Source organism: Vibrio sp. Vb0937, from assembly GCF_033338855.1.
The window spans coordinates 1-48,898 of sequence record NZ_JAWOTK010000026.1 but is presented as its reverse complement, the minus strand read 5'-3'; the positions used below and the strand labels follow the sequence as shown (position 1 = coordinate 48,898).

Genomic DNA, 48,898 nt, shown 5'->3' with positions numbered 1-48,898 from the left:
TGTTTTACCGTGGTCAACGTGGCCGATAGTACCAACGTTAACGTGCGGTTTCGTACGTTCAAATTTTTCTTTAGACACGATCGTGTTCCTTCCTAGTTATGATTCGTCGTGATCATTATTGATCGACGACGCGCCAGAAATTGTTATTTTATGCGCCAACGCCCGTTAGCGCAATATTTGGACGCCCTGATCTCGCAAAAAGTCGTAAACTTTTTGCAGTTCAATCGTCAATTAGTAACCACGCTCTGCAATAATTTTATCTGCGAAGTTTTTCGGCACTTCAGCGTACTCGTGAAACTCCATAGAGTAAGACGCACGGCCTTGAGTTGCAGAACGTAGATCAGTTGCGTAACCGAACATTTCGGATAGTGGTACTTGAGCACGGATGATCTTAAGACCAGCCACACCTTCGTCCATGCCTTCAATGATACCGCGACGACGGTTTAGGTCACCAACAACGTCACCCATCCAGTCTTCCGGAGTGGTTACTTCGACATTCATCATAGGTTCTAGAATCACAGGTTGTGCTTCTAGTGCACCTTTCTTGAATGCCATCGAGCCAGCGATCTTAAACGCCATCTCGCTTGAGTCTACATCGTGGTAAGAACCATCAAATAGTGTAGCTTTAATATCTAGTACAGGGTAACCCGCTAGAACACCACTATTCATTTGCTCTTCGATACCTTTCGATACCGAACTGATGTATTCCTTAGGAATCACACCGCCCACGATTTCGTCTACGAATACGAAACCTTCACCAGGCTCAGAAGGCTCAAGTTTGACCCAAACATGACCGTATTGACCACGACCACCTGATTGACGAACAAACTTACCTTCAACTTCCGCTTTACCACGAATGGTTTCACGATAAGCAACCTGAGGTTTACCAACGTTACAATCAACGCTGAATTCACGCTTCATACGATCAACGATAATGTCTAGGTGAAGTTCACCCATACCTGAGATCAGAGTCTGACCTGATTCGTCGTCCGTTTCCACGCGGAATGATGGATCTTCCGCTGCTAGTTTACCTAGCGCGATAGCCATTTTCTCTTGGTCTGCCTTAGAACGAGGCTCTACAGCAATCTGAATAACTGGTTCAGGGAACTCCATGCGTTCTAGAATCACTTTGTGGTTCTGATCACACAGTGTGTCACCTGTTGTTACGTCTTTCAGACCGATAGCAGCTGCAATATCACCAGCGCGAACTTCTTTCACTTCTTCACGCTTATTCGCATGCATCTGAACGATACGACCGAAACGCTCTTTCTTCTCTTTTACTGAGTTGTAAACAGCGTCACCCGAGTTTACAACACCGGAGTAAACACGCATGAAAGTTAACGTGCCCACGAATGGGTCAGTCGCAATCTTAAACGCTAGCGCAGAGAAAGGTTCGTTGTCGTCAGCATGACGCTCAACTTCATTTTCTCTTTCGTCGACACCTTTAATTGCAGGTACGTCAACTGGCGATGGCAAGAACTCAACTACTGCATCCAGTACCGCTTGAACACCTTTGTTCTTAAACGCACTACCACAAGTAGCCAGTACGATTTCGTTATTTAGTGTGCGAGTACGTAAAGCTTGTTTGAGCTCAGCTTCAGTCAATTCACCTTCTTCAAGGTACTTGTCCATCAGCTCTTCGCTAGCTTCAGCAGCGGATTCAACCATGTGGTTGCGCCACTCTTCAGCAAGTTCAATCATGTCAGCTGGGATGTCTTCGTAAGTAAACGAAGTGCCTTGATCGGCATCATTCCAGTTGATCATTTTCATCTTGATAAGGTCGATGACACCTCTGAACTCATCTTCCGCACCAACGTTCAGCTGGATTGGAACAGGAGTCGCACCAAGACGATTCTTAATTTGGTTCACAACGCGTAGGAAGTCTGCGCCCGCACGGTCCATCTTGTTTACAAATACCAAACGTGGAACGTGGTATTTGTCTGCTTGACGCCATACAGTTTCAGACTGAGGTTCAACACCAGATGAGCCACAGAACACAACCACAGCACCATCAAGTACACGAAGAGAACGCTCTACTTCGATAGTAAAGTCAACGTGTCCAGGGGTATCAATGATGTTTACGCGATGCTCAGGGAACTGTGCTTCCATACCACGCCAGAATGTAGTAGTCGCAGCGGATGTGATAGTGATACCACGCTCCTGCTCCTGCTCCATCCAGTCCATGGTTGCTGCACCATCGTGAACTTCGCCGATTTTGTGAGAAAGGCCAGTGTAGAACAGAATACGCTCAGTTGTGGTTGTTTTTCCTGCATCTACGTGAGCACAGATACCGATATTACGGTATAGCTCAATAGGAGTTTTACGAGCCACGATTGTATCCTCTTACTAAGGTGTACCTTAGAGTATAGAAAAGTGCTGCGAGAGAACCTCGCAGCACAGAAGGTATTACCAACGGTAATGAGCGAACGCTTTGTTTGCGTCAGCCATGCGGTGAACGTCTTCACGTTTCTTAACCGCAGTACCTTTGTTCTCAGACGCGTCTAGCATTTCAGCAGCTAGGCGTTGAGCCATAGATTTTTCACCACGCTTGCGCGCAGCTTCAACCAACCAACGCATAGCAAGTGCGTTACGGCGAACCGGACGTACTTCTACAGGTACTTGGTAAGTTGAACCACCAACACGGCGAGATTTAACCTCTACCGCTGGGCGAACGTTTTCAAGAGCTTCTTCAAAAATAGCTAAGTGGTCTTTACCAGACTTTTCAGCCATAGCATCTAGTGCAGTGTAAACGATTTTCTCTGCAGTAGATTTTTTACCGTCAACCATTAGGATGTTAACGAATTTTGCCAGCAATTCAGATTTGAATTTTGGATCTGGAAGGATCTTACGCTGACCAATGACGCGACGACGTGGCATGGATTTATCTCCGTTGTCTTCTTCAGGTTTTATCCAAAACTTTTCAGTTTTTTCAAAAAATTAAAAATAATTTAGTGTTTGGCCTTACTTAACGGAATCCATTAAGACTTAGGACGCTTCACACCGTACTTAGAACGACCTTGTTTACGGTCATTTACGCCAGCACAGTCTAGTGCGCCGCGAACAGTGTGGTAACGCACACCTGGAAGGTCTTTAACACGACCACCACGGATTAGAACAACTGAGTGCTCTTGAAGGTTGTGACCTTCACCGCCGATGTACGATGTAACTTCGAAGCCGTTTGTCAGACGTACACGACAAACTTTACGAAGTGCTGAGTTAGGTTTTTTAGGTGTAGTAGTGTAAACACGAGTACATACACCACGTTTTTGTGGGCACGCTTCTAGTGCAGGCACGTTGCTTTTAACAACTTGCTTTGCACGTGGCTTACGTACCAACTGGTTAATAGTTGCCATTAACTAGCTCCTGATTTACTTGAAAGTAAGCTTTGTGAAAAATCTATCCCCAACTGCCAATGCAGTTAGGGACGCAAAATTCTATGCAGCAGTGAGAGGTGTGTCAAGAAATATACGGATCTTTTTTGTTCAATTAGAACAATTCATCCGTAAAGCTTTGTCGACAGCAAATCTTGTTCAATCCCAAGTTAGGGATTTATCCTGTTTTGCTGTTAGTTCAACGAAGCCTGAGTAATTCACAATCGTCAGCGATGGACTGATACGATTTGCAATACCGCGAGCTTGCGCATCGCTCTCTAACACAAATACGCTGCGGTTTTTTAGATGGGAAAATGCTTTATGTTGCGAGTTAGCAGCGTACACTGCATCTTCTATAAGTAAGATGTCATCCTGTTCACTGCATAAGGGCATGGCGTCTTCTAGAGCAGAGACTGTTTTTATGATGTGTAACATACCTTCCTCAAAAAGACAGTAGCTTGCCAGCGTGTTGTAACTTATCTTTGAGCTGTTCTGAGCTTAACGCTTGGGCTTCAATGACTAAATCCGCTTGCGCCAAACCTCGCTGGGTTAACGACTCTGAACACACAAAGACTTGTTCGATGTCGTATAAATCGAAAAGCTTTAACATCGGCGCGTAATCTTTACTCAAAATATTGTTGGGGTTTTGTCCGAGTAGAAGCTGGTATACCCCGTCACCCACGAAAATGACGCTGATATCTTCACAGTAAGCCGACGCGGCTAACAGTGCATCCACACCTTCACGACCAGCTGCACTGCCATGTGGCGCACTACGAAATAGATAAGTTAACTGACTCAAAACTGTACCACTCTGTCTTGGGTTAACATCGCTTCAGCTAGGCTACCTAAGCCTGCTTGTTCAAAACCATCGGCTAGATTGTTCTGAACCAAGCCATGTTGATTCGCTTCTTCTTCACTTACAATCCCGCGACGCAAAGCGGCCGCGACACAAGTTTCTAGGCGAACACCATGCTCTTTAGCCAAAGACTGCCACGCCTTATTGAGATCAAATTCATCGTTAGCTGGCACACTCAAAGCAGTACCATTAGTCACACCATCTTGATAAAAGAAGACGCTCACTAGCTGATGGCCTTGCTCTATCACCGCTTTGGCGAACTGATAAGCACTGCGCGCTGACTGGCTGCCATAAACGGGACCATTCACCACTAACGTGTAAGTCAGTTTGCTCACCTTTCATCATCCTCGGTTTTACGTTGACGAATGTACAAGTAAACGGTGTGTTTTGAAATATTAAGGCGATCCGCGACACGGTTGATGGCATCTTTAATATCGAAGATACCTTTGTCGTACAACTCCATCACGATCTGGCGATTTTTGGTGTTGTTAGACACGGATTTATCCGCATTGATCTCTTCGATGGTGCGTTCAACAGTTTGGTCCACCAGCTCTTCTACGTCACTAGCAAAGTTGACCGAGGAAGCCGCTTCTTTCGCTTCTTGCGTCGGCATGAAAGACTGAAGGACTTGCGAGAAAGGCGCATCCAAGTTGACGTTGATACACAACAAACCAATCACGCGATTTTCGCCATTACGAATAGCGACAGTAATCGACTTCATCAACACGCCACCTTTTGCACGGGTAAAGTACGAACGTGAGAAGTTGCGCTCCGAGCCTTCGATGTCTTTTAGCATCTTAAGCGCTAAATCAGTGATTGGTGAGCCGACTTGGCGCCCCGTGTTTTCACCGTTAGCGATTTTAATTGCAGAGGTATTTAAGTCTTCTAGAGAGTGAAGAACGATTTCACAAAATGGACCTATCAGGCTGGCGATACCATCCACGACCGCCTCATAAGATCTTAAAATGATTTTGTCGTGCTCGGTAAACGGCATCACGTTAACGGATTCCATTTCGAGCAACATCTCCGCGTTTATTGTTTCTGTAGTTGTCATAAGCCTTCGAGCGAAAAATCAACAAATTGGTGTAAGTTTATCAGAAAATTTGAAAAGCAACCTAGCAAACTCACCAACTAGTGACCTAGAACAAAAAAGGCCCGTTAAACGGACCTTTTTCAATAACTTATCGCAGCTTATTGTTATTGCTCTGCGTTGTCGTTCTCAACTTTTAGCAGCTCAACTTCAAATACTAGCGTTGAGTTAGCAGGAATGCTTGGTGTGTCTTGGTCACCGTATGCTAGCTCTGGCGGGATAACGAATTTGAATTTAGAACCCACAGGCATTAGCTGAACACCCTCTGTCCAACCTGGGATTACACGGTTAAGTGGGAACGTTGCAGGTTCACCACGATCGTATGAGCTGTCGAACTGAGTACCGTCGATCAGAGTACCTTTGTAGTGTACTTGAACCGTATCAGTGTCTTTTGGCTTCTCACCTTCAGCTGGTGTCATTACTTGGTATAGAAGACCTGTATCTGTCTTCACTACGCCTTCTTGCTTCTCAAACTCAGCACGGAAATCATCGCCAGCTTTTTTCGCTTCAGCTGCTTTCTCAGCCGCTTGTGCTTGCATCTTTTCTGCAACACGCTTGTCTAGAGATTCTAGTGCTGCACGTGTTTCTTCTTCATTCAATTCAGCATTGCCTTTGAAGACGTCTTCGATACCTTTTAGTACCAAATCTTTGTTAAGATTAATGCCGATTTCGCTTGGCTTGTCGATGCTTGTGCTTAGGTAGTTAGCAAATGAAACACCGATTGCGTATGCCGCTTTGTCGTCGTCGGTTTTAAAGTGAACCGCTTTACCGGTTTCTGCTTGAACTTGTTCTGCTTGAGGTGCGGTTTCTGTTTTAGTTTCTTCTTTCTGACAACCTACCGCTAGCATAACTGTTGCAGCAAGTAGCGACACTTTTAAAACTGATTTCATTAAATTCTCCCAATAATGGCTCTGCCATTGGTTGTTGTGCACAAATCTTCTATGAGACTAGTGAAGACAATCGTTATACCAATATACTAGCTATATGTCTTAAGACACAAACCGGATTATTAGATGTGATGCAAAGAATTTTTCATTTATTCCTATATTTAATTGTCATCACCACGTTAAATGGTTGCTTTTTCGCCGAGCGTGAAGTGCAGCGTTGGCCGATAGAACCTCAAGGTGCGACGAGCTTCGCACTTAGCAGAGATGGACGGTTTGCTCTGCTCTATTCTCAACAACGTCATTTGATGTTGTGGGACCTAGAGCAAAATGAACAACTAGCCAATCTGGGTGAACTCGATGCCGATGCCAATGTGGTTTCCCATATCCGCATATCTGACAATGGTCGCTACGCAATTACAGCAAGCCAAATGAACTTCGCAGTTTGGGACCTAGGCTGGACGCAATCCGAAGGCCTTTGGTCTATCGATGACGCGCTGATTCGCGACGTTGATATCACCAGTAATGGTGAACAAGTTCTGCTTGGGTTATCCAACGGTAAAGCAATTTATGTCAACTTAGTCACCGGGCGTCGCATGGAGTTCCTTGCGCATCGTGAAAAAGTCAATTCCGTGGCCATTTCTCCTAATGGGCGCTTCGCCCTAACCGGAGGTAATGACTATAAAGCGTATCTGTGGGATACCGAAACCGGACAAGTACTACGAACCTTCGAACATGAACAACGAATTGTTCGCGTGGCCCTGCAAAGAGATGGAAAATTAGCAATGACATCTGATGGCGGAAACCAAGCGATTGTTTGGAATTTAAAAACTGGACAAGAAGTCACACAGTTGAGCAGTTGGTCACGCCAATTAATTTTCTCTACCGCACGATTTTCTGACGACGGGACTCAACTAGTCACAGGAAGCCCTTCTGGCCGTGTGTCGATATGGGATACTCAAACCGGAAAACGAATGAGTGGATTTGAAGTGGAGCCCAAAAAAGACACTCGCCCTCCCCGTGCGGTCGTGTATGATGCAGCCTTTGATTCAAAACAACGCGTAATTACTGCTACTTCAGCAGGTATTGCCCAAGCTTGGCAGTTAGAGAACGGATCATGACAGAAAAAATCATTCAGCAATTGGAAGCACGCATTAATGACTTAGAATGTCAGCTTGCGTTCCAAGAGCAGACTATTGAAGATCTGAACGGCGCTTTATCGCAGCAACAACTGCAAATTACCAAGATGCTCGATCAGATGAAATATGTGGTAGGTAAAGTAAAAAATATGGACTCGTCGAATTTAGCCGATCCGTCAGAAGAAACCCCACCACCGCATTATTAAAATGCAGGCTCAAATAGCATAAAGCCCAGAACATGTTCTGGGCTTTGTTGTATTAATTACTTAAGAAGGTACTCAAGAGGAAGCTATTCGTCGGCGTAGATTTTAACGCTCAGCTCGCCTTGCGTATTAATGCCTGCTCGGTACATGCCAGAACTGTTCATCGCAAAGTGCATCTCACCTTTAGCATCAATGGCAATCAAACCGCCCTCTCCGCCCATCTGTTTGAGATCACCTTGGATAATGTGTTCACAAGCCGTATGAATATCTTCTTGTAAGTAACGCATACGTGCTGCAACGTCTTCCGCAACACGTTTACGAATAAAGAACTCGCCGACACCCGTAGTGGAAACTGCCACGACGCCATTTTCGGCCACCGTACCACAACCAATAAGAGCCGAATCTCCGACTCGGTTGTATTTCTTATTCGTCACGCCACCCGTACTGGTGGCAGCGGCTAAGTTGCCTTGTTGGTCCAATGCCACCGCACCAACGGTACCGTGCTTACGGTCATCTGGGTAACGAGATTCCGACAAAGCAAACAGTCCTTTCTCACGCATAGACAGCAACTGCTCATAACGGCGATCAGTAAAGAAGTAATCTTGCTCGGTATACTCATGGCCTTGCTCAAAAGCAAACTTCTCTGCGCCCTCACCCACCAACAGCACATGATTGCTGTTTCGCATCACGTCACGAGCGAGCTCAATTGGGTTTCTGATATGACGAACCCCAGCGACCGCGCCTGCTGCAAGGTTTCGCCCATCCATCACAGAAGCGTCCATTTCAACCATTTCGTTGTTGGTCAGCACTGAGCCTTTACCCGCATTAAAGTTAGGAGAGTCTTCCAATACTTTCACTGCCGCTACGACGGCATCTAAGGCTTCACCGCCCGTTTCTAGAATTTGATGTCCCGCTTTTACCGCAGCTTCTAAATCCGCCAAGATGGATTGTTGCAGCTCATCGCTCATCTGTTCACGCAAGATGGTGCCCGCACCACCATGAATGGCAATCGAGAAAGGTTTCGTCATCACTTTGTCCAACTGTTATTCCTTGTATGGTTGGCACTACACCTTAGATAAACAAAAAGCGCAAGTTGAAAACTCAACTTGCGCTTTTCAAAGCTTTGCTAGATAAGATTATCTAGTGAAGGCGCTTATGATTAGTGAGAACCACAGCTACCGCCGCCACAGCAGCCGCCTTCTTCTTCGTGATCGTGGTCATGATCGTGACCACCACAACAGCCACCACCTTGGTGGATGTGACCGTGTTCGATCTCTTCTGCTGTTGCTTCACGTGTAGACATAACTTCTACTTCGAAAGTTAGTGTTTGACCAGCTAACATATGGTTACCGTCAACAACCACTTCGTTGCCGTCAACTTCTGTTACTTCAACAGGGATTGGACCTTGGTCAGTGTCAGCTAGAAAGCGCATGCCAACTTCGATTTGCTCAACGCCTTGGAATACGTCCGCAGGAACGCGCTGTACTAGCGCATCGTTGTGCTCACCGTAAGCTTCTTCAGGAGCTACCGTTACTGAGAACTTGTCGCCAGCCACTTTACCTTCAAGTTCTTTTTCAAGACCTGTGATTAGGTTGTTGTGACCGTGAAGGTAATCTAGAGGTGCTTCTGCTGTTGATTGATCAACAACGACACCGTCTTCCATCATTACTTTGTATGCAAGGCTTGCAACAACGTTCTTTTCAATTTTCATACTAACTCCAGGGAGATTAATTGACTTAACCAGAATGGGGTTAAGTACTGAGATATCTGGGTGTATTATGGGGATCAATTATCGAAGTTCAATTACTCCGGCTTAAAAATTCCGATCATTTCCTGATCTGAGTGTTTATTTTTCTCTACAGATTGTGGTTTGCGCTGCTCTGTAAACTCACACTCGACACACTCAACTAACTCGATGTTATTTTCAATCCACCAGCGCAGGGTATCTTGCTGGCTGCAATTTGGGCAGCTAGCGCCGGCAATAAAACGTTTCTTGATTTTCACGCTATTTCCTTAGCTTGAGTCTTGGCTCAAGTACTACTTCCAATGATTAGGTGACTGATGGTCGCTCTCCATTTCACGACCAAATATTTCTTCTAGCTCTTTGCGGGCCTCTTTCGCTCTTTGAGCTAATTTCTTATCTTCATTGTGTTGAGGCAATAAGTCCTTAAGCATAGCATTATCTAACTTGCGAAAATGTGCTTCTGCCCGCTTTGCTTGATAAGGATGCATACCCAGTTCTACGAGCGCTTGGCGACCGAGATCTAGCGCCCCTAAAAATGTTTCACGAGAGTAATTCTCTACACCATGACTCATTAACTGGTAAGCCTCGACACGGCTTCTTGCTCGGGCTAACAACTTAAGTTTCGGGAAGTGCACGCGACAAATGTCCACGATGGCCATCACCTCATCAGGTGAATCAGTACAAATAATCAATGCTTCCGCTTTATCAGCGCCAGCAGCCCTCAATAGGTCAATTTGTGTAGCATCGCCATAAAACACTTTGTAACCATACTTACGTAATAGGTGGATTTGGCTGGCATCACTTTCTAATACTGTCACTTTGATTTTATTGGCATACATTAAACGTCCGACGATCTGACCGAAACGTCCAAAGCCTGCAATGATAACGCGTGGTCGGCGATCCACGACTTTCGTGGTCATGCCCTCTTCTTCTTGATTCAGGGTATGAGCAAACCACTTCTTTTGTCCCATCAGCAAAAGAGGAGTCGTCACCATGGATAGACTGACCACCACCAACAGAAACGCCACTTGCTCTTTGGACAAAATGCCCTCTTGGCTCGCCGCGGTAAATATGACAAAGGCAAACTCACCGCCTTGGCTCAAAATTGCAGCCATACGGCTTCTCGCTTTGGCTCCGACACGGGCAGCTCTCGCCAATGCATACAAAACCAAACCCTTAACCACGACCAAAGCCACCACCGCACCGAGAATCTCTAAAGGGTGTAATGCCAATAACCCCAAGTTTACCGCCATGCCCACCGCAATAAAGAATAACCCCAACAACAGACCTTTAAATGGCTCGATAGCGATTTCCAGCTCATGGCGATACTCACTCTCTGCCAGCAAAACGCCTGCTAAAAAAGTCCCCAATGCCATCGAAAGGCCAAGCTTTTGCATCACGACCGAAATGCCAAGCACGACTAAAAGTGCAGCAACGGTAAAGAGCTCACGAACGCCGCTCATCACGACAAAACGAAATAGCGGACGTAGTAAAAAGTGACCTCCAATCAACAGTGCTACCACACTGCCTAAAATAGTGAAGACATCCAACCAACTTCCACCACTATGCCCGCCTGCTAGCAAGGGCAACATCGCCAGCATCGGGATCACTGCAATATCTTGAAAGAGCAGCACCGCAAAACCAGATTGCCCCGTTTCGGTACCATTAAGCCCTTGCTCTTCAATGACTTTAAGCGCAATCGCCGTCGAGGACAGCGCCAACCCCATCCCGATCACTAAACTCACTTGCATGCTTACGCCAAACATACTGACGACACTACCAATCACGGCGGTCGTGACCACAACCTGCGCACCGCCTAAACCTAAAATCGGCCCTCGCATCTGCCACAATTTTTTAGGGTTTAATTCCAGCCCTATCAAAAACAGTAACAACACAACCCCAAGCTCGGCAAAATGCAAAATGGCATCAACGTCGCTAATTAAGCCAAGCCCCCATGGGCCAATCAACACACCAGCGAGTAAATAACCTAAAACCGAGCCAAGCCCAAGGCGCTGAGCAATCGGCACCGCAATAACCGCAGCCGAAAGAAAGACCACACTGCTTTGAAGAAACTCACTGGTGATCGCCATACTGACCTCCTCGATCTGCCGCTTGCCAGTTTTCAAGTGGGTTACTCAGCCATCCACGGTATAACTCAGCATGTTCGTAGCGTTCAATATCCGAAACATTTCTTGACCAATACAACACCAGAGGTTCAATCCAGTGCATTTGGCATAGGGCTGCCGTCAGTTCAAACGGTTGCAAGATTTGCTCAAGTGGGTATTTGTTGTACCCCTTCGCGCTGAAGGCTTCTTCTTTACCACCTGTTGTAATGACACTGCGCCAGTATTTTCCTTCTAGCGCCGCACCTCCGCCAAACGCAAAGCCTTTACCTAACACTCGGTCTAGCCACTCTTTTAATAGGGCTGGACATGAATACATATAAAGTGGGTGGTGAAATACAATCACATCGTGAGCGAGCAACAACTCATGTTCGTAATTCACATCAATAAAGAAATCAGGGTAAACACCGTAAAGATCGTGCACAGTGACGTGATCAAGCGACTGAGCTTTTTTTATCATCACTTGATTGGCAATCGAGTTATGTGGCTCTGGATGAGCATAAATGACCAGAACTTTTGGGAGAATAGACGGTGCAACAGCCAAATGGTCGTCCTTGTGGTTATTTTTATCCGTTATCAAATTGTTATACTTTTTTGTACAGCATAATGCAATTAAAGCGAATCAATCGACTTTTCCGGCCAATACCCCTACTATTCACCGCTAGATATATACCCAAGTGGCTTTAAAAACGATTGAAACCACTTCGCTATGTAACCAAGCAACGCGCACTGCGCAAAGTGAATGAAAACTTTATGATTACCTTCTCTGATATTCAGTTACTGCGTGGCGGTAAACCTCTTTTAGACCAAGCTTCTGCGACTATTCACCCTGGCGATAAAGTCGGTCTTGTGGGCAAAAACGGCTGCGGTAAATCAACGCTGTTTGCCCTACTGAAAGATGAACTGTCAATTGATGCTGGCTCATTTAGCCAACCTCAACACTGGGAGTTGGCCTGGGTCGCACAGGAAACGCCTGCGCTAGAGCGCACTGCACTGGAATACGTCATTGATGGTGATCGCGAGTACCGCGCTCTCGAAAAGCAGTTAGCTGAAGCAGAAACACAAGACAACGGAACCCTAGTTGCCGAGATACACGGTAAAATTGAAACCATTGGTGGTTACAGCATTCGCGCTCGCGCGGCAGAACTGCTCGATGGTTTAGGGTTCAGCCAAGAGCAAATGAGTTGGAGTTTGACCCAATTCTCGGGTGGTTGGCGTATGCGTCTTAACTTGGCTCAAGCGCTATTGTGTCGTTCTGATCTACTGCTACTCGACGAACCAACCAACCACTTGGATTTGGACGCGGTAATGTGGTTAGAGCGTTGGCTACAAAACTACCCTGGCACGCTGATTCTGATCTCGCACGACCGAGACTTCCTTGATCCAATTGTTGGTCGCATCATTCACATCGAGAATCAGCAGCTGAACGAATACACGGGTAACTACTCGTCATTCGAAAACCAACGCGCACAAAAGATGGTGTTGCAACAAGCGATGTTTGAAAAGCAACAGAAGCAGATGTCGCACATGCAAAGCTACATCGACCGCTTCCGTTACAAAGCATCAAAAGCACGCCAAGCCCAAAGCCGTATCAAAGCTTTGGAGCGCATGGAAAAAGTACTGCCAGCTCAATTCGATAACCCATTTAGCTTTCAATTCCGTGAGCCAGCTGCGCTGCCAAACCCAATCATGATGATGGATGAAGTATCTGCAGGTTACGGTGACAACCTCATCTTAGAGAAGATCCGCTTAAACTTGGTTCCTGGCAGTCGTATTGGTCTACTCGGCCGTAATGGTGCGGGTAAATCGACCTTAATCAAGCTGCTCTCTGGTGAACTTAACGCGCAAGGTGGTGACCTAACTTACTCACAAGGCGTGAAAATTGGTTACTTCGCTCAGCACCAGTTAGAAACGCTTCATCCTGAAGAAACGCCGCTGCAACACATGATGCAAATCGCACCCGATCAAACCGAACAGCAGCTACGTGATTACCTAGGTAGCTTTGGCTTCCAAGGTGACAAAGCACTAGAAAAAGTTGCGCCGTTTTCTGGTGGCGAAAAAGCCCGTTTGGTATTGGCTTTAATTGTGTGGCAAAAGCCAAACCTGTTGCTACTTGATGAACCGACCAACCACTTAGACTTGGACATGCGCCAAGCACTTACGATGGCACTGCAAACATTCGAAGGTGCGATGGTGATTGTTTCGCACGACCGCTATTTACTGCGCGCTACGACCGATGACTTGTATTTAGTGCATGATCGACAAGTTGCTCCGTTCGACGGTGATTTAAATGACTATTATAAATGGTTAACCGAACAACAAAGAGCGGAACGCAAAGAAGCGCAGGCTGCGCAGCCAAGCAAAGATACGGCCAACAGCGCAGCTGCGAAGAAAGAGCAAAAACGTCGCGATGCAGAGTTTCGAAAACAGACAGCGCCAATTCGCAAAACGCTGACACAACTAGAAAGTAAAATGGATAAGTTAGGTGCTGCACTGGCCGAAGCTGAAGAACAATTGGCGGACAACTCACTGTATGCGGCCGAAAATAAAGCTAAACTTAACCAAGTGCTGGCACTTCAAGCTTCCAGTAAAGCTGAGCTCGAAGAAATTGAAATGGAATGGATGTCTGCTCAGGAAGAACTGGAGCAGATGGAGCTAGAGTTTAATCAATGAGTAATCAACACGCTGAATACACACTCACCCTAGAACACCTTTGGCAGTTCAGTCTGCAGTTTTATGGTGTGCGAGAAGTGAAAGAAGCGTGTTTATCATTGCAGAACAATTATCACGGCAACGTGAACCTACTCCTGCTGCTCAGATGGCTCGATGAGCAGCAACTCATTTTCCAAGAAAAAGACTGGCCCTTGGTGCAAGACTGTCTAGGTAGGAGCGAAACTTTACTTCACTCCTTTCGCGACCTTCGTCGCCACCTTAAGTCTCAAGTCAATGACGCTTTGTATCGTGAGACCTTGCAGTTTGAGCTGCAACTAGAAAAGCAGCAACAAGCGGATTTGGTGGACTGCATTAACTCACTTGCACTACTCAAAAATGATGATGACCCACTGACGTTGAGATACTGTCGTCAACTCGGTGGGGAACATTTGCAGCAAGCCTTTGCTATTCCGGTGCCAAACATTCAACCACCAAAACGCCCATAAATCTGTAGAATACCTATAATCTTTATAAAGGATTATATTAATAAGTTCTTCAACGGACACCGAAGGACCGCATAAGAGCAGTTAGGTATGACACAATTTTTCGCAGCCGCCGGGATCAAAAACCCGCATCTCCAAACGCTTTTGCCGCGTTTTATTCGCAAAAAAGCGTTGTTTACGCCGATTTGGCAAACCCTCGATACATCCGATGGCGACTTTCTCGATCTCGCGTGGAGCGAGGACCCAACCCAAGAGCCTGCACAAAAAAAGCCGATTTTTGTTTTATTTCATGGATTAGAGGGGTGCTTCTATAGCCCTTATGCCAATGGGCTAATGAATGCATTTGCTCAATCTGGATGGCTGTCGGTGATGATGCATTTCCGCGGTTGTAGCGGTAAGCCAAACAAGAAAGCTCGCGCCTATCATTCTGGTGAAGTGACTGACGCCCGCCACTTCTTAGAGCACCTTGAGCAACGCTTTCCTGATAACCCCAAGGTTGCGGTTGGTATTTCTCTTGGCGGTAACATGTTGGCGAATTATTTAGCCCAATATAAAGACCACCCTATTTTGAATGCAGCGACTATTATCTCAGCGCCTTTAGACCTAGCGGCGTGTGCGAACCGTATAGAACAAGGCTTTTCAAAAGTGTATCGCCGTTATCTGCTTTCTTCACTGAAACGTAACGCGTTACAAAAGCATCATCTACTGCATGGCGAGCTGGCGCTGTCCTACAACTCAATCAAACGTGTCACACGGCTGTATGAATTCGATGATTTGATTACCGCACCATTGCATGGCTTTAAAGACGCACAAGATTATTACGACCAATGCTCTGGCTTAAGTAAACTACAGCAAATCACGCTACCCACACTGATCATCCATGCCAAAGACGATCCGTTCATGACCGATGATGTGATACCGAAGTTTGTTCTGCCAGATAATATTGATTACCGTCTCTTTGAGCACGGTGGCCATGTTGGCTTCCTGACAGGAACGGCGTTAAAACCTAAGTTTTGGTTGGAGGAAGCGCTGCCCGCGTATTACGAAAGTATCGCCGCAGATTACCTTTCTGCTGTATCCAAGCAACGAACGCAGTAAACTAGCCGCTCATCATAAAAGTTAGAGGTATTTATGATCATTCCATGGCAAGACATTGCGCCGGAAACATTGGAAAACTTAATTCGTGAATTCGTCTTACGCGAAGGAACGGATTACGGAACCGTCGAGGTTTCTTTGCATGACAAAATTGATCAAGTTAAAGCTCAATTGGAAAAAGGTGAAGCGGTTATCGTGTTCTCTGAGCTACACGAAACCGTCGATATTCAGCATAAAACAAAATTTTAGACCCTTCACATTTTACCGTATCCCACTCGATGACAAGGTATTGTTACGTGCTATAGTGGGATATCGACCGTGCAGTAGTAACTCTACTGCACATTACAGGTAAGTAATTTTCGACAAGGTTTGTCATGTCAGCTAAACACCCAATTATTGCGGTTACTGGTTCGTCCGGTGCCGGCACGACCACTACATCTGAAGCCTTCCGTAAAATGTTCAATATGATGAACGTTAAACCCGCATGGGTTGAAGGCGATAGCTTCCATCGCTTTACTCGCCCAGAAATGGACATCGAAATCCGCAAAGCCCGCGAGCAAGGTCGACACATTAGCTACTTTGGCCCACAAGCTAATGACTTCCCGGGATTAGAAGAGTTTTTCCGTAAGTTCGGGCATGACGGCACTGGCAGCGTGCGCCGTTATCTGCACACGTTTGACGAAGCGGTTCCCTACAATCAAATGCCAGGCACGTTTACACCGTGGCAAGACTTACCCGAAAACAGCGACGTTCTGTTTTATGAAGGGTTACATGGTGGCGTGGTCGATGGCGATGTTAATGTTGCTCAACATGTGGATTTCTTAATTGGCATGGTGCCGATTGTGAACTTAGAGTGGATCCAAAAATTCGTACGTGACACTCGCGATCGCGGCCATTCGCGTGAAGCGGTAATGGACTCAATCGTGCGATCCATGGACGATTACCTCAACTATATCACTCCGCAGTTTTCTCGTACTCACATCAACTTCCAGCGCGTACCGACCGTTGATACTTCCAACCCACTTAATGCAAAAGGCATCCCTAGTTTGGATGAGAGTTTTGTGGTGATTCGCCTACGCGGTATCAAGAATGTCGACTTCCCATATCTGCTGGCCATGATTGATGGCTCATTCATGTCACGCCACAACACGATTGTCGTACCCGGCGGTAAGATGAGCTTTGCAATGGAGCTCATAGTTCGGCCTATCCTACAACAGCTCATCGAAACAGGGAAAATTGGCTAAAAACCTGCCAGCGAAGATGTTTACTTTTCATACCGTGATCATGTGCACAGTTTTGCTTACAAAATCTCAATCATGGCACGATTAAAATCAAGAAATCGTTTTCGAAAAAGGATACTATTTCTTACCGAAACACAAGAGAGCTTGCAGCATATAAAAAGTGCTCTTATTCTAGTAGGCCTAATTCAGGCTTAGCTAAAATATGGATAGCGCAAGCGTACCCTGCAGAGGAAGTGAGATATTATGGTTCTAGGTAAACCTCAAACCGACCCAACATTAGAGTGGTTTCTTTCACACTGTCATATTCATAAGTACCCTTCAAAGAGCACGCTAATTCACGCGGGCGAAAAGGCAGAAACTTTGTACTACATCGTTAAAGGTTCTGTTGCGGTTCTTATCAAAGACGAAGAAGGTAAGGAGATGATCCTTTCTTACCTAAACCAAGGAGACTTTATTGGTGAACTTGGTCTATTCGAGGAAGACCAAGAGCGCACAGCTTGGGTTCGTGCTAAATCTCCTTGTGAAGTTGCTGAAATTTCTTTCAAGAAGTTCCGTCAGCTTATCCAAGTAAACCCAGACATCCTAATGCGTCTTTCTGCGCAGATGGCTCGTCGTCTTCAAGTAACTAGCCAAAAAGTGGGTGACCTGGCGTTCCTAGACGTAACTGGTCGTATCGCTCAGACGCTTCTGAACCTTGCAAAACAACCAGACGCAATGACTCACCCAGACGGCATGCAAATCAAGATCACTCGTCAAGAAATCGGTCAAATTGTTGGCTGTTCTCGTGAGACAGTAGGTCGTATCTTGAAGATGCTAGAAGAGCAGAACCTAATCTCTGCTCACGGTAAAACCATCGTGGTTTACGGTACTCGTTAATCTCGAACTAGAGTGACACGAACAAAATTATAAAAGCCACCAATGGCAACATTGGTGGCTTTTTATTTACTCATGACCAAATGAGATAGGGTGCAGCGAACACTAATGAGTAAGCTTAACAGGTTAACCCTAAAACTTAGCCATTCGTACTTTCAAAGATTTTGTCAGCTGAAGCGGCCACGAAACCTGGGTACAAATCACCATTTTCCATCGGATAGCGCTTAGCAAATTCATAAAAACCGCCAGGGATAATTTCAGTGCCTTCGCTAAAACGAACCGCTACTTTATCTGCCATGGTCGATGACTGCTCTAGCAACACCTCAGGAGTGCCCTTCACTTCACCACCATTTTCATTAATGGTAAACCCAGCGGTACGCAGATGATCGTTTACCTGCTTCACTTCTTCATATTCATTGAGCTGGTTAACGCTCACCGTGAAGTGGTTTGCTCCGTAACCATGCGCCGCAAGCCAAGATGCGTACTCACTTTCTTTAGCCAACGTTTGGTAATCAGCAAAGCTTAAATCCCACAAGCGTCCACCATGTAAGAATGCGCTATCGTTCAGCTTGTCAGCATCGACTTGTGCCACCAAATTTTTCACAATCTCTTGTAGCTCAGACGAGCACTCTTCAACTTTTAGCTCACTAATAAAGACTTTAGGTTGCTTCGGATCTGGGTGCTCATAGTGCTTAGCAACCAGCTTTTTGCTTTCGAAAACGTAATCACCACACGCCTTGTAACCAATAGCTACAAATGGCTTAGCTAGAGTTTCAATACCAAGAGGCGCGATATTGAAGGTACGTAAAGCTATATGATCATTAATCAGAGGCTCATCTTCTTGAAGCAGCTGATGCACTTTAGCAGCCGAAGGGCAAAGACGTTGAATGTAATCTTGCCATAGCGATTCAAATAACACATCGGGCGTCATAACGACTCCTTGTTACGAGATGTAGAGTTTAAAGGTAAGCGGAAGTTGGCTGCTCGTTCACAACAAAAGTTGTCCAGAATAATGAACGAGCAACCATCAACCTGTGACGGTAAATGCCAGTCAGTCAACACGCTTTTCCGAGTCTTTGCTCACTTTTCGTGTTCTGCCAACGATCACTACAACCCATACCTAAATGATGCGCCGGCAAGGTGAGCCGCAATGCATAGTTGCGACTCTATTATTAAAACTTATAGCGCTACACCTGGACTCAATGTTGCAGGCAAGACAGTCTCTTGACCTTCCATTGATGCCATTGGGTACGCACAGTAATCTGCTGCGTAGTAAGCGCTTGGGCGCAAGTTACCCGACGCTCCCGGACCACCAAATGGCGCATCACCACTTGCACCAGTGAGCTGGCGGTTACGGTTCACGATACCTGCACGAATGTGGTCAACGAAGTATTCCCATTCTTGGTCGTCGGTTGAGACCAAACCAGCAGATAAGCCAAAGCGCGTATCGTTTGCTAGCGCCACGGCTTTGTCTAACCCTTCGTAACGCACCACTTGCAGAAGTGGGCCGAAGTATTCTTCATCTGGTAACTCAGCAATGTTCGTTACATCAATGATGCCAGGAGAAACAAACGCCGCCTCTCCTGCTTTCGCTTCAATCAAGCTTTCACCGCCAAGAGACTGTAGATTAGCTTGTGCATCAAGAATAAACTTGGCTGCCGCGACCGAAATTTGCGGTCCCATAAATGGCGCAGGTTCTGCAAATGGTTGGTCTACGCGAATATTGCGTGTCGCTTCGACGAGCTTAGTGATAAGCGCATCGCCTTTTTCACCCAATGGCACATACAAACGACGAGCACACGTACAACGCTGCCCAGCACTGATAAACGCTGACTGGATGATGGTGTAAACCGTGGCATCCAAATCACCATATTTATCAGAGATCACCATCGGGTTATTACCACCCATTTCTAGTGCGAGCATCTTGCCCGGTTGACCAGCAAATTGACGGTGTAATACATGCCCCGTATTCGCGCTACCCGTAAACAGTACGCCATCAATGCCTTTAGCGTCAGCGAGGGCGATACCAGTTTCTTTCGCGCCTTGAACAAGGTTAATCACGCCTTTCGGCAGACCGGCTTCTTCCCATAGCTTCATTGCCAATTCACCCGTCCATGGCGTTTGCTCAGACGGTTTGAAGACTACCGTGTTACCAGCCAGTAGCGCTGGCACAATGTGACCATTTGGTAGGTGGCCTGGGAAGTTGTAAGGACCAAACACCGCCATCACGCCCAATGGGCGGTGGCGCAATACGATTTGGTTGCCTGCTGCTTCACGGCTCGCCTCACCAGTACGGTCATGATAAGCGCGAATCGAAATGGCAATTTTACCTGCCATGGCTGCTGCTTCAGTGCGCGTTTCCCAAATCGGCTTACCAGTTTCTTTGGCAATCACTTCGGCGATTTTTTCGCTGTTCTCTTTTACTTTCTCCGCAAAAGCCAACACGATTGCCTCACGCTCTGAAAATGGACGCTTTTTCCAGTCAATAAACGCTTCACGCGCTGCAGATACCGCCTGGTTCACCTGCTCTGCCGTTGCACCTTTGCCTTGCCAGATCACTTCTTGGTTGTACGGTGACAGAGACGTAAATGCTTCACCCTGACCTTGTACCCATTCACCTGCAATCCAATGTGTCATTGTTTCTATCCTTAAATTCTGTCGTCTGTTACTGCGGAAGAAGGCGAACGAAATCCCCTTCTTCAACCGAAAGTGCATCCGCAACGTCTGGTGCGATCATCACGCTTTGTGTTTCTGCGTCATACGCCGCTTTAGTGACTGTCGCACGGAAGTTCTCGAAAGATGAATTACACATCAAGAAGTCTTGTGTGCTGGAATGTTCAGAGATTTTGACTTGCGCACGGAATGAATGACGTACCGACTCAATATTACGCAGATCACACTCAACCGTTGGGCCACCATCGAAGATGTCGACGTAGCCTCGGTTGGTAAAACCTTCACGCTCAAGCAGCTTCAGCGCTGGACGCGTGTTGTCATGTACTTGACCAATCACGGCTTGCGCTTCTGGGCTGAGCAGGTTGATGTAAATAGGCAGTTTCGGCATCAAGTCGGCGATAAAGCCTTTCTTGCCGATACCTGTTAGGTAATCTGCAAGCGTGAAATCGATAGAGAAGAAATGCTCTTGGAGCCATTGCCAGAATGGTGAATTACCCTCGTCGTCTGAAACGCCACGCATCTCCGCAAAGATCGTTTCAGAGAAACGCTCTGGGTGCTCTGCCATCATTAGGAAACGACACTTCGACATTAGACGACCATTCAGACCTTGGCGGAATTTCTCACGCAAGAACAAGGTACAAATTTCGCTGTTACCCGTGTAGTTATTACCAAAAGTAAGCAGTTTAACGACGTTGTTAACGCCAAGCTTTGGCGACGAGTGCACAACTTTACTAATGTGATATGAGTAAAATGGGACATCCCAGCCGATAGATGCTTCGATTCCGGTGGTACCCGCAACCTCACCCGTTTCAGAGTCAAAGCCAACCATCAGGTAGCCTTCATCGCCTGGTTCTGCCACATCTGGCTTACCAAAGCTGTACTCTGAATGTTTGATTCGATTGGTTAACAGTTCTTCGTTAACCGGTAGAGATGTAAATCCGTGACCAGACTCCACCGCACAAGTGTGCAGTGCGTCGTAATCCGACATCGCGATAGGGCGAACTACTAGCATCAATACTCCCTCCAGATGCAAGAAGATCCTAACTATATTGTAGGAACAATTCCCCCATCAGAGATCCTTGACGGGGGTGTCTGCGTTGACGTTTAAACTGATATCGCGCTTAAACTAAAGTCGCGATCGCTTTATCCAGTTTCGCCAAGCCTTCTTCAATTTCTTGTTGTGTGATAACGAGTGATGGTGTGAAACGTACGACATTGGCACCCGCAACCAATACCATGAGACCTTGTTTACCTGCAGCAACTAGCACGTCACGCGCACGGCCTTGCCATTCTTCATTTAGTGCAGCGCCAAGTAATAGGCCTTGACCGCGCACTTCTGAGAAGATGTTGTACTTCGCATTGATCTTCTCTAGACCTTCACGGAACATTGCTTCGCGTTCTAGCACACCAGCCAACACCTCTGGCTTAGTAACTTCATTTACAACCGCTTCTGCAACCGCACACGCTAGTGGGTTACCGCCATATGTAGAACCGTGAGTGCCCACTTTCATGTGCTCTGCTAATTTTGCTGTCGTTAGCATTGCACCGATCGGGAAACCGCCACCAAGTGATTTCGCAGTACTTAGAATATCTGGCGTGATACCTAAACCTTGGTAAGCGTAGAAGTTACCTGTTCGGCCATTACCAGTTTGCACTTCATCGAAGATCAGTAAGGCGTTGTGTTTGTCACACAGCTCGCGAACCGCTTGAGCGAACTCAGGCGTTGGTGGCACGATGCCGCCTTCACCTTGTAGTGGCTCCATCATGACCGCACAAGTACGATCAGACATGTGCGCTTGTAAAGCTTCGATATCGTTGTAAGGAAGGTGTGTCACGTCGCCTGGCTTAGGACCGAAACCGTCAGAGTATGCCGCTTGGCCACCAACCGTTACGGTAAAGAATGTACGACCGTGGAAACCTTGTTTGAATGCAATGATTTCAGATTTCTCAGTGCCATGAACGTCTGCTGCATAACGACGTGCCAGCTTCAAAGCGGCTTCGTTTGCTTCTGCGCCAGAGTTAGCAAAGAACACTCGCTCAGCAAAACTCACTTCTGTTAGCTTTTTCGCCAGACGAAGGGCTGGTTCGTTCGTCATAACGTTACTTAAGTGCCAAAGCTTGTTAGCTTGCTCTGTTAGTGCGTTTACCATTACTGGATGACAATGGCCAAGACAGCTCACTGCAATACCACCAGCAAAGTCGATGTATTCATTACCTTCCTGATCCCAAACACGTGAACCTTCACCTTTAACAGGGATCATTTCCATCGGGTTATAGCAAGGTACCATTACCTCATCGAATAAACCGCGCTCTACTTTAATTTCCGTTGTCATTGCACATTCCTTCTTGATACCGCATGCGTAGCAGATAAGCGAATTTAACTGGCTCTCTTTGCCAGCAAATAATGTTTTGCATTTAAGCTATTGCGGCATTGTATTTACATTTAATTAACCATTTCAATAGTGATTTATTCTTTTCGTTCTCGAAAGTAACTTCCATTAATCACTGCTTATGACTATTTATGCATCAAGAAAGTAAAATAGAGAAGGGATTTTTTATAAATGTTATGTAATACAGGGGATAGAAGGTTTAAAAAGACATGAATAGACAAAGAGACTCGAGAGAATCGCATAGTTTTGCAATCCGCTCACCTCAGCAAAAAGATGAATGATTTGTTAAGAAAAGTGATCGCGATCAGATCGTTTTGCGTGCTAAAAAGTTCGCAAGCAACTCGTGACCTTGCTCAGTTTTGATTGATTCTGGGTGGAACTGCACCGCATCAATTGGCAAGGTTTTATGTTGGTAACCCATTATTTCATCCATGCTTCCGTCAGGCAGTTCTGTCCATGCAGTCAGTTCAAACACGTCGGGTAAAGTACCGTTTTTCACCACAAGAGAGTGATAACGGGTTACCGTGAGTGGGTTATTCAGATTTTTAAACACACTGCGACCGTTGTGACGAATTGGTGAGGTCTTGCCGTGCATCACTTGTCGAGCACGTACCACTTCCCCCCCAAACACTTGCGCTATCGCTTGATGGCCAAGGCAAACACCCAATATTGGAAGCTTACCAGCGAAGTGTTCTATCGCTTTCAGTGAAATACCTGCTTCGTTCGGCGTACATGGCCCTGGCGAGATCACCAAATGAGTTGGGTTGAGCGCCTCAATGCCTTGGATATCGATTTCATCGTTACGCACCACCTTTACGTCTGCACCAAGCTCGCAGAAGTATTGGTAAAGGTTGTAGGTAAAAGAGTCGTAGTTATCGATGATCAACAACATAAAGGGTCGGTTGCTCCAATCCGTTTTGGCAATGCTTACGTAGTGAATCGCCACGTTCGTGACAATCAAGGGCGGTATTTTGCTATACCAAGCAAGAAAGGCAAGTTTTTGCTGAATAAAAAGGCCAGCATAGGCTGGCCTTTGGTCTTTACAGCTATTTAGGAAAGGTTTATCAGGAAATAAATTCGCTTAGCGGCGACGGCGGAATAAGCCGAGACCTAGCAGCGCAAATAGCGCGCCAAAACCAAACGAACCACCATCTGAATCCTTCGACCCTTCTGTTCCAGTTTCAGTTTGCGTCATTGAAACATCACGAACAGAGCTAAACTTCACGATATTACCTGTCGAGTCAGTCACTTTCTCTTCTAACTGATAATTACCTTGCTCTGGCGTTTGTTCAAACTCAATATTCACGCTACGCGCATCAATATCAGCTTGAACTAAGGTTTGGCTAGCCGAGTAAGCTTTCGTATCGCTGCTTGCCGCAGCCGCTTGTGTGGATGGCGTTAAGTTCACCGTAACAATATCACCTACAACCGCCGTTGGTGGTAAACGGACATCGACGGCTAAGTTGTCACCTGCTTTCGGTAAATCGATGTCATCATCTGGTAAATCAATCGCGATGATCACTGGATCGTGGTCAGAGGCAGAGAACGCATCTTTGTACTTCGGCATATCACCTGTGTACTTGCTGCTGTATTCGAACAAGTTACTCTCTAGTGAGTTGATGTGCCAATCTTCAATTGCTACCACTTTTTGCGCTAGGCTGCTGCTTGCCAATGCGTGGTCCAAATTACCCAGCTCGCCCGAATAGGTGTAAGAAAACGTATCAGTGCCGTGCAGCAACGTGTTTAAGTTGTGCAGACCGTAACCTTTTTCAATTTTGGTCTTCTCTACTTGAAGTTCACCATCACCAATGGTTGTATAAGCAGCAGTATAAATGTCACGGCCGTATTTCTCTTTCGAGTAATCAGTCAGTGTCAGAAGTGGGTCTTCCATGCCATAAGCATTGAGGTCGCCCATGAGCAATACATCGCCTTTCACCTCTTTCAACGCTTCACCCACTGCGTGCGCAGCAGAAACGCGGAAGTTGTTACAGTTGCCTTGCAGATCCGCTGGCTCAGAATCTTCTACACCGGCAATCCACTCTTCAATACACTCAGAGCCTTTCGACTTAAAGTGGTTTACGACAATAGACAAATCTTCCCCCGTCTCTTTCACCGTAAAGGTCTGAAGTAGACTGTGGCGTTGGTACTTATCGTAAGCAGGGTTACTTTCTGTGCCCTCTTTACGAGTAATTGTGTTTTCTGCAATGTGCTGCTCTGGCGTGATGATCACTTTTGCAGCGTCTTTTGGCGTTACTGCGTTAGCACGATATAAAATCGCCACCATGATCGCATCACTGCCAAAGTATTCGTCTTGGTATTTGTCTTGCTCTTCGATTTCGACATACGTGTAATGATCTTCAGCGTCATCAATCTCAGCATTTAGGGCATCAACTAAGTTTTGGATAGCACTGCCATCACCAAAGCCGTTGTTTTCCACTTCCATCAAACCAATAACGTCTGCGTCCATCTTGTTCATCGCCGCAACGATTTTCGCTTGCTGGATCAGGAATTCGTCTAGATTAGTCGCACCACGGTTTTGTCCGGTTGGGTTTTCATGACCACTGTCAGCCACGGAGTTGAAGTAGTTCAGTACGTTGAAGCTTGCAATACGCAAATCTGAGTCCGCAATCGCTGGGGCATCTTTACGAGCCACATCGAAGCCTTCACCTGAAGTCACAAAGTTGGTGTTATCGACTTCATTGGTCGCAATCAGGCGGTATTCGTTGTAGCTGTAAGCCACCACACCCTGAAGACCTTCTACTCGAGAACCAAGGCGAATGTGCTGCTCTGAAGAGCCATCTTGATCTGCATCTTTAGCAAAATCTGGGTAGTATGGGATTTGGCCGTTTGGTGCTTTGCCATCAGATTCTAGGTATACACGATTCGCTGCGTTGTCTTTTGCTAGCTCAACGGCTGCATCGCTCTCTGCCGCGTGTAATTGAGTCGGCTTTAACAATGGCGCTTCATGAGAGAGCATCATATTGTTACGACGTGAATCGTAGTCGTAAGAGAAGTTTCGAGTTACAAACAAGTCACTTGCCGAGGTCAACTCAACTTGCATGCCTTCATGACGCTCTAGCGCATCACGTAGTGTCTCACCTTCTTTGATAACAAGATCGGTAACTCGAGGGGTTTCAGAGGTGCCTGTTTTCACATAGCTGTTAGCATCAGAAGCAAGCTGAGTATTGCTGTAATACTCTTGAACTTTACCTTTCACACAAACAACATCACCAGCTTTCAGCGCCGTGTCCGCCGCGTCGGTATGAATGAACAAGCCTTCTGAGGTCTTGTCGTTGTTGTCGCTTTCTAATGCTTGTAGGTAGAAACCTTTGGTTAGGCCAGTGGTAACAGCAGTCACGACACCCGTTACGAAATGATCTTCGTTAGTAATGTATGGGTAACCATCAATGAATGGAGACGTATCGCCTTCACCTTGAATCTCTTGAATGGTAGTGAAGTTAGGTTGCTGACCGTCTACCTCACAAGCGAATGGTGCTGGTGGCTCAGTCGCATTCAGCTCACCAAGGCCGTCAATGTTGTCTTTCTCAAATGCCGTCCACTGAGATGCATCATAAGTAGCAGAAGGAGTTAGTGCATCACTGTTACGAACCAATGTGGTGTCTTTACCAAAATCTACGTCACCCATCACACCGATGATGTCGTGCACTTCACCATCTTTAAGCAGTGCGATCGGGTCGTCACCGTTAAAGTTCGCAACGCTTTTATCTGTGATATCCGCGACAGCTTTGATGGCATCGCTCGCGTCACCATGCGCCAGTACATACACTTGGTTAGCTTGTAGCGTCACTTGGCTAAGGTCGGATGTGCTACCCCAAGTACCACCACCGTTTGATGATTTCGCCAACTCGTAGCCAGTGAGTGTCACCGCAGTATCACCCGTATTAGCGATCTCTACCGCTTTATTATAAGCGCCGCCTTCTACGTATTGGGAAATAATAATCTCTGCGTTCGCGTTTGCACTAAGTGCACTGGCGATGGTTAATGCGAGTATTGAGGGTTTGATTAACGTGTCCATTGTCATACCTGATATTTATGTAAATGCAAACTTAGCTCTGGTTAGAGCCTGCCATTTGCGTCTACTATCAGGTTTATTTATGAAATAAATAAGAATGAGTAATTAAAGCCGTGAAATGAATCACATGTGAATATAAGAAAATATGCCAGAGCATCCCATTCAAACATTTTTTGTAATAAATACAGAGCGCTATTGATAAACAAGTCAGAATTTAGATTGATTACTCAGTTTACTTTTTCACTTCATGTTAAGGAGTAGAAAATACATCACTTGTTGAGTTGCTTATTAACCCAACCGTTCCGTTACAAATAAAAAATATAATTAGTCACTAATTTAGAATGCTTTAATTTTCACTTGCATCACTGTTCAATCCCAAGAATCTATTACTCGCTTCGTTCTCTCTTATACAGGCCCCTCATACTTCAAAGTTTTCATGATTTATTCAATAACTTTTCATTACTCACTAGCCAAAAACATACACAAAAGATATAACACCTGCGCGAGACAATAAGATCTCATTAGCTGTAAACCCAGGAACGACAAATGAAAAAAATTCAACGCAGTGTGCTAGCTCTCTCCCTACTTAGCTTGATAGCGGGGTGTCAGTTGACCGCCAGTGAGCCACTTCAACCTACGGCGAATCAAGACATCATCGAATCAGCCAAAAATGAACTGGATGGTATTGAAGAGCTAGAAGTCAGTGACGAGGGTGTTATTACCTTTACTCAGCGTCTAAGAACGCCAGGAACCTACTGGGTTCCAGCGAGAATTAAAGAACTCAGCTACGATATATCATGCGTACAGCTTAGTTACTTCATTGATAGAGGCATGGTTGTGAAGTCTGCCTTTCTAGGGGCTCGAGGACGTGTTGAATATTACGACATGGAACGCTGTATGAAAGACACGCCATTTCAGTAATACAGGCATAAAAAAAGCTCCACCAAAGTGGAGCTTTTTCGTATTTGTTCTTAGCGACTATGGGCGAGCTACAAAACCTACTGCTTCGTATGCTTTCTTAAGCGTTTCAGCCGCTCGTGCCGAGGCTTTCTCAGCGCCTTGCTGCATTACCTCGTCCATGTAAGCACGATCAGCGCGAATACGGTGATATTCTGCTTGAATAGGCTCAAGCATTGCTACAACTGCCTCACCAACATCTTTCTTAAATGGGCCATACATTTCTACGCCTTGGTACTTCGCTTCAATCTCTTCGAAGCTCATGCCTGTCGCCGCAGAGTACAAACCCATTAGGTTAGCAATGCCCGCCTTGTTCTCGATATCATGACGGATACTTGGTGGCGTTTCGGTATCGGTTTGCGCTTTGTTGATCTTCTTAAGGATCGACTTAGGCTCTTCCAGCAGCGTGATAACGTTCTTACGGTTGTCATCAGATTTAGACATCTTCTTCGTTGCGTCTTGAAGGCTCATTACACGCGCATTTACTGTCGGAATGTAAGGCTCTGGAACTTGGAAGATTGGCTGCTCTGGCGAGTAAATATTGTTGAAACGCGTTGCGATATCGCGCGCTAATTCTAGATGTTGCTTCTGGTCACTGCCTACAGGTACTTGGTGTGCACCGTAAAGCAAAATGTCAGCCGCCATCAACACCGGGTAGTCAAATAGGCCGACGTTTACGTCATTCGCGTAACGTGCCGATTTGTCTTTAAACTGAGTCATACGGCTCAGCTCACCCATTTGAGTGTAGCAGTTAAGAAGCCAACCTAATTGAGCATGCTCTGGTACATGTGACTGAACAAATAGCGTGCTCTTCTTCGGGTCAACACCAACTGCCAGACAAATTGCCAGTGCGTCTAGAGTTGCTTCATGCAGCGCTTTAGGGTCCTGACGAACCGTAATCGCGTGAAGGTCTACCACACAATATTGGCAATCATAATCGTCTTGCATCTGCTGCCATTGACGTAGAGCACCCAAGTAGTTACCGATACTTAGTTCACCTGAAGGTTGAACACCACTCAATACAATGGGTTTGCTCATTAGAATGATTCCTTTGACTTCTTAATCTAATTAAATGAAAAAAACCGTGCAGTAATAGGTGCACGGTTTACTCAGTGTACTCATTAACGAGTATTTTGGAAGCTCTTTTGTAGCCGTTATGCAGAAACCGCTACAACGTCCAATAATTCTGCCAAACTGTCAGCGACGAAATCTGGATTTGATGCTGAAATAGGTTCACCGTGGTTGTAACCATATGTCAGACCAAATGAGGCACAGCCTGCATTCTTTGCTGCGAGAATATCGTTTTTCGAGTCGCCAACCATCAGCATTTCACTTGGTTGGATTTGGTGCTTTTCCATCAACCAGTTCAATGCTACTGGGTTTGGTTTTTTCTCTGGGAATGCATCACCGCCAAGGACATCAACGAAGTATTTTGCGATGTCGTGCTTTTCCAAAACGTCAGGCACAAACTTTGAAGGTTTGTTAGTCACCAACGCCATAACAAAGCCCGCTTTGTGCAGCTCTGCTAGTGTCTCTTTTACCGTTGGGTAAAGATGACTTAGCTTGTGACCGCTTTGCTCGTAGTAGTCATCAAACAATACACGCGCTTTAGCACGAAGCTCTTCACTCAGCTCTGGGTTGATGGTCAGGCTTTGGCTTAATGAGCGACCAATAAGCACGTCTGCACCGTTACCCACGTAATCACGAACTTGTTCTTCTGAAACCGATGGAAAGCCAAGCGCCTGTACTGCTTGGTCTGCCGCGACAGCTAGATCTGGCACGCTATCAAGCAAAGTACCATCTAGATCGAAGGCGATGAATTTAATGTCTTGTTGAGTCATAACTTCCCTGAGGATTTTTATTTATAAATCGGTGAAAACGACAAAGGATGGCACCCCATCCTTTGTTTTTATCATTATGTCTGATTCTACAGTAACTGTTTGTTTCGTCGTTACTTTGCAGCAATACGCTGACGAACAGCCTCAAACAAACAGATGCCGGATGCCACAGATACGTTCAAGCTTGAAACGCTACCAGCCATTGGGATCTTAATCAAATCGTCGCAGGTTTCACGAGTCAGACGACGCATACCGTCACCTTCTGCCCCCATTACGATAGCAAGGGGTCCAGTCAGTTTGGCTTGGTAGATGTCGTGCGTTGCTTCACCCGCAGTACCAACAAACCAGATGCCTTTCTCTTGCAATGTACGCATAGTACGAGCCAAGTTAGTCACTCGGATCAATGGTACGACTTCAGCTGCACCACAAGCGACTTTACTTACCGTCGCATTCATTGGCGCAGAACGATCTTTCGGTACGATGATCGCCGCAGCACCTGCCGCATCTGCGTTACGTAAACACGCACCAAGATTGTGTGGATCGGTCACGCCGTCTAACACTAATAGCAGTGGTGATTCGTGCTTTGCAAGGATGTCATCTATATCGTTCTCATTCAGCTGCTTCGCTGGTTTCACACGAGCGATGATGCCTTGGTGATTTGCACCGCGCGCTTTGTCATCCAAGGTTTTACGTGTCATCTGCTGAATAGAAACACCACAAACCTGAAGATCATTTAGGATTGGCATTAGGCGATCATCTTGACGACCTTTTAAAACGTACGCCTCGATAAAACGCTCTGGTTCGCGCTCCAATACCGCCTTCACTGCGTGAATGCCGTAGATAAATTCGTTACTCATTGTTTAACCTGTTGTTCTGGTCGTATTGCCTGCGCCAACCGAGTTTGAACTAAGTTGGCGCTTCAACCTACTGCGCTTCTTTTTTAGTGCGCTTGGTTTTCTTCGGCTTACTGTGCGGCTTCTTTTTACGTGCTTTTTTCACTTTAGGCTTCTCGTTGCCTTCGGCGTCACCACGTTTTGGGCCATTACGCTTACTCGTTGCGCCCGTTTCTTCTGGGCGTTTAGTTGGCTCTATCGCAGGAACTGCACGAGCCGCGCCACCTTCTTTCGATGAAGAGCGAGTCGCAGCGCGTTTTTTATCTTTCGCTTTGCGTTTTGCTTCCGCTGCGCGTTTCTTCGCAGTCTTACCTTCGCCGCGTAGCTTACGACTTGTTTCGACCAATTCAAAGTCAATTTGCTTATCATCGAGGTTAACAGCCAGTACTTTTACTTTTACTGCATCACCTAAGCGGTAGATGTTACCGAAACTTTCACCAATAAGTCGTTGACCAATCGGGTCAAATTGATAGTAGTCGTTCGCAAGGGTAGAAATATGTACCAAACCATCGATGTGCAAATCCGTTAAACGTACAAAGAAGCCAAAGCTAGTGACATTAGCAATAACACCGTCTAGTTCGTCACCGACGTGGTCTTGCATATATTCACACTTCAGCCAATCCGCAACATCACGTGTTGCATCATCAGCACGGCGCTCTGTCATCGAACATTGTTCGCCGTAAAAATCCATGTCGTCAAACGAGTAATGATAGCCACCTGTTGGTGTCCAGCGATCTTGATTACGACCTTCTTCTTTAGCAATCAGATACTTGATTGCACGGTGAAGTAACAAGTCAGGGTAACGACGAATTGGCGACGTAAAGTGCGCATAGCGTTTCAATGCCAACCCAAAGTGCCCCGCGTTATCTGCGTTGTATACCGCTTGCTTCATTGAGCGTAGCAGCATGGTCTGAATCAACTCTTGATCTTGACGCCCGGAGATTTGACGTGCGAGATCAGCATAGTCCGTTGGTGAAGGCTCTAAACCACCTTTTAGCTCAAGACCAAGTTCACTTAAGAAGTCACGGAAACCTTGCAGGCGTAATTCACCTGGAGATTCGTGGATACGATAAAGCGCGGGCTCTTTCGCTTTTTCTACCAGCGATGCCGAAGCAATGTTGGCTAAAATCATACATTCTTCGATGATCTTATGCGCGTCATTACGAATAACTGGCTCAATACTTTCGATTTTACGTTCCGCATTGAAAATAAATTTGGTTTCAACGGTTTCAAATTCGATTGCACCGCGTTGATCTCGTGCTTCTTTCAGCACTTTGTACATCTTGTGCAACTCTTCTAGATGAGAAACAAGCGGCTGGTAGCGCTCACGTAGTTCTTCATCCCCTTCTAGAATCGCGCTCACTTTGCTATATGTGAGACGAGCGTGCGAGTTCATCACCGCCTCGTAATGCTTGTAACCAGACAGCTTACCTGTATCGGAAATGGTCATTTCGCACACCATACACAAGCGATCTACTTGCGGGTTAAGCGAACATAGGCCGTTCGATAGTACTTCTGGCAACATCGGCACAACTTGCGACGGGAAATATACTGAGTTACCACGATTGATCGCTTCTTTGTCCAACGCAGAGTCAGGACGAACGTAGTAACTGACGTCAGCAATCGCTACCCATAAACGCCAACCACCTTCTTTGTTCTTTTCACAATAAACGGCATCATCAAAGTCTCGTGCGTCTTCGCCGTCAATGGTCACTAGTGGCAAATCACGTAGATCCACACGACCAACTTTGGCTTCTTCTGGTACTTCTTCGCCCAAGTTTTCGATTTGTTTATCGACGGCTTCTGGCCACTCGTGAGGAATTTGGTGTGTACGAATCGCAATTTGTGTTTCCATACCTGGTGCCATGTTTTCACCAAGGACTTCAACCACTTTACCCATCATGCCGCGTGAGCGTGAGCCACGATCAGTAATTTCAATTACGACTACGTTACCCATGCGTGCACCCGCTTTGTGCTCATTTGGGATCAGGATATCTTGGCTGATACGCGAGTCATCTGGGACAACATAGGAGTATCCATATTCAAGGAAGAAACGACCAACGATTTGATCATTGCGCTCCTCTAGCACACGCACCAAACGTCCTTCACGGCGGCCGCGCTTGCTGTTGTCTGTAGGTTGCACTAAGACAAAATCACCGTGGATGATGTTCTTCATCTGATGGTGCGGTAACAGAATATCATCATCCTTGCCGACGCTGCCTTCTGGACGTACCCAACCATGGCCATCACGATGACCAATCACGTAACCTTTCACCATTTCAAGTTTTTCAGGCAATGCATAGCACTGACGGCGGGTAAACACCAGTTGGCCATCTCGCTCCATCGCACGTAGCCGACGACGCAACCCTTCGTATTGCTCTTCGCCCTCAAGCTTTAGTGCCTCAAACAAGTCGTTACGATTCATTGGAACGCCCGCTTGCTCTAGAAACTCGATGATAAACTCTCGGCTTGGAATTGGATTTTCGTAATTTTTGGATTCACGATCTGCAAAAGGATCGTTTGGAATATTGTCTGACATAGGCACGCCTATCTAGCAAGGAAGGTATATGGCTAGTATATCTGAGTCTCTCGATAAGCTACAGAATTGCTTTGAAAAAAGAATGATCGAGATCGACTCTAGGCATGCAAATGAGTTAAGGACGAGCCAGCAAGATCAAAAGTTCAGAATTGTCACTGAGCAAGGATTCAATCGTGCAGTTATCCAACTCCGCCAGAAAGGCACTTTTTGCTTTCGCCAATTTATCTTTGAGGCGGCAAGCAGGGGTAATATGGCAAAAATCCACACCACAGTTGACTAAATCTAACGGCTCTAAATCGCGCACAACACCACCGACTGTGATTTCAGATGCTGGCTTCATCAGCCGGATACCACCGTTTTTTCCGCGCACGGTATGGACATAACCCAACTGTCCTAACCGATTGATAACTTTAACCATATGGTTGCGCGACACACCAAATAAATCCGTCACTTCGGTAATGCTGGTTAACTCATCTTCCGGCAACGAAGCCAAGAAAATTAAGGTTCTCAACGCATAATCAGTGAAACTAGTTAACTGCATATTCTCTCCCAAAGTGCGACTCAATAACCCGCTGGTGATGCTAAAACCCCAAACTTGAGCTATCGATAAAAGTGTAAATCTTTTCTTGATCGAAAGATACATTTGAGATACAACTTTAAACATGCATTATAAATACAACTTAAAATAGGAAGCCCTTATGCTCAGCAATCAAACTATCGAGATCGTCAAAGCGACTGCACCACTCATCGCCGAAACAGGACCAAAACTGACCGCGCACTTTTACGAGCGTATGTTTACTCATAACCCTGAGTTGAAAGATATTTTTAACATGAGTAACCAGCGTAACGGCGATCAGCGTGAAGCATTATTCAACGCTATCTGTGCCTATGCTGCCAATATTGAAAATTTGCCAGCTCTGCTTGGCGCAGTAGAGAAAATTGCGCATAAGCACACGAGCTTTTTGATCACAGAAGATCAGTACCAAATCGTTGGTAAGCATTTACTTGCGACAATCGATGAGCTTTTTAATCCAGGTCAAGAAGTGTTGGATGCTTGGGCTGAGGCTTACGGCGTACTTGCGAATGTATTTATTCAGCGCGAAGAACAAATTTACCAACAAAATGAAGCTTTGGAAGGCGGCTGGCGCGGTCTACGCGAATTTGAATTAGTCGATAAAAAGATTGAGAGCGAACACATTTGCAGCTTTGTGTTCAAGCCAACCGATGGCCAAAAAGTGGCGCCGTATAAACCGGGACAATACCTTGGCATCTACATCAACAGTGACCAGTTAGAAAACCAAGAAATTCGCCAATATAGCCTGTCTTCTGCGGTCCAAGAGAACACCTACCGTATCTCAGTAAAACGCGAAGAAGGCGGAAAAGTGTCGAACTACCTGCACGATAGCCTGAACATTGGCGAAAAAGTGCAGCTTGCGGCCCCTGCCGGTGATTTCTTTATGGATGCCGAACCACAAACACCCGTTGTTCTAATTTCTGCTGGTGTGGGACTTACTCCAACGCTGTCAATGCTAGAAAGTCTCTCAGCACATCAAGCACCTGTAACTTGGGTTCATGCAACCGAAAATGGCCAACAGCATGCTTTCAAGCAACACGTAAACCAACTCGTTGCAGAAAAAGAAAATATGAACGCGCTCGTTTGGTATAACCAACCAACGGCAGAAGACAAGCTAGGTGAAGACTTCCACTTCACGGGCTTTGTCAATCTGTATGAAATTGAAGCTGCATTAAAGCAAGATAACGTGCAGGTATACTTCTGTGGTCCTGTAGGATTTATGCAGCACGTAGCGAAACAGCTATTAGAACTTGGCGTACCAGAAGAGCAATTCCATTACGAATGCTTCGGTCCACACAAAGTGGTTTGAGCGCTACCAACTATCGGGAAAACAACAAAGCCCACGTGACGTGGGCTTTGTTGTATAAAGTTGTTTGCAATATTGAAGCGTTACCAAAAGGTGTCTCGCCGTTTAGCTCGAGCAATAACGTTTTGTGGCATGCGCTGTTCAAGGCCGTTTCTCAATACAGTTATGCGCTTATGCTGCCGCTTATCTGCTGTGACAGAGTTATATAACCAACGATACGCATCTTCGTAATCGAGTGGACTGCCATAATCACGTAAAAGCAACTCGGCCAGATGAATACGCGCGTTTAGGTTTCCCATTGACGCAGCTTCTCGCAAATATGGAATTGCACGTTCTTTATCTTGCTGTACTAAAGTGCCACGCGAATAGTATCGGCCAATCTGCTCTAGTGCAGCTGGTAACCCCTGATGCGCTGCATTTTCGATGTAGTAAAGACCCAGTTCGACATCTTGCCCGACACACACCCCCCAAGCCAACATATCTCCGTACAGAAATTCATAAGCGGGTAAGTTAATTCGAGTCGCACGAGCTACGATATCCTCCACCAGCTGGCAGTTATCAGCGCGCACACGTTGTAAGTGCTTATTTTGCTCAATAAGCTTTATCAGCTCTGCTTCGGTATAGATCGGAACTGGTGCCCCCACATCAGCAACATTAGCTTTCACTGTGGTAGCAACCAAGGTCAACAACAGTGAAGCAGCCACTGTTCGTAACTTCATAAACGTACCCTTAAGGTATCTAAGAAACCAAAGATCGGTGAAGGATCTCCTCTGCTTGATAACCTTATCGGCAAAAAACAGCTAAGCTTTAGACAATTTTTGCCTCTGATTTAGGCTCAGCGGCAAAAGCTTGCCATATGAGAGTCACGCTGTTTTTGTTCAGATACAAAAAAGCCGACCAGAAGGTCGGCTTTTGCAATCTTTAACGGCTATCAATTAAGCTTCGAATGGGTGAACTTTGATGATAGTTTCATTACGGTCAGGACCTGTAGAGATGATGTCTACTGGAACGCCAGTTAGCTCTTCAATACGCTTGATGTAGTCAAGAGCGGCTTGTGGTAGAGCATCTAGTGACTTAGCACCAAATGTGTTCTCAGACCAACCAGGCATTGTTTCGTAGATTGGCGTTGCTTTTTCGAATGCTTCAGCAGCCATCGGAGAAACTTCTAGCACAGAGCCATCTTCCATCTTGTAACCAGTACAGATTTTTAGCTCTTCTAGACCATCTAGTACGTCTAGTTTAGTTAGACAGAAACCAGATACAGAGTTGATTTGGATTGCACGACGCATAGCAACAGCATCGAACCAACCTGTACGACGTAGACGACCAGTTGTCGCACCGAACTCGTGGCCAACTTCACCTAAGTGCTTACCAATTGGATCTTGCTTATCTAAACCGTCGTATAGTTCAGTCGGGAATGGACCAGCACCAACGCGAGTACAGTACGCTTTTGCGATACCCAAGATGTAACCGATGTGACGAGGACCAAAACCAGAACCTGCAGCAACACCACCAGCAGTCGTGTTAGAAGACGTTACGTACGGGTAAGTACCGTGGTCGATATCAAGTAGTGTACCTTGTGCACCTTCGAACATGATCTTGTCGCCGCGCTTACGTGCTGCGTCTAGTTCGTCAGTTACGTCGATAACCATTGACGTTAGTAGTTCAGCGTAGCCTTTAGCTTGCTCAAGTACTTCTTCGTAGCTTACTGGTTCCGCTTTGTAGAAGTTAACTAGTTGGAAGTTATGGAACTCCATGACTTCTTTTAGCTTCTCTGCGAAAGTCGCCATATCGAATAGGTCGCCAACGCGTAGACCGCGACGAGCAACTTTATCTTCGTATGCTGGACCGATACCACGACCAGTAGTACCGATAGCTTTTTTACCGCGAGCGATTTCGCGAGCTTGGTCCATTGCAACGTGGTAAGGAAGAATTAGCGGACATGCTTCAGAAATGAAAAGACGCTCGCGTACTGGAATACCGCGCTCTTCAAGAGGCTTCATTTCTTTAAGTAGAGCTTCAGGTGATAGTACAACACCGTTACCGATAACACATTTTACGTTATCGCGAAGGATACCTGATGGAATTAAGTGAAGAACGGTTTTTTCACCGTCAATTACGAGAGTGTGACCTGCGTTGTGACCGCCTTGGTAGCGTACCACGTATTTTGCATCTTCAGTTAAAAGGTCTACGATTTTACCTTTACCTTCGTCACCCCATTGGGTGCCTAGAACGACTACGTTATTTCCCATCTTTCCAAGTCTGATTGCTAGTTAAAAATGGATTCTAGCACCGAATCACGCTTCTTGCAGTCATTTTTTGTTCACAGAGTTGCTACCAGAATGTCACCTTGCCGCTTTGTTCATTTTGAAATCAGCATATCACTGATAGTATTTAGCTTTCTCTATTCGACTGGAAAGCGCTATGTCTGAATCCATATGGTTGGCGATTGGGCTCGTCTTGATCGTGGAAGGCATTGGGCCACTGATTGCTCCTAACGGTTGGCGGAATATGGTGGCTCAATTAAGTGAACAACCCAACAATCAGCTACGACGCATCGGTGGCTGCCTAGTAGTTGCTGGAGCCGTAATCGCCATCATGATGAGCTAGCACTTAGCATCAGATACAAAAAAGGCTCCCTAAGGAGCCTTTTATTTCAATGAGACGCGGAGATTATTTCTCCATGCTGCCCTTCGACTGGTTCATGTATTGGAAGAACTCACTCTTCGGATCAAGCACCAGAATATCGCTCTTAGAGCTGAAGGACTTCTCATACGCACGTAGCGAGCGTAGGAAGCTAAAGAACTCAGGGTCTTTGTTGTACGCTTCAGCATAAATCTTCGCAGCCTCAGCATCCGCTTCACCTCGTGTCACACGCGCAGTTTTATCAGCTTCAGCTAGAATAGTTGCTACTTCTAGTTCTGCTTGAGCACGAATAACTTCCGCCTTTTCACGACCTTGAGAACGGTGCTTACGAGCAACGGACTCACGCTCCGCACGCATACGACGGTAGATAGACTCACTGATTTCATCAGGCAGGTTGATTTTCTTCATTCGGAAATCAACGACACGAACACCCAAGTCTTTCATTGCGCTTTCACGCGTGTCTTTCAATACTTCAGACATGATTAGGTCGCGTTCACCATCAATCTCAAGCGCCTCACGAGCCGCTTCAGTTGCGACAACATCGGCACTTGCGTCTTCTGGTAGCACATCATCGTTACGTGGACCAGATACGATCTGTTTGATTTCACGAGCACCGATTTCAGAACGAAGCACGTCCGTCACTTTACGCTCAAGTAGTGCCTCTGCCGTTAGCGAGTTACCACCGCCAGTCGCGAGGTAGTAGCGACCAAAATCTTCAATACGCCACTTCACGTAGGTATCAATGATAACGTCTTTTTTCTCAGACGTTACGAAACGGTCTGCACGGCCATCCATTGTTTGGATACGTGCATCAAGTTGTTTCACACGGTCAAACAAAGGCATCTTGAAATGCAGACCAGGCTCGTAAATTCGAGTGATGTCGTTGTTGTCTTTCAAGACACGACCAAATCGAACCACGATACCGCGCTCACCTTCAGGAATCACAAACAAAGACATCAACATTAATGCCAGTGCGATTACCAGTACAGGGATCATTAACTTACGCATTCTTAGTATCTCCCTTGACGTGAACCTGTTGAACGAGACTGCGTGTTCGAAGTGTCTTCTTGTGTACGATCAGACTCAAGTTGAATTTGATCATAGGTTGAAGATGACTTCGATTTACGTTTGGTATCTGCTTTGCCCTCTTGTCCCGCCAACTTATCGATTGGAAGGTAAAGAAGATTGCCGCTTGATTCCGAGTCAATCAACACTTTCGAAGTGCTTGAGTACACCTCTTCCATTGCGTCGATGTACAGACGATCACGCGTTACACCAGGCGCTGCTTGGTATTCTGGTAGTAGTTTTTCGAACTGTGCTACCTGACCAAGAGCCTCGTTAGTGACACGCTCATTGTAACCTTGTGCTTCTTTCTTCAAACGCTCTGCACGACCCGTTGCCTTAGGCAAGATTTCGTTCTTGTATGCTTCAGCTTCACGAATGAAACGCTCTTCATCCTCACGTGCTGCGATTGCATCATCAAACGCATCTTTCACTTGCTCTGGTGGACGAGCAGACTGGAAGTTCACATCAACAAGTACCAGACCCATATCATAGCTATCAATGATTTGGTTCAGTGTTTCTTGCGTAGTTTGACGAATTTGCTGACGACCACTGGTTAGAATGCTATCCATCAATGAGTCACCAATTACTGCACGTAGTGCAGAATCCGTTGCTTGACGCAAGCTGTCGTCTGCATTGGTTACACGGTACAAGTATTTGTATGGGTCAGTCACTCGGTACTGAACATCCATCGCAACTGTTACAACGTTTTCATCTTTGGTCAGCATTAGACCAGATGCACGTAGTGAACGAATCGCTTGTACGTTTACCGCTTCGTACTCATCAATAAAGCGAGGACGCCAGTTAAGACCTGGGTCTACGATACGATCGTATTTACCTAAACGCAGTACAACACCACGCTCTGCTTCACCGATGGTGTAAAAACCAGCGAAGAACCAAACTGCAACAGCAATCAGAGCAATCACGCCAAAGCCAATTGCACTACCACCACCGCCGCCGATTGGAGAACCACCGCCGCCTTTTTTACCAAACTTGCCGCCCAGCTTTTGACTCAGTTTGTTGAACACTTCATCTAAATCTGGCGGACCTTGATCTCGGCCACCAGGACGCTGGCCACCACGATTATTATTACCCCAAGGGTCATTATCGCGGCCATTGTTGCCGTTGTTATTTCCAGGCTCATTCCACGCCATTAGAAAGCTCCATCATTTGATATGACGTTATACTGTAGCAGTCCTTTAAGTGACTATAAAGCCAGTCAAAACTGCCCCTTCTCTTTTTTCAAGTCTAGACCAATCTACTTGCTGCATTCGAATATCGATCAACAAGTTACCATCCTGGTCATATTCCTCACGTTGAATACACTTCATTTGGAAGAAGGTACTACGGAATCGTCCTTGATACTGTGGAGGAATTCGCAACTGATGCTCGACCATTTGTGACGCCAGACGTTCCGTCAGAGCCTCAAACAGGACATCAATGCCCAACCCATCCATTGCTGAAACCCAAACTGCGCGAGGTACGCCTTCCTCGTCTCGTTCTATACGTGGTTTCTGCGAATCTAGATTGTCGATTTTGTTCATGACAACCAGAGTCGGCACTTCATGCGCGTCGATCTCTTCTAGTACTTCATGAACAGCTTGAATATTCTCACGAAAACGCTCATCACTGGCATCAACAACATGTAACAAAATGTCAGCTTCTTGCGTTTCCTGCAAGGTTGCCTTGAAGGCCGCAACCAAGTCGTGTGGCAAATGTCGAATAAAACCAACCGTGTCTGCCAAGATGGCAGGACCAACATCTGCTAACTCTATCTTACGTAAAGTCGGGTCCAAAGTAGCAAATAATTGATCAGCCGCGTACACGCCAGCTTCTGTAATACGGTTGAAGAGTGTCGACTTACCCGCGTTGGTGTAACCCACAAGTGAAACCGTTGGGATTTCAGCTCGATTTCGGGCGCGGCGCCCTTGTTCACGCTGCTTCGCTACTTTGTCTAAGCGTCGCAGGATGGCTTTAATTCTGTCACGCAATAAGCGACGGTCGGTTTCCAGCTGGGTTTCACCCGGGCCACGTAAACCGATACCACCTTTCTGCCTTTCAAGGTGTGTCCAACCACGAATCAAACGAGTAGAGATATGACGAAGTTGAGCCAGCTCTACCTGTAGCTTACCTTCGTGTGTTCGAGCTCGTTGAGCAAAGATATCGAGAATAAGACCAGTGCGGTCGAGAACTCGACATTGGCACAGTGCTTCGAGGTTACGTTCTTGGGCAGGAGAGAGGGCGTGATTAAAAATCACAATTTCGGCACCAGTTGATTGTACCGCTGTAGCAATCTCTTGGGCCTTACCCTCTCCGACATAGTATTTCGGGTGTGGGGATTGACGACTACCAGTTACCACTTGTAGCGCCTCTACCCCAGCAGAAGAAACCAGCATTTCGAACTCAGCCAGATCTTCCCATTCACCTTCTTGCGTGAAGTTGATATGAACAAGTACGGCTCGCTCACCGGATTCATAACGGTCAAACAAGCAATCAACTCCTTATTTTAAAAATACTCGATGAAGAATTAATCTTCAGATTTCTCTTGTGGACGCTCACCTTGTGGACGTTCACCGCTGTGATGGCTCACTGGACGAGCCGGCACAACTGTTGAGATCGCGTGCTTGTACACCATTTGGTTAACAGTATTCTTCAGCAGGATCACAAATTGATCGAATGATTCGATCTGACCTTGTAGTTTAATACCATTCACAAGGTAGATAGATACCGGGATACGCTCACGACGTAGCGCGTTTAGAAATGGGTCTTGTAGAGATTGCCCCTTAGCCATTTTTATTTTCCTTATTTAATTTGTAGTTGTAATTATTTAGCTAGTGGTGCAATGCAAAAGATACGGCTTTTGCATCTGAGCTAAACGAATCAAAAATGCACTCTAAGTAATTAGCAGCATAGTATAAAAACCGCCAACAACAGATCCTTTGAGAGTGCGTTCACGCAAAAACGATCACATTATACACAGCTATGTCAATCAGATGCTATTGCTTCCGACATCGTTTCTAATGCCTGTTCAATGTTCTCGCTATCCAACCAAGTTAAATCATCCCAGCTGCGTAACCAGGTGATTTGACGCTTGGCCAATTGACGAGTCGCGCATACGCCACGAAATACCGCTTCGTCACGTGTACACTCCCCATCTAAATACTCCCACATCTGTCGGTAACCGACGCATCGTATGGAAGGAAGATCGGGGTGAAGATCTTTTCGCGAATGTAACGCTTTCATTTCTTCTTCAAAGCCCGCTTCCATCATCTTCTCGAAACGGAGTTCAATCCGACGGTGAAGTTCTGCCCTATCCTTGGGAGCTATTGCAAACTGCTTGACTCGGTATGGTAGGCTTTCACCTTTCGTTTGAGTCAATTCAGTCAAAGTTTTACCTGAAATGCGAAAAACTTCCAATGCCCGAGATAAACGTTGGGGATCATTGGGATGGATTCTCGCGGCTGACACAGGATCAACCTCTTTGAGTTCATCGTGCAACACTGACCAACCTTTAGTCAATGCCTCTTGTTCAATTTGCTGACGAATTTCAGGATTTGCAGCAGGAAGTGGTGATAAACCTTCAAGTAACGCCTTGTAATACAGCATTGTTCCACCCACAAGAAGTGGAATTTTTCCTTCTGCAACAATATCATCCATCGCTTTCAATGCATCTCGACGAAAGTCGGCGACAGAGTAAGATTCACTTGGATCCAAAATATCTATCAAGCGATGAGGCGCCAAACTTAACTCTTTTTCATCCGGTTTCGCCGTACCGATATCCATCCCTTTGTAGATCAAAGCAGAATCAACACTGATGATCTCAATCGGAAATTTTTGACGAAGACGAATCGCCAGCTCAGTTTTGCCTGATGCAGTTGGCCCCATTAAAAATAGCGCCAAAGGTAGTTTATCTGTCATGGTTTTAATTTGGCTATCGTGGCAGAGAAATCAACAGCGGATACGAATTTTGTATCTTCTAATGGCAATTGACCATGTCTTAGCTGTTCAAGTTCCGCAATAATTTGAATGGCTTCAGAAAAAGTATAGTGACTCTTCACTGTCGTGACCTGTAATGCGAGCCAATCTATCAACTCAGACAGCATCTGAGCCGCTGCTATACCTTCGTTCACACAAGATTGCGCGTAAGATAACAGATCTGGTACTAAATTTTGTAAGTTTTGTTGACGCAGCGGAGCTGGGACGCCCATCACCATTAAGGCGTGCTCGTTTCTCGCTTTCAATTGAATACCAAGCAATGCCAAATCTTGTTGATAATCTTGGGCCAGTCTCACTAATTCGGCCTCTAACTTAATAGATAGAGGAACAAGCAGAGGTTGTGCCTTGAGTGCACCATCGCTTGGAGAAAGCTGGCCTTTTACACGATAAAATTCTGCTCTAGGTAACGAGACTAACGCCGCCCCACTGTCACTGCTCATCAAAACAAATTGTTCATCGACCACCATCAGCGCTTTGCCTAATGCAGTAATCGATGGCATTGATGTGTGCGAAGTTATCGTTTGGGGCGCTATTGGAGTGACTGCCTGAGCCTCAAACTCTGGCGTTTTCAACAGCTCGTGATAAGCGCGTACTTCTTGTTTAGTTGGCGCTGGTTCTACGTGGCGCTCTTTACTGTGACTTGGCTTTGGTGCAGGTTTGGATTCCACCCAATCATTACGTTTGAATGACTCCACTACGCGCGCCTCTCGCACGGAGGTTTCACTAGGACCGCTATTACGAGGCTTCACTTCATAATCACTGCGTCCAGGATAAGCCGGTGTACTCTCTATCGCTTGATAAACCCGCTCTGGTACTGGTGAAGATGCTGGCTCTTGTACATTTTCAGGCTCTGGCGAATGCTCAATCTCTTCGGACTCAGTCGGTTCCACGCGATGAAATGCCGATTCATTCACCTGTGGTTTATCAATCACGGCGCTTTGCGCAAGTGCATCCGTCAAAGCTTGATAGATGAAATCATGCACCAAACGAGCTTGGTGGAAACGCACTTCATGCTTAGCAGGGTGAACATTCACATCTACTTGGTGCGGATCTAGCTCAATAAAGAGCACATACGCAGCAAACTGATCTGGCTTTAAGCTCATTTCATAGCTTTGACGAATCGCGTGATTGATTAATTTGTCACGCATCATTCGGCCATTCACATAGCAATATTGTAAATCGCTTTGCTGCCTTGCTCCCTCTGGCGTGGTAATCCACCCATGTAGCTTTAACCCTTGATGCTCAAGCTCGATTCTGAGCATATGCCGCACAAACGCATTACCGCAGACAGCAGCAATACGCTTTTCGGTTTGAAGCTGATTTTTCGCCGCGCGATATTGACGGATGATCTTGCCGTTATGACGCACATTGATGGTGACATCAAAGCGACTTAACGCAATACGTTTCAATAACTCATCAATATGAGCAAATTCGGTTTTCTCCGTACGAAGAAACTTGCGACGCGCTGGAGTATTAAAAAATAAGTCCAACACCTCAACAGTCGTGCCAATCGGGTGCGCTGCTGGCTTAAGCTTCACCTGCATATCACGCCCTTCGGAGTAGGCACTCCAGGCTTCTTCTTGTGCCGCAGGACGCGACGTGAGCGTCAAACGCGAGACTGAGCTAATACTGGCTAACGCTTCACCGCGAAAACCTAGACTCATAATGGCTTCGAGATCATCTAAGGTATGTATCTTAGATGTCGCATGACGACTGAGCGCTAAGCCAAGTTCATCTTTCGCGATACCTTTTCCGTTATCACGAACACGAATCAGCTTTGCGCCTCCTTTCTCGATATCGATATCGATTCGAGTTGCGCCAGAATCAAGACTATTTTCAACCAGTTCTTTAATCACAGAAGCAGGTCTTTCGACCACTTCCCCTGCGGCGATTTGGTTTGCAAGTCTGGCTGGCAAAATTTTAATCGTCATAATGAGTTAGAAGCTCACCTACTTGTTTGGAATGATCAGGACTTGCCCAACCGCTAGCTGATCAGAGCGTAAGTTATTCGCTTTACGAATGCTCGATACGCTAACGCCGTATTTGGACGCTATTTTGCCAAGGAACTCACCCCGAGAAACCTTGTGCTTACGAATCGGTTTATCTTTTACCGCGACCGTTATCTTCAACTTTTGCCCTACCCACAAGGTATCTGACTTCAAGTTATTCTCTCGGCGGATATCTGAAACCTTCACTTTATAGTGATTCGCAATCTTACCTAAGAACTCACCAGACTTAACCTTGTGCGTAATGGTTTCTGTCTCAACAGTAATCGGTTTACTTGGCACTTTAATCGTACCAGCAGAAGGAATGTTGAGCTTCTGACCAATTGCCAAGCCTGTCGACTTCAAGTTGTTTGCCGACATCAGCGCTTTAGAGCTAAGCCCATATTTGTTCGCGATCACCGATAATGACTCGCCACGCTTTACAATATGTACCATTGGCTTCGCTGAAGGCGAGAACACCGTACCCTCTGGTGGGTTATCTTTTAAGTACTTGACGACCGCCTTAGTGATAGCCTGAGCTAACTTATCTTGGTGCGCTCGTTGAAACAGTAAACGCTCTTCTGTTGGGTTAGAAATAAAGCCCGTTTCCACTAGCACAGACGGAATCTGTGGAGAGCGTAAAACCGCAAGGCTGGTGTTGATCGGTTTGGTGTTATGCAGGTGCGCAACACGTCCCATCTCACCTAGGATTTCTGTTGCCAGCTTATAACCTTCTTTTTGTGAATGACTAAACTGCAAGTCCAACAAAGTTTGGTTCACGTTACGATCTTTTGTCTTCGTGAAGAACGCATTACCCGAGCCGCCCAATAACTCAGACTGTTTCTCATGGTTCTCGACCCAACGAGCAATTTCGGTATTTGCACGACGAGTATTTAGTACGAAGACCGATCCACCGCGAGGCTTCGGTGAAGTAAACGCATCTGCGTGAATGGAGATCAGCAAGTGCGCATCATTTTCACGAGCAATCGCGACACGACGGTTTAAGTTTACAAAATAATCTCCCGTACGAGTCATGCGCGTTTTAATACCAGGAGTCGCATCGAGCTGAGCAGCAATTTTTCTTGAGATACTCAATACCGCATCTTTCTCGTACTTACGACGTGAAGGGCCAATAGAGCCAGGGTCTTCCCCACCGTGACCAGGGTCGATAACAATTAACACTTCTTGAGCTCGTTGAACTGAACTCATGTCTTTGCTGGCCGCCGCTGGCTTACTCGGTTTAGAGGTCGATGCCTTCTTACCGTGCGGTAAATCAATCACCAAGCGGTGACCATACTGCCCACCTGGTGTTGGGCTTAATTTAAATAATTCCGCTTGAACGCTCTTTTTTAGTTCAAACACCAAACGATAAGTGCCCTTCTCTGGAGGCGAGCTTTTTCGTACCAGTTTTAAAACAGGGCTATCCGTAACAGTAACAGGCAGTTTGGCCTGCATCGTCGTGCTTTTTAAATCCACGACAAGGCGATCCGGCCCTGATAAAGAGAAATAGGAATAGTCAGCTTCCGAGCCTAAATCGATGACAACACGTGTTTCATCAGGTGAAGGCCAAACTCGAAAACTCTTAACGACGTTAGCAAATGCTAAATTGGGGATGAGAAGGAGAAAAGTGGCGACAAACGTCGCCACTACTCTAAAATTAGAAAAACTCAACATAGCTCCAATCGACTGAGTAACTGCACACCATAATCATTATTAGCTGTTAGTTCGGCTACACGTTGCTCGCCTTGGTAGCGAATGTTTACATCAAGATCCGGTTGTGGCAGTAAGCCATGCCCTTTTTCAGGCCATTCAACCAAGCAAATCGCATCGTCTGTGAAATAGTCTCGAATCCCCATAAACTCAAGCTCTTCAGGATCCGCAAGACGATAAAGGTCGAAGTGATATACTTGCCACTGATCCAACTGGTACGGTTCGACTAGAGTATAAGTTGGACTTTTCACGTTACCTTGATGACCAAGAGCACGGACAAAACCACGACTAAAGGTTGTTTTACCTGCACCCAAATCACCATGCAGATAAATTGTGGTTTGCTGGGAACAAAGCTGAGCCAAAGCGGTGCCTAGTGCAACCGTTTCATGCTCATCTTTTAAATTGAATTGTTTCGTGCTCATTGATGCTTCTCTAACTAATGATCGTTGACTATATAAAAATCAAAAGAACAGGAATAGTAAACCGTGTTGGTTTTGAGAGACAAGCTTTCAAATGTCATATGTGCGAAAAAAGTATCCAATAAACGGTATCTTAATCATCTTAGTATCGACCTAGATTTAGAATATATGCAAATGACTTCAATAAGCAGTATTCACAACATCAAAAACGTACCTAACTGGGTAGCACCAAAGCCAGAGATCCGTTAAGATCCGCCCCCCTTTATTCCGGTGGTTAATATGAACTACGAACAACTCGCACAACAAATCAAAGTTTGGGGAAAAGAACTCGGCTTCCAAAAAGTTGGGATCTGCGACGTTGATCTGAGTGAACATGAAGCAGCACTACAAAAATGGCTTGATGCAGGCTATCACGGCTCAATGGATTGGATGGCTCGTCACGGTATGATGCGTGCTAGACCCCATGAGCTACTCCCGGGAACCGTTCGTGTTATCAGCGTCCGGATGGACTATCTGCCACCAGAGGCTCAATTCGCTTCGAACCTCGCGAATAAAAGTCATGCCTATATTAGCCGCTACGCACTAGGGCGCGATTATCACAAGCTCGTCAGAAAGCAGCTAAATAAGCTCGGCAAACTTATTGAACAAGAGGTTGGTCAATATGGTTACCGACCTTTCGTTGATTCCGCACCAATATTAGAGCGACCTCTCGCCCAAAAAGCGGGCTTAGGTTGGACCGGGAAACATTCCCTGATTTTAGATCAAGACTGTGGATCGTGGTTCTTTTTAGGTGAACTACTTATCGACTTACCACTACCCGTTGATGAGCCAAGCGTTGATCAGTGCGGTAAATGCAAAGCATGCATTACATCATGCCCAACACAAGCCATCATTGAAGACAAAGTTGTCGATGCCCGGCGTTGTATCTCTTATCTCACCATCGAGTTCGATGGCGTGATTCCTGAAGAGTTTCGAAAGCCAATGGGTAACCGCATTTATGGTTGTGACGACTGTCAATTGGTTTGCCCATGGAACCGCTACGCCGACATAACGGAACAAGATGATTTCCACCGTCGTGACAGTTTCAAAAACCCTGACCTCGTCGACATGTTTAACTGGGATGAAGCGACTTTTCTAAAAAATATGGAAGGCTCCGCTATCCGTCGTATTGGTCATATACAGTGGCTACGTAACATCGCTGTCGCACTTGGTAATGCAGAATATAGTCAGCGAATCATAGATGCGCTGGAAAGTCGGCAAGGTGAAAATAAATTACTTGATGAGCACATTAAATGGGCTTTGACAGAGCAACTGAATCAACTCCCCACTGAGAGTAATTCATCTATAGAGACGAAAAAGCAACGCTTAATAAGGACTGTCGAGAAGGGACTGCCGAGAGACGCATAGAGCGTAGTCTATATGCAAGAGATTGAAAGTACTTTTGCATGTTCAATTCATGACCTTGTTCTCAATTTTGTAATGTGGAAAAAAATTTGAGATTCAAGAAAAACAAGCTAGCAGAAAAAAGTTAAACACAGTTCGGAGAAATGACTAGGATCAAAAAAATACCAGTTAATGATCGTATTTTAACGTACTCGATCCGACAAAAAACTTATTTTTTCTTTATATAACAAAGATTTAATTGATATTTCTTTGTTGTTTCCACTTCACTTTAGAGAAAAGATCTTTCTTCCCCATCATAAAAAGTCAAGCTAAAAACACTTTATCAACCAACTTATCCACAGAACGACGTATGTGGATAACTCTGTTAATTAAAGTAGATAAAACACGCGAAGCCTCATCATACTTGTACGTCAGCCGATTCATATCGTGTTTTAAACACAAACGAAATCGTCCGACATCATATGATGCGGATAAAAGTTTAGCTTTTGGGGATTCATGCTTCGCAGCATTATGAAAAGAGCGATGTGATTGGTTGCGAGAAGCAGGCGTTGAATCAAGCGGCGCATCCGTAGACGACTTAACAATTGTATACTAAATAAGTACTCAATCTATCGTCTTGTATTTGGTTGCGGGGGCCGGATTTGAACCGACGACCTTCGGGTTATGAGCCCGACGAGCTACCAAGCTGCTCCACCCCGC

At 46.0% G+C, this 48,898-nt stretch carries 46 protein-coding genes; 12 read left to right on the top strand and 34 right to left on the bottom strand.

Translation table 11 applies throughout. The annotated features are described in order from the left end of the window. Positions 1-231 precede the first annotated feature (231 nt). The 8 genes from fusA to fkpA form a co-directional block, all read right to left on the bottom strand. Positions 232-2,331, bottom strand: a complete 2,100-nt coding sequence (gene fusA / locus R7P67_RS19965; RefSeq protein WP_005382794.1) for an elongation factor G — start codon at positions 2,329-2,331, stop codon at positions 232-234. Between the two features lie 75 nt (positions 2,332-2,406). Then, complete coding sequence (gene rpsG / locus R7P67_RS19960; RefSeq protein WP_005382796.1) at positions 2,407-2,877, bottom strand: 30S ribosomal protein S7; 471 nt, start codon at positions 2,875-2,877, stop codon at positions 2,407-2,409. A gap of 101 nt (positions 2,878-2,978) precedes the next feature. After that, positions 2,979-3,353 carry a 30S ribosomal protein S12 gene (gene rpsL / locus R7P67_RS19955; RefSeq protein ID WP_004399892.1) on the bottom strand — a complete coding sequence of 125 codons (375 nt, stop codon included), beginning with the start codon at positions 3,351-3,353 and terminating at the stop codon, positions 2,979-2,981. A gap of 177 nt (positions 3,354-3,530) precedes the next feature. Beyond that, complete coding sequence (tusB, locus tag R7P67_RS19950; RefSeq protein WP_005382799.1) at positions 3,531-3,806, bottom strand: sulfurtransferase complex subunit TusB; 276 nt, start codon at positions 3,804-3,806, stop codon at positions 3,531-3,533. A gap of 7 nt (positions 3,807-3,813) precedes the next feature. Further along, complete coding sequence (gene tusC / locus R7P67_RS19945) at positions 3,814-4,170, bottom strand: sulfurtransferase complex subunit TusC (protein WP_213898832.1); 357 nt, start codon at positions 4,168-4,170, stop codon at positions 3,814-3,816. Beyond that, positions 4,167-4,562, bottom strand: a complete 396-nt coding sequence (tusD, locus tag R7P67_RS19940) for a sulfurtransferase complex subunit TusD (protein WP_017821752.1) — start codon at positions 4,560-4,562, stop codon at positions 4,167-4,169. Before tusD ends, tusC begins: the two co-directional genes overlap by 4 nt. Further along, positions 4,559-5,281, bottom strand: coding sequence for a transcriptional regulator (locus R7P67_RS19935; protein WP_005382804.1), 723 nt, complete (start codon positions 5,279-5,281; stop codon positions 4,559-4,561). The genes tusD and R7P67_RS19935 overlap by 4 nt, the downstream gene beginning before the upstream one ends. A 143-nt stretch (positions 5,282-5,424) precedes the next feature. Next, on the bottom strand, positions 5,425-6,207 hold the full coding sequence (fkpA, locus tag R7P67_RS19930) for an FKBP-type peptidyl-prolyl cis-trans isomerase (protein WP_017821751.1): 783 nt from the start codon (positions 6,205-6,207) through the stop codon (positions 5,425-5,427). A gap of 128 nt (positions 6,208-6,335) precedes the next feature. Between fkpA and R7P67_RS19925 the strand changes: the two genes are divergently transcribed. Together R7P67_RS19925 and R7P67_RS19920 are read left to right on the top strand one after the other, a co-directional pair. Beyond that, positions 6,336-7,322 (top strand): WD40 repeat domain-containing protein, encoded by a 987-nt coding sequence (locus R7P67_RS19925; protein ID WP_171345135.1) that lies wholly within the window; start codon positions 6,336-6,338, stop codon positions 7,320-7,322. Continuing rightward, positions 7,319-7,546 carry a SlyX family protein gene (locus tag R7P67_RS19920; RefSeq protein WP_005381455.1) on the top strand — a complete coding sequence of 76 codons (228 nt, stop codon included), beginning with the start codon at positions 7,319-7,321 and terminating at the stop codon, positions 7,544-7,546. Before R7P67_RS19925 ends, R7P67_RS19920 begins: the two co-directional genes overlap by 4 nt. 83 nt (positions 7,547-7,629) lie before the next feature. On the opposite strand, the gene R7P67_RS19915 is transcribed toward R7P67_RS19920, so the two are convergent. The 5 genes from R7P67_RS19915 to kefG form a co-directional block, all read right to left on the bottom strand. Continuing rightward, positions 7,630-8,571: an isoaspartyl peptidase/L-asparaginase family protein gene (locus tag R7P67_RS19915; RefSeq protein WP_053303049.1), complete on the bottom strand. Its 942-nt coding sequence runs from the start codon at positions 8,569-8,571 to the stop codon at positions 7,630-7,632. Between the two features lie 131 nt (positions 8,572-8,702). Then, entirely contained in the window at positions 8,703-9,254 is a 552-nt protein-coding gene (gene slyD / locus R7P67_RS19910) for a peptidylprolyl isomerase (RefSeq protein ID WP_005381451.1), read from the bottom strand. A gap of 92 nt (positions 9,255-9,346) precedes the next feature. Continuing rightward, positions 9,347-9,547, bottom strand: coding sequence for a YheV family putative zinc ribbon protein (locus tag R7P67_RS19905; protein ID WP_005381449.1), 201 nt, complete (start codon positions 9,545-9,547; stop codon positions 9,347-9,349). A 33-nt stretch (positions 9,548-9,580) separates the two neighbouring features. Beyond that, a complete protein-coding gene (gene kefB, locus R7P67_RS19900; protein WP_017633740.1) occupies positions 9,581-11,377 on the bottom strand; it encodes a glutathione-regulated potassium-efflux system protein KefB in 1,797 nt (598 codons plus the stop codon). Then, the gene (gene kefG / locus R7P67_RS19895) at positions 11,361-11,954 is read right to left on the bottom strand and encodes a glutathione-regulated potassium-efflux system ancillary protein KefG (protein WP_005381444.1); all 594 of its coding nucleotides are present in this window, start codon (positions 11,952-11,954) and stop codon (positions 11,361-11,363) included. The genes kefB and kefG overlap by 17 nt, the downstream gene beginning before the upstream one ends. 209 nt (positions 11,955-12,163) lie before the next feature. Here kefG and R7P67_RS19890 point away from each other — a divergent pair, with 209 nt between their 5' ends. The 6 genes from R7P67_RS19890 (at position 12,164) to crp (ending at position 17,777) form a co-directional block, all read left to right on the top strand. Then, on the top strand, positions 12,164-14,083 hold the full coding sequence (locus R7P67_RS19890; protein WP_017633739.1) for an ABC transporter ATP-binding protein: 1,920 nt from the start codon (positions 12,164-12,166) through the stop codon (positions 14,081-14,083). Further along, positions 14,080-14,568 carry a TIGR02444 family protein gene (locus R7P67_RS19885; protein WP_017633738.1) on the top strand — a complete coding sequence of 163 codons (489 nt, stop codon included), beginning with the start codon at positions 14,080-14,082 and terminating at the stop codon, positions 14,566-14,568. The genes R7P67_RS19890 and R7P67_RS19885 overlap by 4 nt, the downstream gene beginning before the upstream one ends. An 87-nt stretch (positions 14,569-14,655) precedes the next feature. Further along, entirely contained in the window at positions 14,656-15,663 is a 1,008-nt protein-coding gene (locus R7P67_RS19880) for a hydrolase (protein ID WP_017633737.1), read from the top strand. A 33-nt stretch (positions 15,664-15,696) separates the two neighbouring features. Beyond that, positions 15,697-15,909 (top strand): YheU family protein, encoded by a 213-nt coding sequence (locus R7P67_RS19875; RefSeq protein ID WP_005381436.1) that lies wholly within the window; start codon positions 15,697-15,699, stop codon positions 15,907-15,909. A gap of 125 nt (positions 15,910-16,034) precedes the next feature. Beyond that, positions 16,035-16,904, top strand: coding sequence for a phosphoribulokinase (locus R7P67_RS19870; RefSeq protein WP_005381434.1), 870 nt, complete (start codon positions 16,035-16,037; stop codon positions 16,902-16,904). A gap of 240 nt (positions 16,905-17,144) precedes the next feature. Beyond that, on the top strand, positions 17,145-17,777 hold the full coding sequence (gene crp, locus R7P67_RS19865; protein WP_005381432.1) for a cAMP-activated global transcriptional regulator CRP: 633 nt from the start codon (positions 17,145-17,147) through the stop codon (positions 17,775-17,777). A 136-nt stretch (positions 17,778-17,913) separates the two neighbouring features. On the opposite strand, the gene R7P67_RS19860 is transcribed toward crp, so the two are convergent. The 6 genes from R7P67_RS19860 to R7P67_RS19835 form a co-directional block, all read right to left on the bottom strand. Continuing rightward, positions 17,914-18,705, bottom strand: coding sequence for a DUF1338 domain-containing protein (locus tag R7P67_RS19860; protein WP_005381426.1), 792 nt, complete (start codon positions 18,703-18,705; stop codon positions 17,914-17,916). Positions 18,706-18,953: 248 nt separating this feature from the next. Next, complete coding sequence (gene astD / locus R7P67_RS19855; protein ID WP_005381424.1) at positions 18,954-20,411, bottom strand: succinylglutamate-semialdehyde dehydrogenase; 1,458 nt, start codon at positions 20,409-20,411, stop codon at positions 18,954-18,956. A gap of 28 nt (positions 20,412-20,439) precedes the next feature. Further along, complete coding sequence (gene astA, locus R7P67_RS19850) at positions 20,440-21,459, bottom strand: arginine N-succinyltransferase (protein ID WP_005381422.1); 1,020 nt, start codon at positions 21,457-21,459, stop codon at positions 20,440-20,442. A gap of 109 nt (positions 21,460-21,568) precedes the next feature. Further along, on the bottom strand, positions 21,569-22,780 hold the full coding sequence (locus R7P67_RS19845; RefSeq protein ID WP_005381420.1) for an aspartate aminotransferase family protein: 1,212 nt from the start codon (positions 22,778-22,780) through the stop codon (positions 21,569-21,571). 361 nt (positions 22,781-23,141) lie between these two features. Further along, on the bottom strand, positions 23,142-23,729 hold the full coding sequence (locus R7P67_RS19840; protein WP_065274924.1) for an aminodeoxychorismate/anthranilate synthase component II: 588 nt from the start codon (positions 23,727-23,729) through the stop codon (positions 23,142-23,144). 189 nt (positions 23,730-23,918) lie between these two features. Then, the gene (locus R7P67_RS19835) at positions 23,919-26,873 is read right to left on the bottom strand and encodes an ExeM/NucH family extracellular endonuclease (RefSeq protein ID WP_262654001.1); all 2,955 of its coding nucleotides are present in this window, start codon (positions 26,871-26,873) and stop codon (positions 23,919-23,921) included. 543 nt (positions 26,874-27,416) lie between these two features. On the opposite strand from R7P67_RS19835, the gene R7P67_RS19830 reads away from it, so the two are divergent. Beyond that, a complete protein-coding gene (locus R7P67_RS19830) occupies positions 27,417-27,791 on the top strand; it encodes a hypothetical protein (RefSeq protein ID WP_262654003.1) in 375 nt (124 codons plus the stop codon). 57 nt (positions 27,792-27,848) lie between these two features. Here the strand turns inward: R7P67_RS19830 and trpS are convergent, their stop codons facing one another. From trpS to nsrR, 5 genes are all read right to left on the bottom strand, one after another. Next, positions 27,849-28,865, bottom strand: coding sequence for a tryptophan--tRNA ligase (gene trpS, locus R7P67_RS19825; protein ID WP_005381398.1), 1,017 nt, complete (start codon positions 28,863-28,865; stop codon positions 27,849-27,851). A 116-nt stretch (positions 28,866-28,981) separates the two neighbouring features. Further along, positions 28,982-29,668, bottom strand: a complete 687-nt coding sequence (locus R7P67_RS19820; protein ID WP_005382834.1) for a phosphoglycolate phosphatase — start codon at positions 29,666-29,668, stop codon at positions 28,982-28,984. 110 nt (positions 29,669-29,778) lie between these two features. Continuing rightward, positions 29,779-30,522 (bottom strand): 23S rRNA (guanosine(2251)-2'-O)-methyltransferase RlmB, encoded by a 744-nt coding sequence (gene rlmB / locus R7P67_RS19815; protein WP_047103967.1) that lies wholly within the window; start codon positions 30,520-30,522, stop codon positions 29,779-29,781. A 67-nt stretch (positions 30,523-30,589) separates the two neighbouring features. Beyond that, entirely contained in the window at positions 30,590-33,097 is a 2,508-nt protein-coding gene (gene rnr / locus R7P67_RS19810; protein WP_017821742.1) for a ribonuclease R, read from the bottom strand. Between the two features lie 115 nt (positions 33,098-33,212). After that, the gene (gene nsrR / locus R7P67_RS19805) at positions 33,213-33,638 is read right to left on the bottom strand and encodes a nitric oxide-sensing transcriptional repressor NsrR (protein ID WP_017633731.1); all 426 of its coding nucleotides are present in this window, start codon (positions 33,636-33,638) and stop codon (positions 33,213-33,215) included. A 157-nt stretch (positions 33,639-33,795) separates the two neighbouring features. Between nsrR and hmpA the strand changes: the two genes are divergently transcribed. Further along, complete coding sequence (hmpA, locus tag R7P67_RS19800) at positions 33,796-34,980, top strand: NO-inducible flavohemoprotein (protein ID WP_005381390.1); 1,185 nt, start codon at positions 33,796-33,798, stop codon at positions 34,978-34,980. Positions 34,981-35,060: 80 nt separating this feature from the next. Here hmpA and motX read toward each other — a convergent pair whose 3' ends face one another. Both motX and R7P67_RS19790 read right to left on the bottom strand, forming a co-directional pair. Next, a complete protein-coding gene (gene motX / locus R7P67_RS19795; RefSeq protein WP_262654004.1) occupies positions 35,061-35,696 on the bottom strand; it encodes a flagellar protein MotX in 636 nt (211 codons plus the stop codon). Positions 35,697-35,912: 216 nt separating this feature from the next. Further along, positions 35,913-37,229 carry an adenylosuccinate synthase gene (locus tag R7P67_RS19790; protein WP_005381385.1) on the bottom strand — a complete coding sequence of 439 codons (1,317 nt, stop codon included), beginning with the start codon at positions 37,227-37,229 and terminating at the stop codon, positions 35,913-35,915. Between the two features lie 172 nt (positions 37,230-37,401). Here R7P67_RS19790 and R7P67_RS19785 point away from each other — a divergent pair, with 172 nt between their 5' ends. Continuing rightward, positions 37,402-37,587, top strand: a complete 186-nt coding sequence (locus R7P67_RS19785) for a DUF2065 domain-containing protein (RefSeq protein WP_005381383.1) — start codon at positions 37,402-37,404, stop codon at positions 37,585-37,587. 63 nt (positions 37,588-37,650) lie between these two features. Here the strand turns inward: R7P67_RS19785 and hflC are convergent, their stop codons facing one another. From hflC to tsaE, 8 genes are all read right to left on the bottom strand, one after another. Continuing rightward, entirely contained in the window at positions 37,651-38,631 is a 981-nt protein-coding gene (gene hflC / locus R7P67_RS19780) for a protease modulator HflC (RefSeq protein ID WP_005381382.1), read from the bottom strand. 2 nt (positions 38,632-38,633) lie between these two features. Beyond that, positions 38,634-39,839: an FtsH protease activity modulator HflK gene (hflK, locus tag R7P67_RS19775; RefSeq protein ID WP_017633728.1), complete on the bottom strand. Its 1,206-nt coding sequence runs from the start codon at positions 39,837-39,839 to the stop codon at positions 38,634-38,636. A gap of 45 nt (positions 39,840-39,884) precedes the next feature. Further along, the gene (gene hflX / locus R7P67_RS19770; protein ID WP_005381380.1) at positions 39,885-41,174 is read right to left on the bottom strand and encodes a ribosome rescue GTPase HflX; all 1,290 of its coding nucleotides are present in this window, start codon (positions 41,172-41,174) and stop codon (positions 39,885-39,887) included. A 38-nt stretch (positions 41,175-41,212) separates the two neighbouring features. Continuing rightward, positions 41,213-41,476, bottom strand: a complete 264-nt coding sequence (gene hfq, locus R7P67_RS19765; RefSeq protein ID WP_005381379.1) for an RNA chaperone Hfq — start codon at positions 41,474-41,476, stop codon at positions 41,213-41,215. A 194-nt stretch (positions 41,477-41,670) separates the two neighbouring features. Next, entirely contained in the window at positions 41,671-42,603 is a 933-nt protein-coding gene (gene miaA / locus R7P67_RS19760; RefSeq protein ID WP_005381378.1) for a tRNA (adenosine(37)-N6)-dimethylallyltransferase MiaA, read from the bottom strand. Beyond that, on the bottom strand, positions 42,600-44,612 hold the full coding sequence (gene mutL, locus R7P67_RS19755; protein ID WP_017633727.1) for a DNA mismatch repair endonuclease MutL: 2,013 nt from the start codon (positions 44,610-44,612) through the stop codon (positions 42,600-42,602). The genes miaA and mutL overlap by 4 nt, the downstream gene beginning before the upstream one ends. A gap of 18 nt (positions 44,613-44,630) precedes the next feature. Then, positions 44,631-46,340: an N-acetylmuramoyl-L-alanine amidase gene (locus R7P67_RS19750; protein ID WP_005381374.1), complete on the bottom strand. Its 1,710-nt coding sequence runs from the start codon at positions 46,338-46,340 to the stop codon at positions 44,631-44,633. Beyond that, on the bottom strand, positions 46,334-46,798 hold the full coding sequence (tsaE, locus tag R7P67_RS19745; RefSeq protein WP_005381372.1) for a tRNA (adenosine(37)-N6)-threonylcarbamoyltransferase complex ATPase subunit type 1 TsaE: 465 nt from the start codon (positions 46,796-46,798) through the stop codon (positions 46,334-46,336). The genes R7P67_RS19750 and tsaE overlap by 7 nt, the downstream gene beginning before the upstream one ends. 276 nt (positions 46,799-47,074) lie before the next feature. Between tsaE and queG the strand changes: the two genes are divergently transcribed. Beyond that, positions 47,075-48,202 carry a tRNA epoxyqueuosine(34) reductase QueG gene (gene queG, locus R7P67_RS19740; RefSeq protein WP_225497155.1) on the top strand — a complete coding sequence of 376 codons (1,128 nt, stop codon included), beginning with the start codon at positions 47,075-47,077 and terminating at the stop codon, positions 48,200-48,202. Positions 48,203-48,898: the final 696 nt, after the last annotated feature.

Bases quoted from the DNA above. Each gene is read 5' to 3' on its own strand.
- R7P67_RS19840 (WP_065274924.1), bottom strand. From the start codon at position 23,729: ATGTTGTTGATCATCGATAACTACGACTCTTTTACCTACAACCTTTAC.
- hfq (WP_005381379.1), bottom strand. From the start codon at position 41,476: ATGGCTAAGGGGCAATCTCTACAAGACCCATTTCTAAACGCGCTACGT.
- R7P67_RS19750 (WP_005381374.1), bottom strand. From the start codon at position 46,340: ATGTTGAGTTTTTCTAATTTTAGAGTAGTGGCGACGTTTGTCGCCACT.
- trpS (WP_005381398.1), bottom strand. From the start codon at position 28,865: ATGAGCAAACCCATTGTATTGAGTGGTGTTCAACCTTCAGGTGAACTA.
- hflC (WP_005381382.1), bottom strand. From the start codon at position 38,631: ATGCGTAAGTTAATGATCCCTGTACTGGTAATCGCACTGGCATTAATG.
- tsaE (WP_005381372.1), bottom strand. From the start codon at position 46,798: ATGAGCACGAAACAATTCAATTTAAAAGATGAGCATGAAACGGTTGCA.
- miaA (WP_005381378.1), bottom strand. From the start codon at position 42,603: ATGACAGATAAACTACCTTTGGCGCTATTTTTAATGGGGCCAACTGCA.
- R7P67_RS19835 (WP_262654001.1), bottom strand. From the start codon at position 26,873: ATGGACACGTTAATCAAACCCTCAATACTCGCATTAACCATCGCCAGT.
- motX (WP_262654004.1), bottom strand. From the start codon at position 35,696: ATGAAGTTACGAACAGTGGCTGCTTCACTGTTGTTGACCTTGGTTGCT.
- R7P67_RS19875 (WP_005381436.1), top strand. From the start codon at position 15,697: ATGATCATTCCATGGCAAGACATTGCGCCGGAAACATTGGAAAACTTA.
- astD (WP_005381424.1), bottom strand. From the start codon at position 20,411: ATGACACATTGGATTGCAGGTGAATGGGTACAAGGTCAGGGTGAAGCA.
- nsrR (WP_017633731.1), bottom strand. From the start codon at position 33,638: ATGCAGTTAACTAGTTTCACTGATTATGCGTTGAGAACCTTAATTTTC.
- mutL (WP_017633727.1), bottom strand. From the start codon at position 44,612: ATGACGATTAAAATTTTGCCAGCCAGACTTGCAAACCAAATCGCCGCA.
- R7P67_RS19890 (WP_017633739.1), top strand. From the start codon at position 12,164: ATGATTACCTTCTCTGATATTCAGTTACTGCGTGGCGGTAAACCTCTT.
- R7P67_RS19935 (WP_005382804.1), bottom strand. From the start codon at position 5,281: ATGACAACTACAGAAACAATAAACGCGGAGATGTTGCTCGAAATGGAA.
- R7P67_RS19820 (WP_005382834.1), bottom strand. From the start codon at position 29,668: ATGACTCAACAAGACATTAAATTCATCGCCTTCGATCTAGATGGTACT.
- R7P67_RS19790 (WP_005381385.1), bottom strand. From the start codon at position 37,229: ATGGGAAATAACGTAGTCGTTCTAGGCACCCAATGGGGTGACGAAGGT.
- astA (WP_005381422.1), bottom strand. From the start codon at position 21,459: ATGCTAGTAGTTCGCCCTATCGCGATGTCGGATTACGACGCACTGCAC.
- rpsL (WP_004399892.1), bottom strand. From the start codon at position 3,353: ATGGCAACTATTAACCAGTTGGTACGTAAGCCACGTGCAAAGCAAGTT.
- hmpA (WP_005381390.1), top strand. From the start codon at position 33,796: ATGCTCAGCAATCAAACTATCGAGATCGTCAAAGCGACTGCACCACTC.
- queG (WP_225497155.1), top strand. From the start codon at position 47,075: ATGAACTACGAACAACTCGCACAACAAATCAAAGTTTGGGGAAAAGAA.
- fkpA (WP_017821751.1), bottom strand. From the start codon at position 6,207: ATGAAATCAGTTTTAAAAGTGTCGCTACTTGCTGCAACAGTTATGCTA.
- rpsG (WP_005382796.1), bottom strand. From the start codon at position 2,877: ATGCCACGTCGTCGCGTCATTGGTCAGCGTAAGATCCTTCCAGATCCA.
- R7P67_RS19845 (WP_005381420.1), bottom strand. From the start codon at position 22,780: ATGACAACGGAAATTAAAGTAGAGCGCGGTTTATTCGATGAGGTAATG.
- R7P67_RS19920 (WP_005381455.1), top strand. From the start codon at position 7,319: ATGACAGAAAAAATCATTCAGCAATTGGAAGCACGCATTAATGACTTA.
- crp (WP_005381432.1), top strand. From the start codon at position 17,145: ATGGTTCTAGGTAAACCTCAAACCGACCCAACATTAGAGTGGTTTCTT.
- kefB (WP_017633740.1), bottom strand. From the start codon at position 11,377: ATGGCGATCACCAGTGAGTTTCTTCAAAGCAGTGTGGTCTTTCTTTCG.
- R7P67_RS19880 (WP_017633737.1), top strand. From the start codon at position 14,656: ATGACACAATTTTTCGCAGCCGCCGGGATCAAAAACCCGCATCTCCAA.
- R7P67_RS19925 (WP_171345135.1), top strand. From the start codon at position 6,336: ATGCAAAGAATTTTTCATTTATTCCTATATTTAATTGTCATCACCACG.
- rnr (WP_017821742.1), bottom strand. From the start codon at position 33,097: ATGTCAGACAATATTCCAAACGATCCTTTTGCAGATCGTGAATCCAAA.
- tusB (WP_005382799.1), bottom strand. From the start codon at position 3,806: ATGTTACACATCATAAAAACAGTCTCTGCTCTAGAAGACGCCATGCCC.
- R7P67_RS19885 (WP_017633738.1), top strand. From the start codon at position 14,080: ATGAGTAATCAACACGCTGAATACACACTCACCCTAGAACACCTTTGG.
- R7P67_RS19830 (WP_262654003.1), top strand. From the start codon at position 27,417: ATGAAAAAAATTCAACGCAGTGTGCTAGCTCTCTCCCTACTTAGCTTG.
- rlmB (WP_047103967.1), bottom strand. From the start codon at position 30,522: ATGAGTAACGAATTTATCTACGGCATTCACGCAGTGAAGGCGGTATTG.
- R7P67_RS19915 (WP_053303049.1), bottom strand. From the start codon at position 8,571: ATGACGAAACCTTTCTCGATTGCCATTCATGGTGGTGCGGGCACCATC.
- R7P67_RS19785 (WP_005381383.1), top strand. From the start codon at position 37,402: ATGTCTGAATCCATATGGTTGGCGATTGGGCTCGTCTTGATCGTGGAA.
- slyD (WP_005381451.1), bottom strand. From the start codon at position 9,254: ATGAAAATTGAAAAGAACGTTGTTGCAAGCCTTGCATACAAAGTAATG.
- hflK (WP_017633728.1), bottom strand. From the start codon at position 39,839: ATGGCGTGGAATGAGCCTGGAAATAACAACGGCAACAATGGCCGCGAT.
- R7P67_RS19870 (WP_005381434.1), top strand. From the start codon at position 16,035: ATGTCAGCTAAACACCCAATTATTGCGGTTACTGGTTCGTCCGGTGCC.
- R7P67_RS19860 (WP_005381426.1), bottom strand. From the start codon at position 18,705: ATGACGCCCGATGTGTTATTTGAATCGCTATGGCAAGATTACATTCAA.